The sequence below is a fragment of the Bacillus sp. JJ1521 genome (genome assembly GCF_036965165.1).
Lineage (GTDB): Bacteria > Bacillota > Bacilli > Bacillales > Bacillaceae_L > Ferdinandcohnia.
Window position 1 is genome coordinate 1 of record NZ_JBALOX010000068.1, and the last position, 41,987, is coordinate 41,987.

The following is a 41,987-nucleotide window of genomic DNA, read 5'->3' on the forward strand; positions in this document are numbered from 1 at the left end:
GACCTTTTACTCCAATCTCCAGAAGCGTTCGGGTCTTCATAACCCTGATGAAGACCTTTTACTCCATCTTCGGAAGCGTCCGTGACTTCATATTCATAATCTCGATGAAGGGAATTTGGCACAGGGATTTCTCTTGTTTCCCTTTCATCACCTAGATAAAAACCTTACTCAAAACTCCGGTAATGACCTCGTAATCAGGTTTTTAAAACCCAATACATACAAAACTTACGATTGCAAAAACTACATTGGAACGAATTTGAAAGGAGAAATGAATATGGGTCGTGGAAAAAGCTTTAACCATAAAGAAAAAGGCCATCCTGGCAACTTTCCAAAGAACAGCATAAGTGAGGAAAAAGACCATAGTCGACAGTTTGAACAAATGGAAGGCATTGTCTCACATGAAGCTTTTAAAAACCGAGTAAAAGAAGACGAAATGCCTTAAGAATGTAAAAAGGATCAAAACAAAGAGTCTTGATCCTTTTTCCTTTTATCCTAAAACCTTCTCAATTCGTTCGATTGCCCAATCTAACTCCTCTTTCGTTACGATTAATGGGGGAGCAAATCGGATAACCGTGTCATGTGTTTCCTTACAGAGTAGTCCTTCTTGTTTTAATGCCTCACAATATGGACGTGCTGCTTCTGTTAGTTCAACTCCGATAAATAAACCCCGACCTCGAACTTCCTTAACCTTTGGATTATTTATTTCTTTTAATCGGTCTAGAAAATATTCGCCAAGGTCAAGTGAGCGTTGGGCTAGATTTTCCTCAATTAATACATTCATGGATGCAATGGAAACAGCGCATGCCATTGGGTTTCCGCCAAATGTTGAACCATGGGAACCTGGATTAAACACACCTAACACATCTTTATTTGCAACAACACATGATATCGGGAATACCCCACCGCCTAGTGCTTTACCTAAAATATACATATCAGGCTCTACTCCATCCCATTCACACGCAAACATCTTACCGGAACGGCAAAGTCCAGCTTGAATTTCATCCGCAATAAAAAGCACATTATTTTGCTTACATGTCTCATAAGCTTGCTTTAAGAAACCTTCTGGCGGAATAATAATGCCAGCTTCTCCTTGAATCGGTTCAATTAGAAATGCTGCTGTATTTTCGGTGATTGCATTCGTTAGAGCCTCAATATCACCATAAGGAATAAGCTTAATTCCCGGCAGCATTGGCCCAAACCCGCGCTTATACTCTTCTTCAGATGATAAGGATACCGCAGTCATGGTACGACCATGGAAGTTTCCAATACATGCGATGATTTCGGCTTGATTTTCCTGAACCCCTTTTACATCATATGCCCATCTGCGAGCTGCCTTAATTGCCGTTTCAACAGCTTCTGCTCCCGTATTCATCGGTAGAGCCATCTCTTTATTTGATATTTTACAAATTAATTCATACCACGGTCCGAGCTGGTCATTATGAAAAGCCCGTGATGTTAATGTCACACGGTCTGCTTGATCCTTTAAAGCTTGAATAATTTTAGGATGGCGGTGTCCTTGGTTTACTGCCGAATATGCACTTAGCATGTCCATGTATTTATTGCCTTCTGGATCTTCAACCCATACACCTTCTGCTTTTGAAATCACGATTGGTAGTGGGTGATAGTTATTTGCACCAAACTTTTCTGTTTGATCAATGATTGTTTTTGAGTCCAATTTTGTTTGAGTCATCTTTCATCCTCCTGTTTCCATTTGGAAAATCTATTTTACTTAAGAATTGCTTCCCCTCTTATTTTATGCAAGAATCATGCCAAACTTCTTAACGAAGCATATATGCTTATTACATTTCTCCTTAAAAGCGCCATTTTATAAGGTTTTCCACCTAAAAAAGTGTATAAAATAGGTGAGTTCGCTTTTCAAGACAGAAAGACTTTTTCATTCACAACTCAAAAAACGCAAAAAATACTTGCTTTTTATGTTTTTGTGCAAAAAATACTTTCACATTCCCCTTAAAAGCGCAAAAATGATATGCACCTCCTAGTCTTTCTCCTATAATAGAAAATAAGCAAAGGTGGCGACTATATATGAAACAGGTTGAGTTATTAAAGAACAAAGCAACTGAACAATTGGTAAATGAAGTTGATGTTGGCATCCATGTTGTAGACATAGATGGTACGACCATTATTTACAATCAAAAAATGGCTCAAATTGAAGGGATGAATCAAAATGATGTTTTAAACAAAAAGCTTGCTGATGTATTTTCGTTTCACAAAAATGAAGATAGTACGTTGCTTCAAGCTCTTAAAAATGGTGAGCCGATTAAAAATGCAAAACAGACGTATTACAATAATCTTGGGCAAGAAATCACTACCATTAATGATACAATTCCGATTATGGATGGACGAAAGCGAATTGGAGCAATGGAAATTGCCCGTGATGTGACAAAACTTGAGAAATTGCTTCGTGAAAATATGAATAGGAGAAGCGATGCACATTATACTTTTGATAGCATTATTGGGCAAAGTGCTGCTATTTCAGAGGTGATTGAAGCGAGCAAGCGTGCAACCCGTACAAGCTCCTCTGTTCTCATTATTGGAGATACTGGAACTGGAAAAGAGCTTTTTGCCCAGAGTATTCACTATGGGAGCAGCAGGTCTTCTGCCCCCTTTATATCTCAAAATTGTGCTGCTTTTCCGGACACTTTAATTGAAGGTCTCCTTTTTGGTACGAAAAAAGGAGCTTTCACTGGAGCAATTGATCGTCCCGGCTTATTTGAGCAAGCAGAGGGTGGCACTTTGCTATTAGATGAAATAAACTCATTGAACCCTATATTACAAGCAAAGCTACTGAGGGTCATCCAAGAAAAAACGATTAGACGAGTTGGTGACACCAAGGATAAAAAAGTCGACGTACGCATTATTGCAACGATGAACGAGGACCCCATTGATGCCATTTCACAAGGACGGCTCCGCAAGGACTTATATTACAGACTAAGTGTTGTAACACTTTTTATCCCTCCATTACGAAATCGTCGGGAAGATATTCGGGAGCTTGCGTACGCATTTATGGAAAAATATGATCATCTATTCGGTTTGAACGTATCGAAAATTGATAACCAGGTTTTACAGATTTTAATGCAATATGACTGGCCGGGAAATGTTAGGGAGTTAGAGCATATTATTGAGGGAGCACTGAATGTCATTACGTATGAGGATACAATTTCGTATAATCATCTCCCCATGCATTTTCGAAAAAAAATACATTCAAAGCCGGAAACTCCAAAATTTGCAAACCCTGAAATTATTGAAATAACAGATGTTCTACCATTAGACAAATACATGGACGAGGTCGAAACCTTATACTTAAAACAAATTCTACAGCAGTTAAATTTTAATATCACAAAGACCGCAGAGATACTTGGTATGAGTCGCCAAAACCTCCAATATCGCTTAAAAAAATATGGAATTAAAAGAAACAAAAGGGAAGGTTCCTCTGGTCCCATGTAGCCTATGTATTATTTCAATATTTCTACATACTCAACCATTTTCCCTCCCTTTTTTACATTTATTGCTCGGGAAATGAGTAGAAATAAGTCGAATAAACAAGGCAGTATTGAAGAATTTTTGAAAGGCAGGTGATTGTTGGTGAAACAATATGTATGGTATGCGAGTTATGGTTCAAATATAAACAGGGATCGGTTTCTTTGTTACTTAAAGGGCGGCAGACCAAAGGGCTCTAATGAAACTGAGGTTGGGTGTAAGGACCCCTCATCGCCAATTAATGAAGGAATGTTTACTATTCCCTACCCTTTGTATTTTGCGAAGGAAGCTGGAAGATGGGATTCAAAGGGTGTTGCTTTTATAAATGGAACAAAAAATGATAAAGCAGTAACCTTTAGTAAAAAGTATTTAATTACATCTGAACAATTTCTGGATGTTCTACAACAGGAGAACAGTGGGATCCAGTTTGAAATTGATTTAGAAAAGGTGAAAGAATCCGGGTCGATGATTTTCCGTAAAAGAGCATGGTATGGGAGAATCCTGTATCTCGGGGAGGACGGTGGCTATCCAATTTTTACGTTTACTGCCCCTTGGGAAATGGATGATATCACGTATAATAAACCTTCCTATGAATATTTGGAAACGATTGTTACGGGGCTAAAAGAATATTATTCAAAGAATGAAATCCGGCAGTATCTAGAAAATAAACCTGGGATAGCAGGAAAGTATACTGCGGAAGATCTAGCTAGTTTAATATAGTAGAATTTTAAGGAAGAAGGAGCTAGGGCATCCTTCTTTATTTTTGTTCAAATTTGATTCAATCAAATGTTTGTTTGAAGTTTAACCTTACAGTCCCATCGGCTTTCCATTTCAATCAAGCGTTTGTTTGAATTTCTACGCCTACTTCCTCAACCGCTTTCCAATTCAATCAAAGTTGGTTTAAAAAAGAAAGTACCCATTTTTATGGATACTCTCTTTGCTTATCTTAAAGATTTTTCAATTGCTTTTTCAAAAACTGAAATGATGTCCACGTAATGTTCGATTCCAACTGAGATACGCACAAGTTCATTTGTAATCCCCAATGCTTTCTGTGCCTCAGGTGGAAGTGAACGGTGTGAGGTCTTTAATGGATGGGATACTGTAGTTTCCACCCCAGCTAAAGTTGGAACAAGCTTCACCCAGCCGAGGGATTTGAAAAATTGATCCACATCTACGTTTATCGCAAGTTCAACGGATACCATTGCCCCAAATCCAGTAGCCTCTTCTTCAAATGGATAATAAACTCTTGCAATATTCGGGTTGTTGCGTAGAGAATCCGCAAGCTTTCGTGCATTTGCAGATTGGACTTGCATTCGGACTGCCAGTGTTTTCAAACCACGAGTCGTCAACCAGGCTTCAAATGGACTCACATTTGCACCAATATTAACAACTTTTGTGCGCGCCTTTTCAACCAAGTCCTCTCTTCCCACAACAACTCCAGCGGTCACATCACTATGTCCACCAATGTACTTAGTCGCACTATGAACGACTAGTTCTACACCAAGTTCATATGGGTTGCAATGGTATGGAGTGGCAAATGTATTGTCTACCACAGTGACTAAGTTTTTTCGTTTTGCAAGTTCCACAACTGCCGATAGGTTTTCTACCCGTAAAAGCGGATTGGTAATGGACTCAGTATAAAGTAGTTTTGTATTTGGCTGAACCTCATTCTCCACTTGTTCAAGATCTGCAAAAGAAACAAAAGTTGTTTCAATACCGAACTGACGAAGCTCTTCGTGTAAAAGATGAAAGCTTCCACCATACACATCATCTGCTGCAACAATATGGTCCCCACTTTTTACAACAGAAAGGATTCCCGCTAAAATCGCAGAAAGTCCTGAAGAAGTTGCAATACCCGCTGGTGCACCTTCAATGGCAGCAACCATTTTGCCAAGCTCATCAGGATTCGGATTTCCCGTACGTGAATATAAATAATTCCCTTCACCTTGGAAATAACCCTCTAAATCTTCAAGGTTATCAAAAGTAAAAGCAGATGTTTGATAAATAGGTGTAACTTTGCTTCGAATTGGTAGTTTATCTTTCTCTATACTATGGATTAATTTTGTCTCAAACCTTTTTGCCAACTCTTTCACCCTCTTATATTTTTGTATTGCTATTATTCTGAACTTTATTTTTGAACATGTCAATTAGTATCTCGTTAATCGAAAGAGTTTTCTCTTCAAAAAAAGAAGCCACATTTGCAGCTTCTTTCCTGACCTAGTCTTTATAAATGGATTGATCTGTAAAATTATTATACACCAGATAGATCGCAATACATATCGCTGTTGTAATAAATCCCCAGCCCAGAGTGATTTGATCGATTACGAGGTAATTATTACATAATTGATTATTTATATTGATATATAATACACCCATACCTAAATACTTTAAGGTAAAAAATATAAACACAATGTTTTTTGCACGATCCGTTAGTTTCTTCCAGCTATCACGTAATGGAACACCCGCTAAAAATGATAGGCTTAAAAATTTAAATACTTCCATACTTGTAATGTTTAGTGTCTCGTCCATCGTTTTCGGTATTGTCCAATACACCATAATTACAATGAATAAGAGAATCCCAGGTATTCCATCTTGATTCCATTTTCCGAAAAATTGCGGCAATTTTTCTTGAAACAGTTTTCCCATAAAAAACCCAGCAATAACGATTGCAGGCATCTGCATATGCATATGGATAATCATGATTGACTCCAGGAGATTAGCAACTGGGGGAAGGGCTAATACGAATAATAGTCCTAGTCCGATCAAAAATTGTTTCATTGCCTATTCCCCCTTTTCATTATCTAAAATGCTAATGACCTTGGTAGCCGCTTCATCGATTTCTCGATAATCCATAACATCCATCAATAAACCATTTGGATCTACTAAATAAAAGGCAGAGTTATGAGTAAAGTTTCCTCTTCCATCTGGGATAACAATTACCCCAAACTCATCGAGAAGATTTTTTAACTCCGCTTCCTCTGTAATCCTTGCCATTCTCCATGTCTCTCCGTCTGATCCAAAGTAGGTACGGTATTTATTTAGTGTCGCTGGGTCATCCCTTGTTGGATCAAAGCTTATGCTTAAAAAGATGATATCTTTTCCGATGTATTCTTGCGGGATTTGCTCATAAACCTGCGCCATATTCAATTCCAATTGTGGGCAAACGGTCGTACAGGATGTGTAAAGAAATGTAATAAATACGTATTTATCTTGAAACTCAGAAATAGGATATGTTCGTCCCTCGCCATCTTCTAATGTCACATCTGGAAATGCTGGCTTTTCCTCTATTAATTGGTTGACCCTTGCTGTTTCTGCTGTAAATGCCTGGAATCCATCGGTTCCCGTATAGAACAGTACAAATCCAAATAATAAAATGAAAATACAAGCGAATGCCTTGCGATTTGTTTTGATCACGAAGATCACATCCTATTTCTTTTTTTCCTTGAATGATAGAAAGAGATAGCAGTTGTTTTCGCTATCTCTTTCTATTAAAGTACTTACCAAGTCTTAAATGGTGGTGATCCTGGTGGTGCATTTACTATCATATCGGTTAATGGTAATACATATGCCATTGCGATTACTAGAACCATAAGCACTACCCATAGTCCCCAACGCTCTGTCCATTTTGGAGTTGCTGAAGCATTTTCTTCTACTTCAGCGATTGGGAATTCTGTTAAGCCTTTTGGTGCAAAGAACATCATGTTAAATACTGCATACACTTGGATGATTACTGCGATTAGTAATAATGTTGCACCGATACCAACTAGCATCATAAATGGTTCCCAGCCTGCAGCTTGTGCACTGCCAAAGTAATCTGAGAAAGACGTTCTACGTGGTGAACCAAGTAGTCCAACCGTATGCATTGAACCTGACATTATAATCATACCCACTGTCCAAATGATGGTTTGAACAACACCTAATTTATTCATTCCTTTTGTCATTACACGACCTGAAATATGTGGGACTAACCAGTAAGTGATTCCGAAGAATGTCATTACAACTGACATACCTAATGTTAAGTGGAAGTGTCCTACAATCCACATTGTGTTGTGAACAACTTGGTCAAGTTGGTTAGTTGTTTGTGCAATACCACCTGCACCTGCTGGGATGAAGGCTGCCATTGCGATGAATGGAGCTAGGAAACGAACGTCGCCCCAAGGTAATTTCTTGAACCAACCTAATGCACCTTTTCCACCTTTTGCTCTTCCTGTACGTTCAAATACTGCAAACATTGCCCATGCTGTCATTAATGATGGGAAACCAATTGCTAAACTCATGAATACGTGTAGGAATTTAACTGATAAGTTAATTCCTGGGTCAATGATTTGATGGTGGAATCCACCGGTAATGTTCATAATCACTAATGCAATTACAACTACACGAGTAAGTGTGTCACTCCAGCGTTTTCCGCCGATAATTTTTGGTATGATAACATACCATGCAGATACTGCTGTTAAATACCAGATGTTAACTGCTGTGTGTCCGAATGCCCAGAATAGTGTACGTGAAACCATTACGTTAATTGTATCCACCCAGCCTAGTGACCATGGTAGAATTAAGAATAATACTTCAACTGCTACAAACGCTGTTGCTCCTACTAATAAAATGAATACACCAGTTGCGAAGAAAGAAAGGATTGGAACATGTTGACCTTTATGATTCTTTCTCCAGTTTGTTACTTGAATAAATGCACCAGCTGCTAAGATCCAAATCCCCACTACTACTAATGCTAACCCGATGTAGAAAACTGGGTGTGCTGCCATTGGAGGATAGAATGTGTACATGACAGATGCCTTGTTCATTAATACTGGAATTACAACTAGTACAATACCAACTATCTTAGTCCAGAAACCAATCCACGCCATTTTTCTAACCTTAGGTAGTAATCCACCTAAATCATGTGAAAGACCTGCGTAGAAATAACCGATACAAACGAATGCTGAAAATACAACTACTAAAAGTAGACCGTGTGCTGTTAAGACTTGATAATAGTTAAGCCAGCTTGGTAATTCTAAAAGACCTGCACGGTTTAATCCTTGAAATAGTCCAAAAAGTCCACCTAATAATAATGCGATAAATGCTACTGATAAATAGGATTTCGTGATCTTTGCATCTTTTAGATTTACACCTAACACTTTGTTTGTTTTTTCCTTTAAGGTTAAATCTGAATTATTTAATATTGTTGCCAATGTTCTCCCCTCCTTATTTCACCGTAATTGTTGTAGCCATTAATTGGTGACCAGCTCCGCAATATTCGTTACATAGAACTAAATATTCACCAGGCTCATCAAAGGTTTGAGTGATTTTTTGAATATGTCCTGGCATTACCATTGCGTTTAAGTTTGTACCTGCAACTTCGAATCCGTGTACAACGTCTTTAGAAGTCATGATAAAGTGAACTTTTGCACCAGCAGGTATTTCGATATTTCCTGGATTAAAGGCGAACACCTCTAATGTCATAACAACTTCATATTCGTTTTCGCCGATTTGATAAACACCTGGTTTGTCAAATGGGGCTGTTTCGTCAACTTTCTGAGGATCGATGGTTTCCATATGACTCGGTGGTCCCATTTCTAATGCGAAGGTTTGGTAGCCTGTGACGAGCATGAATACGACGATCATACCAAAGCTTAATGCTAGCCATATTTTTTCATCAAGATGCATTTTCATTTTTTCCCCTCCTAAAATCTAGCCATGAATAGGCTGAATAGTACTATATACGTAAAAAGAATGACTGCTCCAACAACACCAACTGAAATCCAAGTTCCTACTAATGACCCTTGATATTCCCCGTCTGTATTTTTGTTTCGGTTAACTTTTGAAGCTCCCATCCAACTCAACCTCCTTATGTTCTTCTTACTTACATCATAGTTAGGAACCATTCTCAATGTTGTGAACTGAATCACACTTAAAGTGTAATTTTTGATACACCCATTAAAAAAAGGACGGGTAAATAGGCTTTTCACCGTCCTTTAATACTTATCCAAAACGATAAGAACCCTTACCACTACTGACATTCGAGTGCTTTTTCTCATTTTTATCCTTCATCCAATAACAAAAATGACAAATTGGTGAACAGACATATTTTTACATAATAAAGAAGGCAGCTTCCCTTCGATTGGAAGCTGCCTATCTCAATTTATAAACCATAAATCTCTCATATGTATTTTTCTCAAACAACTCTGGAATGACAATCTCTTTCCTCACTTGAAAAGGAGTATTATTCTCCAAAAAGTAGGTGTAATCTGTTGATCCATAATATAGAATTACCTCTATTTCACGCGGATAATTTTCGTATGAACGAAGAATATTGGAAATTGTATGTTTAAAAACCTGAATTGAAAAAGGATTAAAAAAGTAAAACCGATTATCGAGTGGATGGATTTCATAATCCTGTGCGGCACAATGGTGAATTTCAATTTCTCCTTTGCGGGTACCTGTTCTTTTTACATAGCGGTCTCGGTTTTCAACTGCTTCATGATACAGGCTTTTGTCAATCTCAATCCCAACCACGGTAGACGCAAAAGAATGATGAATATAAAAAAGGAGCCGTCCTTTCCCACAACCAAAATCAACTACCCGATCCGATTCCTTCAATTGATAATGTTCAAACAAAGCAGATAATCCTTCATATGGTGTTGGCTCATACCGATGATAATGAACAGATGAACTAAATCCCTTTTGTCCACCGCTCGTTTTCACATGTAAAAGTGCATCGAAATATTGATCATCCATTGGTCGTCTCCTTATAAAGATGTTAAACACTGAAATAAAACAAACCCCACTACTTCACAAAAAGTAGCGAGGTCCAATACCTTTTACCCAAAATATTTCGGCAGCGTGACGATGACCATTAATAGGAAGATAATCAAAATATAGTTCACGGAATATAGGAAATTCCAGCGAGCCCATTTCATATCATCCTTGACTGAAAAGCCCTTAATACTCAAAATAATCCATCCGATATTTAGTAAAGTCGCGAGAACAACAAAAACCATTCCTAGGTCACCTAAAAAGAAAGGCATTGGGAACAGACAAATAACCCAGAACAGAAAATGTCGCTTTGTTACCTCAAAGCCACGCACGACTGGGAGCATCGCAACCTTTGCGGCCTTATATTCGTCATACTTTCTCATCGCTATGGCATACGTATGCGGCATTTGGAACACGAATAATATCAAAAAGAGCACAATCGGAACTGTATGATTGATAGGTGCAACAGCAGCCCATCCCATTAGTGGCGAAACGGCGCCTGATACACTCCCAATCACAGTATTTATCGTAAATCTGCGCTTAGACCACATGGTGTACAACACAACATATGTGAACCATCCTACAAAAGTAAAAAAGACAGCTTCATATGTGGTAAAAAATAGGAAAACGAATCCTAAAATTGTACAAATAATGCCTAAGACCAACACAAATTTTAAGGAAAAATGGCCTGTTACAGTTGGTCGCTTTTTAGTCCGATCCATGACTGTATCGATGTCAACATCATACCAATTGTTTATAATTAAAGCCCCCGCCATAACGAGTGTACTTCCAATCATTGTGTATAGAAACAATCCTAAATTTTCTTGAAAAGATGCACCCGTAAAGTAAATGGCTAACCAAAATCCTGAAAACACAGGTAGAACATTTGCTAGTAAAACTCCTGCCTTAAAAAGAGATCTAAGATCAGCTATAAGGGATGTTTTTTGTATTTGAAGTTCTGTTTGCATTGGTATTCTCTCTCCTATCTTCTATTAGAAGATCATTATGCTTCAAATACACTATACCATTTTTGTGACCATTAGGATAAGAAAACCACTTTTTACCTACACCTATAGTAACAATGGCCCTTATTGGTATTTTTTAACATTATTTTCTACTTAAAAATCTATTGATTCTCTCCAAAAATTGATGTAATATATGAACATTATTTTTGTTTGTTTCCTAAACAAATTAATAGATTACATCGCTAATTGAAAACGTAATCAGTGAATAAGTGCTTCGATGATGGAAAATACAACCGTTTCACCACTCATCATGGCTTGGTTTATTACCGCATTATTGCGTATTGCTACAGGTATAGGTGTGGTATCAGCGATTACTGCTGCTGGTATTGTAGGGCCTCTTATTGATACATTTGACGTTAGCCCTGTATTAATGGTGCTTGCAACAGCTGCTGGTAGTAACACGATCACACATGTTAACGATGCATCACTCTGGCTATTTAAAGATTATTTCGGTCTAAACATTAAGGATACTTTTAAAACCTGGAGTCTGCTATTGTTCACAACCTCTATTGTCGGTTTAGGTGTAGTCTTGATCCTTGATATATTTATGTAAACCCGTGTAAACCCTAACAATTTTGTTAGGGTTTTATTAGTATTTACCAACATATTTTCATGTATAAAATGAAACCTTCCCTCATTTTCATTTAAATAAGAAACCCTTATGCAGAAATCAAGCTAGTGTTAGACAATGAAGAATGCATTAATGCCCATATTAACTAAGAAAAGTACTATGTGCGCCCGTCTATCGGCGACAAACACAAGTCGAGTGTTGACAGAAGGCTCTTTATGCCTTCCAAAGCGATCGGCTCGAGTTAAAGGGCCTGACCCTGCCCAGCAGGTGTTATATCATTATCATTAATTTGACCGTCAATTAAGTCATTATCAATAATGATTGTTAAATTCGTAATATTCGCATAAAATCCAGCTTGGTTACCTGCCCCGTTATTTGTCTTTCTATGTGACGACCAACCCGATAGTTGGTTTTGACCAACCGAGACTGCGCTATTGGTATTCTGCATTTGTATGTTGATAGCTCCAATTGAAAAAGGTACCGTCATGAAAGACACCTCTATTTCTTTGAAAATTTTCCGATACTGCTTCTCAATTTTTCATTTGAAAATCAAGGAAATCATTATCGATAATAATATTTGTATTTTTTTTGTGCTCAGTGACACCTGAAGATCTCCCGATTCCCTGATTCGTTTTCCTTAAAGAACACCATCCGTTCGATACATTTTCGCCAATTGAAACTGCAGAATTTGAATTAAGGGAGTTAATATTTATTTCCTTAACATCAAAATTATTATTTTCCCACATTTCAATATCACTGATAGCATCAGCTCCTAATGACTGATAGCCCTCTACATTCATACTATTTTCAACCGCAAAGTCTATGAAATCATTATCTATAACATAATTATAGTTTTGACCTACTTTTGACGATGATAAGGTACCAAATCCATAATTTATTTTCTGATGTGAGGACCAATTATTACTATTATTTATTCCCACGAATATTCCAGATGACGAATCAATCATATCGACATAAATTCCATTAATATTTATCTCATTGGTTATGTTTTTGCACATCATCGGTCCCCCTGCCAAATATCCTTATTTACAAATAGTACAGTGGACATTTCAATTAGAAAATCCCTCATAAAGTAAGGTATGTTTTTAAAACCGTCTTTGTTCTTGTAATAAAGAAATTGACAATTTCAGACAAGCAAAAAACATAAGACCCTAGAGCATTTAAAAATAAATTCCGATGCTCTGGGGTCCTATAAAACAATGAGGTAATTTTTGTATATATCTCATCTTCAAGATCTATTCGTTTTCAAGATTATTGGGCGAAAAATTCGGAGGCAGATTCTGAATTAATTGGCTAATTTTTTCAGTTGTGCCTCCAGGATGATATTGATTAGGAATTCCAGGAAAGGTACCACCCTGTACACCGTTTGGCATGATTTCATTCATAATTCTAGAAACTAAGTTAGTTAAAATACTTAATTGTTTCCTAATTTCTATCTCGTCCAGTTCTTCGTAATCCTCATCTTCTCCGTCATCTTCTTCCTCATCTTCATCTTCGTCTTCTTCATCGTTTAATATTTCTAAGTCAAAGTCATCATCATCCAATTCGATTGGATGATCTTCATCCATATTAGTATCGTCAGAAACTTCCGTATCCTCTAAGTAATCAATAACCTTAGTTATAACCATATCCTTTACGTCTTTAATCCATGTTAATTCTTCGGTATCCGAATCACGGAACATATCCAATAACGATTCATCGTTTAATAAAGTCTTAATCCCATCAATCGTATTATTGCTACCGCTAACAGACCCAAATCCCTGATTATGTTTTTTGAAACTTGTAAACCCTGTAGGACGGTTGTTGCCAATGTTTACACAAGAGGCACCTTCAACTGTATGAATCGTAAATGTCTTGATAAAAAAAGTAGGAGCTACTTCATTTTGCATAAAGAAACCTCCTATTCATTCTCAACTTTGTGTATTGATTTTTCTTCAAAATCCTTTTTTTGTACTATATGATAATTTTTAGTTGATTGATTGTGATTCCCAAGCATTAATCCAAAACCTTCGTTCATTTTCTTATACGATTTCCAGTCAATTTGGAGATTTTCACCGGAAAATATCCCTGAAGAGTCGCTTACTTTTTCCACATTTAACTGTTTAAGCACGATTTTCAAGATAACCTCTCCAATCTGTAAAAGGAACATAAATTTTAGTTATAGTTAAAGATATTCATAAAAAAGAGTCTATATTCCTACCGGATTATTCTTTAGGACTGAATATATGAAGTTTACAGTTCGTGACATGCACCCCAAAACATTTAATGAATAATCTAGCATAGATATATTTTCTTTCTACGGGGAGTCGATGGATGTGCATCATATTTTGGAGGAATTTTTAAAAAGCAATATTGGAAACCAAGGGGCTACAAATCCATTTAATGGTGATGCCTTTGCCGATTTTATCGCAGAACAAATAAGAAACGCCCTCCCCCAAAGTCCAAATTGGGCTGGATCTCAAGTAAACAATTCTGGTCAAAATCAACAGGGCGGGGGGCCGGCATTCAATGCCGCGAACCAGACGAACAAAATGAATATTAAATACAATGTTTTTGAAATGCACGACTATCTAATTGCAAGGATTGATTTTTCAAATACCGATCCAAGTAAAAAGAAAAAAATATTGTTAAATAGCTATGAACTTTTGTTAACAGAGGAGGAAAGAGTAAGCCCCTTACTCAAAATCCCATTGCCAAAGCCAGTGTCGTCTAAGAAAGTAAGATTTTCCATGCAAAATGACATACTTGAGATTCAAATGTTGAAGAAAGGTCCTGAAGATTATAGTGAATATGAAGTTTATGAAACTGTAAATACAAACGACCCAGAAAAAAATTTTTAAGATACCTTTTTATCACATAGGGTCTCGGCAAAGTTCATGTCGTATCTGAGATTGTAACATTTGCCACACAACCTATTAAATGTGGCGTGCACCCTCAGCTAGTTTCAATGAGAAAGGGCCAACAAAAAATGTAGTGAGTGAAAATTTTTTATGTTTTCTCTCGCTACTTAGACAGCTTTAGTATTTACCTATTCCTTTAATTTAATATTAGTGCTTGAATGAATAATGATTTCATCAGCTAAGTTTTTTATTTCATTTTTACTGCCACTTTTTACACTTTCTTTTTTTTGTTCAGAATGGGCTTGGCTGCCTCTTTCCTCATCTTTCTTTGTTTTTTCATGTGCCTCTTCTATTTTCTTAGACTTCCTTCTTTCAGGAAAAATTTCATCTAGTTTTTGCTCCAATTTTTCCTCAAGTTCTGAGTATTCTTTACTATCATTAGGGCTAGTTGCTTGTTTGCTCTGTTCCTCCCCTTTCCCCTTCGAATTCTTTTCTTTTATCTTTATACCAGAGGGCTTTACATTCTTATTTTTACCATCCACATTGACTCCCAAATTGTTCCCTAAGTTGAGGGCACCACTTACTTCTTTTACATCTATTTTATCAAATATAAATTCTAAACTGTCTAAAACTGGCCCTTGGAAATCTAATTTTTCAATATTTATAAAATAAACCATGCCATCCTTAGTTATTTTTTCTAGCATAGTTTGAATGTTTTGTAACTGATTGTATAGTTTATCCAATTTTTCCTTATCGTCCTGCATATTTTACCTGCCCTCCCTCCCATTTAATACTAGCTGACGTCCTATTAAATATAGATATGTCCTTACTTACACTTTTATTTACTTAAATTTGCCGCTAAAGGGCTCCACATTGTATCCCTATCGTCAATTGGAGTATCAATTTGATCGTTATCAAAAACGACATTTGTATTCTTGATGACTTTATTATTATGGCCTCCTAAGGTTCCAAATCCCGAATTTTCTTTTCTATGCGAACTCCAACCAAATTGAATGTTTTTGCCGTTAAAAATACCTGAAGCATTCGAAATACTCCCTGCCTGCAGTTTTTCGAAGTTAATCATACCCTTCGTGATTTTTGGCTCTTTGCCTTTCTTTTTTTTCTTTGTTTCATCTTTTTTCTTTGTTTCCCCTGAAGGGGCAGGTTTCTTTTGTCCATCATTTTGCGATGAATTCTTAGGGTTAACCTGGTCTTGATAATTAAAAGGAGTCTCATTCACGTGATTAACAACAGATGGGATATTGGAATTCGGATTAAAATAGGGAGTGAATTGGGGTTTATAATATGGATAATTTCTATTTGGAAAGAGCCCATAACTATTTTTCAAATAGTAATTCATATATTTTAGNNATCCATACTATGTCAATAGCCCATATTTAGTGAAAATTGAAATGGAGCGACTTCTTCTAAAATACTGTAAAATTTCAATCAGTGGGGGTTCATACTTTCACCAATACCTACTGATTTTGTATAGAAGGATAATAAATTGAGCACAGCTTATTGTATCTTGGCCATCTGGATCAATTACGATATATCCTAAAAAAAATGAAACCAAACCTCATTTACATCGTATTTAAAGAACAAGGTAAGATAAGAGATTATTTAACGTTATTAGGATATAATGAAATCATAAATTACACTAACTAATGGAGGTACACATTTATATGAAAAAGATTTTATCAGCTTTAGTAGCACTTACTTTGATTCTTTCGCCACTTGGTAACTTTGTTTTCCAAGATCAAACAACAACAGTAGAAGCGAGAGGCTATAAATCAGGTAAACGAGGTTTTAATAATAATATTGGAAATACGAATAAATCTAACTTTCAAAAGCAACAAAAGAAAAAAGAAGAAAATAATGTTACAAACAAATCTACTACGCCTACAAGTCCTAAAGGCGGGTTCATGTCAGGCGGTTTAATGAAAGGTCTAATGCTAGGTGGACTTGCAGGATTCCTCTTCGGCGGTCTTTTAGGTGGAATGGGTATGCTTGGTTCGTTCTTAGGGTTAATGATTAACGTACTTGCTATTTATGTTCTAATTTCCATCATTCGCAAAATCTACGTAATGATAAAAGATCGAAAGAAAAATGAGGCGGATCCATGGCGACGCTAATTCTTTCCGAACAAGAAATCATTAATGCGGTCTGTGTCTATATCGGTTTGAAAAAGCAAGTAAAGCCAGAAGAAGTTGAAGTAGAACTTATGTATGACGATGATTACGGGTTCTCAGCAGAAGTATATGTGAACGATCGAAAACAGGTCCTCATCATGGCGAATTTAATTGAAGCGCTTCGTTTATGGTTAGGCGAATTTCTTAACAGAGACCCGTATGCAGGGATCAAGCTTGTGTTAGATGACGAAGAAGGCATTATTGCCCATATTAATTAGAAAAGCGCAAGGACCTCGAAAAGAGTAACATCGACTAACTACTGCTACGTCCTGTGGCAAGCGTCGATGTCAACACATCCTCGAAAATGCAATGCATTTTCTTCGTGCGATGATTATGCTGTCGAAGCCTTCCTTGTACTTTGCAAATCTGACAAGCATAAGAAAAGCCGGCGAGAAGGATGCCCTTTATCCTTCTTGACGGATTGGCTAGACCAGAGAGGGCCAGATAATGAGTAAAAGCTCATCCGTTCGGATGAGCTTTTTTTAATTCGCCAGGACGATGCGATTTTTTCCACTTTCTTTCGCAACATATAGTGCTTGGTCTGCCGCCTTCTTCAAGGAATCTACAGTCGTTCCATTATACGGATAGACACCAACACCTGTACTGATCGAAACCGTGATTTTTTCATCATCAATGATGAGTGGATGTTCATTATAATACTCTTTTAACGTAGCATAATTGTCCTTCACACACGTATCGATGTAGGTTTTAATGAGAATCATGAACTCATCACCCGCATACCGATAGCCTTCAGTCTTATCATTACATACCGTTTTTATCCCGTCCGCAAGTATCTTTAAATATAAATCACCAGCATCATGTCCAAAGCGGTCATTGACTTGCTTTAAATCATCAGAGTCAATCATCATAACAGTAATCTCTTTAGTATCCTCTTGAATTAATTTCGCTAAATCCTCATGGAATGCACGGTGATTTTTTAATCCGGTTAATTCGTCGGTACGGGACATCGTGTAAATTTTCGCATATAATCGAGCTGTTTCAATCGAGTTGATAACCTGTGCTCCAATCATTTGCAAAAGTTCCTCATGCTCCTTCCGATAAGCAAAGTCCTTAAAACATTGAGTCGAGATCACACCCTTTACCTGGTCATCAATCACAACCGGTACGAAAAGACAGGACCTCGTATCTTCGTCCCCTTCTCCCATTTTTGTATCAAATTCGATGTTTTGGTTTTGACTCTTAAGATGAACGATTTCACGTGTTTTAATAACCTTTGTTGTGTAATTCTCACCGAAATCGATCATACTTGGGGGAACCGGCTGGTCATTATCCATTATAAAAACTAATTGGATCTGTGGGTCACCTGGGTTATGCAAAGCAATATAAAATGCATCCGTTGGCATAACACGTGAAACCATCTCATATGACTTTTGAAGAAGAACGCTTTCATTTAAAGTTTTGCTGCAGATTTGGGCAAATTCATGTAGGATTCGGTAATGTTTGTTCATCCAATGCATGTTTTCCATTTGTTCGTTCATTTGTTGGAGCTGCGTTAAAAGGATGTTGGTAATCTCTTGTTCTTCTTGTTCCTGACATGTTTCATCAAAAAAGCTATGAATCTCGTCAGAAATCAAATTCTTTTCGGAACCAACTTTTTCGATTAGTTCACTTAGTTTTTTTAGTAGTTTCAGATTCTGGATGGTTTTCTCCATGTATAATCACTTCCACATTTTTTCTATCCAAGAGTCTAGTAAAATAGTAGCAACAGTGTGATAATTTGGTATAAAAAAAGACTAATCAAATACCGATTAATCTTCGTTCTTACGATACGAGTTATACTCGGCAACTGGCTGGCATGTCCGACTGGAAATTAGACTAAGCCCCTATAGTTTTGCGTCTTCATCTTTCAATGAATTTGCCTTTGCTTTATTTAATTAACTAATTAAAGATAGAGTATTTTAAATTGTACTATAATTATATTTCTATTTTTACTTTAGGTCAATGAAATTGACCTAAACTTTTTCTAAAAATGTGAATTTTTTCCTACGACCATTAGCCTAGTTTCTTTTTTCCAGTTATTGATTAAAGAGGACCATATATTTTTCGACCTTCATTAATATGAATATTATTGAAATTTTTGCCGATTCGTGTATAATTATGCCGGATTGCAGTAAATTTAATAGAAAGAAGGGGGTTGCTATGAACAGTATACCTATTATCCAATTTAATAATGTAACGAAACAATATGACAATGACCAACCTGTCCTGAACAATGTCAGCTTTGAAATTGAAAGAGGAAAATTTTATACCCTTCTTGGTCCTTCTGGATGTGGAAAAACAACGATATTGCGTTTGATTGCAGGATTTATCGAACCCTCAAATGGAGAGGTTTATTTTAATGGAAAAAAAGTAAATACCACACCTGCTAATAAACGTCAGGTTAATACGGTATTTCAGGATTATGCTTTATTTCCTCATCTTAATGTATATGAAAATGTTGCCTTTGGCTTACGTATAAAAAAAATGAAGCAATCAGAAATCGATAAAAAAGTGAAAGAAGCTTTAAGTTTCGTCAATCTTACTGGTTATGAGAACCGAGAAATTAAAGAAATGTCTGGCGGTCAGAGACAACGTGTTGCGATTGCTCGCGCGATTGTGAATGAGCCAGAGATTATTTTATTGGACGAACCCCTATCTGCGCTCGATTTAAAGCTTCGTACTGAAATGCAATATGAGCTACGTGACCTGCAGAAGCGCCTTGGCATTACCTTTATCTTTGTTACACACGACCAAGAGGAAGCTCTTGCGATGTCCGATGAAATTTTTGTACTTAATGAAGGAAGAATTCAACAAAGTGGTAGCCCGATTGACATTTACGATGAACCTATTAATCGCTTTGTGGCAGATTTTATTGGGGAATCCAATATCGTAAAAGGAAAAATGCATAAAGACTTTTTAGTTGAATTCGTTGGAAAAACATTTGATTGTGTCGACCAAGGCTTTTCAGACAATGAACCAGTTGAAATTGTCATCCGCCCAGAGGATTTAGAAATCACTTCCGTTGAAAAAGGACAACTTCAGGTCGTGGTAGATTCTCAGCTATTTAGAGGTGTTCACTATGAAATTTGTGGCTTTGATAAGGACGGTAATGAATGGCTAGTGCACTCTACGAAAAAAGCAAAAGTTGGCGATGAAATCGGACTTCACTTTGATCCTGAGGCGATTCATGTTATGCGTATTGGTGAGACAGAAGAAGAATATGATCGTCGTTTAGAAGCATATGTGGACGGGGAAAGCCATGGAAAATAAGCTTACTCGTAATATATATTTTATCCCTTATGCACTATGGATTCTTATATTTGTTATTGCACCGATTACGCTTGTCCTCTACTATTCGTTTTTTGATATTGAGGGCAATCTTTCATTCGTAAACTATAAAACATTTTTCACACCGATTTACTTAAAAATGACACTTAGCTCATTTTGGTATGCCTTTTTAATAACAGCTGTTTCTCTACTGATTGCATACCCTACAGCCTATTTACTCACAAGAACAAAGCATAAGCATCTTTGGCTGCTGTTAATTATCGCTCCATCATGGATCAATCTACTTTTAAAAGCCTATGCTTTTATCGGAATCTTTGGAGCCTACGGAACTGCCAATGCCATTCTTGAAGTGCTAGGGATCGGCTCAAGACAGCTATTATTTACAGACTTTAGTTTTGTGTTTGTATCGGTTTATATTTTTATTCCTTTTATGATTTTACCGATTTTCAATTCATTAAATGAGTTAAATCCCAGTGTATTGGATGCTTCTCGCGACCTGGGTGCATCTAAATGGACAACGTTCCGTCGTGTGATTTTTCCATTAACGATTCAAGGAGTAAAATCAGGCTGCCAGGTTGTATTCATTCCTGCTTTATCCTTATTCATGCTAACACGATTAATTGCAGGAAACAAAGTTATTACACTTGGAACTGCCATCGAACAACAATTTCTAGTCACACAGGATTGGGGCATGGGTTCAACCATTGCTGTCTTCCTCATTATTTTCATGGTTCTAATAATGGTGGCGACTGGAAACCGCAAGAAAAGAGGTGCTAAAAATGAGAGATAAACTTGCCATATCTTCAAAAGTATATCTATTTGTTATTTTCTTCATTTTATATGCACCGATTTTCTATTTAGTGTATTACTCCTTCAATAGCGGTGGCACGATGAATAATTTCGAGGACTTTACCTTGGATTGGTATAAGGAGTTATTAGGCGATACAAGATTACTAATCATTGTGTTAAACACATTTGTGATTGCATTGCTTTCGGCCCTTGTCTCAACAATTATTGGAGTGTTTGGTGCAATTGGGATTCACTCTGTAAAACAAAGACAAACTCAGAATACATTACTATCATTAAATAACGTTTTAATCGTTAGTCCAGACGTTATCATTGGTGCGTCTTTTCTAATTTTATTAACAATGGCTGGAATTAAACTAGGCTTTTATTCTGTATTACTTTCACATATTGCCTTCAGTATTCCCATTGTCGTTCTTATGGTATTGCCAAAATTAAAAGAAATGAGTCCGTCTTTAATTGATGCTGCAAAAGACCTTGGAGCAAGCCAGTGGCAGGTTCTATCAAAGGTCATTATTCCTTATATCACACCAGGGATATTCGCTGGATTTTTCATGGCACTTACGTATTCCTTTGATGATTTTGCCGTTACATTTTTCGTGACAGGTAATGGTTTCTCGACGCTTTCTGTTGAAATCTATTCCCTTGCACGCCGCGGAATCTCATTGAATATTAATGCATTATCAGCCTTATTATTCATCTTTACAATGCTACTTGTTGTCGGCTATTACTTTATCGCACAACGCGGTGGCACTCGTGGATTGGGGGTTCGAAAATGACGAAACTCATCCGTGCATTCATAGCTATCTTTCTTATCTCAGGTGGTCTGCTTTATCTTATTCACCATTTAAATTCGTCTCAGGGTCTCGCAAGTGGGAACACGTTGACGATCTATAATTGGGGAGATTATATTGATGAAGAATTAATTGACCGCTTTGAAGATGAAACCGGAATTAAGGTTATATACGAAACCTTTGACTCTAATGAAGCAATGATGACAAAAATCGAACAAGGTGGAACAACTTATGATATCGCAGTTCCATCTGAATATATGATTGATAAAATGCGCCAAGAGGACCTGCTCATCCCTCTTGACCATACAAAACTACCAAATTTAAAGAACATTGATGAGCGATTCCTGGATCTCCCATTTGATCCAGGGAATAAATATTCTGTTCCGTATTTCTGGGGAACGGTTGGGATCGTTTTTAACCCCACAATGCTCGATGGAAAAGAATTTACAAGCTGGAATGACCTTTGGGATCCTTCCTTAAAAAATGAAATTATCTTAGTCGACGGTGCCAGGGAAATCATCGGGATGGGGCTTAACACTCTTGGTTATTCGCTAAATGATACAAATCTTGCTCACTTAATAGAAGCAAAGGAAAAACTCATGACTCTTACTCCAAATGTCAAAGCCATTGTAGGTGACGAAGGAAAAGTCCTTATTCAAAATGGCGAAGCAGCCATTGGAATCGTTTGGTCTGGGGATGCTGCTGATATCATGTGGGAAAATGAAGATTTAGACTATGTGGTGCCAAGTGAAGGCTCGAACCTGTGGTTTGATAATATGGTGATTCCGAAGACCGCGAAAAACATCGATGGTGCTCATGAGTTCATTAACTTTATCTTGGATGCGGAAGTTGCAGCGCAAAACACAGAATATGTTAGCTACTCCACTCCGAACAAAGAAGCACTACAGTATATGCCTGAAGATATGGTGACTGATGAGCGATTCTATCCATCACCTGAGTTAACAGAGAGACTTGAGGTTTATGAAAATCTAGGGAAAATGAATCTTGCCGTCTATAACCAACTGTTCCTGGAATTTAAAATGGGACAAAACTAAATGAAGTCCTGCACACGTCACTGGTGCAGGACTTCTTATACTTACCTTTGTTTACTTACCTCTTTATCCTTTTCTAATAACACAATTAAACCCGGTAATAACACTCCACGAATCAGGAAGGTATCTAACAGAATCCCGACAGCTACTATAAAGCCAAAGACAAATAATAATTGGACGGGCTGTGTCATCAGAACAGCAAAGGTTGCAGCCAAGATGATACCTGCTGACGAGATAACTCCACCTGTTTTGGATACAGCGATTTGTACGGCTTCCTTAACAGAATGGCTTCTTCTCTCTTCCTGGTATCTGGAAATAAGCATAATATTATAATCGATGCCAAGTGCAACAAGGAACACGAATGCATACAATGGGACGCGATTGCTTATCGTATCGATATCAAAGAATAGGTTTGTTAGGAACATTCCTAATCCTAACGCCGCGAGGAAAGAAACCAATATAGTTCCCATCATATAAATTGGCATTTTAATTGACTTGGTAAGGACGATTAACATACCGAAAATTAAAATCGTTTCAAGTATGACAATCAAAATGACATCACGATTATTTGTTGAACGATCGTCCACTTTTGTCGCTGTTTCACCGGCAAAGTAAAGTTGTCCATCTAAACCAGCATTTGCTAAGATCGTGTCAGAGTTATTAATCAACTTCTCCATTGTATCCATGGTTTTGACATCATATGGTCCTTCTTCAAATGTTAAGCTAAAGTTTAATACCTTATTTTCATCTGCAGTCCCATTAATTCTTACATCACTCACAAGCTCCTGCTCTAATAGCTCATTTTGTAATGCATCCAGTTCTTCCTTCGTTACAGCCTCTTTTCCTTCATACAAGACCGTTGATGGTGCAAGATCACCCTTCGCAAATTTCTCCTCAATCAATTCATAGCCTTGCCTTGATGGCATGTCCTCTGGAAAAGACTTCATTGTATCAAATTCATATTTGAGATTGAACATGTTCGCTGCGGAGATTAGCAGGAAGATGGCCATTATCACAACGGATAGACCAGGCTTTTTGACAACCATTCTACCAATTTTGCTCCAAAGCGAATTGTTTTTTACTTTTTCATCCCCAACCTTCGGAACCTTTGGCCAGAAGGATTTTCTTCCGAATAGTGTAAATAAAGCCGGTACTAATGTAACTGAAGCAAGCATAATTACAACCATTGTAGTAGCAAAGGTTGGCGCAAAATTACTATAATCTCCAAGATCCGCAAAGAATAGTACTAGCATTGCTGCCAAAACAGTACCACCTGAGAAAAAGACCGGCATCCCTACCTCTTTCATGGCTACTCTCATGGCATCATATTTACTGTCATATCCCTTGAGCTCTTCACGAAAACGGGAGAAAACAAATAATGAATAGTCAATCACTGCCGCAAATAATAAAATCGACGCGATTGAAATGGTTTGGTTACTTAATTGTAATCCGGCCTTCCCTAATATACCGAGCATTTGCATGACAACTTCATACACAAAAACCGCAGCTAACAACGGTATTATTGCTAGTAGTGGTGAACGATAAATTACAATTAACAAAATCAAAATTAAGCCCACTGTTGAAAATATTAAAACAAGGTCTGCCCTTGAGAATAAATCAAGCGAATCCGTCGCAATCCCCGCAGGACCTGTCACATACAGAGTTAAATCTGTATTTTCCTCAACAACTTCAAGGATTCTATCCTTTGAATCCCTGATTTCCTTCGTTTCAAGTGACGCATCAAAGACCATTGGAAGCAAAGCTGTTGTTTGGTCTTCTGAGAAAAATCCAGCAGCAGCCTGTGGAGGTAACGATGCTAATGGAACAACCTGCTCCACCCCCGGAATCTTTGCTTCCTCGATATGATTGAATACATTAACAAGGTCTGCGTATTCCAATTGACCTTCTTTCGCTTGAAAAACTAAAATTCCTGGCGTTCCATCGCTATCCTTGAAATACTCATCTACCTTATTTTTTGCAAGTACAGATTTTGCATCCTCTGGTAGAGAATCAATCCTTGAAACCTCATAATCCTTTGCATTCGGCGCAAAAACGGCTAATACAATCGTAATGATCAACCAGGTCGCTAATGTAATCCACATTCCTTTTTTCGTGGTGACTTTATCTGTAATGGTTTGTAGCATCTGTTTCATAAATTTCCCAACCCCCAAGTGTGGTTTTTCAAAGTGACATGTCCGTCACTTTGAATCAAAAAAAATTGACACTGTTGTCACGATAATTATCTTTCATAAGTGACACCTGTGTCAATTAGGAATTTATAAAGATTCCATGACAAATCATTTTCTTAATCGACCCGACCCACACATCATGTGGAATGCCAAAGTGATTTGGAAGCGCGATTGATTGAAAAATGTATCCCAAAATTAGAGGTTCCGGTATGTTTGTGTTTAGTAAATTTTCATTCTTTCCCGCATGAATAAATCCCTGCATGTGTTGGTACATCTCAAGATGGTAGCTTTCAAGTTTCGCTATATTTTCTTTCACTTTTGCATTTATATGGACCGGAACACGTTTTCCAATTTCGATTAATTGATGAAGCTCTGGATTCTTAAACATGAGATTCAAAAGAAAGTCAAATTGGGCATGAAACCCTTCTATTAAGTTGATTTCCTTTAATTCATCAAGAAATTGTGCCATTTTAAAAAGCATATACTCCGTAATCAATTCTTCCTTGTTTTCAAAATATTTATAGATTGTCCCACGGGAAACTTGTAATTGATCTGCAACCAAACTAAACTGGAACCCTTCATAGTGATACACGAGAAGCAGCTCCTCAGTTGTTTGATAAAGTTCCTCAGTTGTAAATTTACGCTCACGTGCCATTTCTTCACCCCATACTCATTATAGAACAAGATTTTCAAAAAGAGAATGAGTTGACTTGGAATCGGCACTTCATCAGGATTTTAGGACTAGTACAGCTCCATTTTTATCCCACTCGACACTGCTCATTTTATTTAAACAAACGCTTGATTGAATTTGAAAACCGTTGATAAAATTGAAAAAACCCATTAAACAAACGTTTGTTTGAAAATGAGTTTTTCGAAAAATGGCCGATTAGTACAGATAAATGAACATAGAGAGAATGACCTGCTTCATCCTCCTTAATTTAACTCATAATATCCACAAACAACATGTCCCACTGCTTTTGCGGCGACAAGGAGTGCATCCTCATCGATATCAAATTTTGGATGATGATTGAAATACGGGTCCTTTTCTCCCTTTGGCGTACATGCAATGTAAAAGAAGCAAGAAGGGAATTTTTTTGCATAGTAAGCAAAATCTTCAGATGGTGCCATTGCTGGGAATTCCTTCACTTCTTTAATGTCATTGTCGTTGGCATTCATTAAATACTCTGCAACTTTTTCAGTTATTTCAGGGTCATTATATAGTGGAGGATAATCATTTTCGTATGTGAGTTCACATGTTACTCCAAATTCCTCTTCGATACCTTTTACAACCCGTTTAACTTCATGTTCAATCTTTTCCCTTGTTTCATCAGACATATAGCGAATATCTCCTTCAAGCTCTACGCTATCCTTGATGACATTAAACGTTCCTTTTCCATCGAATGAACCAATCGTAATCACACCGTTTTCAAAAGGGCTTAAACGACGGCTAATAACTGTTTGAACAGCTGTAACAAAATGAGCTCCAGCCACAATGGCATCATTCGCCAGATGAGGTGATGAACCATGTCCGCCTCTACCTTGAATTTTTAATTTCATATAGGCTCTACCGTTGAAAGAATACCCTGCATGGTACCCTACCAGTCCTGCCGGACCTAGTGGTAGTAGATGGATTCCGAAAACATTATCTAAATCATCAAGAATCCCAGATTCTACAATACTTTTTGCCCCGCCTGGCGGAACTTCTTCTGCATGTTGGTGAATAATTTTTATCGTGCCCGGAATTTCGTCTTTTAATTGAATTAGGCAATCTGCTAGTACTAACAAGTATGCTGTATGACCATCATGACCACATGCATGCATGACACCTTCATTTTTTGATTTAAATTCCACATCCGCTTCTTCAACAATGGGAAGTGCATCAAAATCCGCACGCAGTCCAATGTTTTTACCAGACTTTCCACCTTTTATCGTTACGACTATTCCATAGCCATTTCCAACATTAGATTGAATCTCTACATCTTTACCTTCATAAAAATCAAGAATGTATTGAGCGGTTTTTTCTTCTTTAAATGAAAGCTCTGGGTTTTCATGTAAATGTCTGCGAATTTCAATGATTTCATCCTTACGCGATTCTAACATTTCCATTAATTGATCTCTCATCATGCAGTACTCCTTTTCTATGTATGAAAACACCAAAATCATGGATGTCCTCAGCTATAAAGTTATTCTATCACAGGCTCTTTAGTTGTTAGTTTAGATGTACGATTCGGTTCGACTGCTTTGTCTGTTTTGCCTGCATCTTTTGGAACCATGAACATAATCGATAAAATCGATAAAATACCGAAGATTACATTGACAATGATCCCCACTGATGCCGCCCATTCAAGATTGCCAGTCGCTGCTATTGCCGCGTAGGCTGCTGTTGAAATTGCAACCCCGAATGCACTACCTAGTGAACTTGCCATTTTATAAACACCAGCCGCTTCGCCAACTTTACCAGCGGGTGCATTGGAAACAGATGTATCTGTTGATGGAGTTGCATAAATACCTAGTCCAAGACCAAATAATGCAAATCCAACGAACACAACAATTGTATAAGTAAGGCCCGGTAAGAATGTTAAGCCCATTATCCCTACTCCAATCGTCGTAATGGCAGCGCCCCAAATCATTGGCTTTTTTGCGCCAACTTTTTGTAGAATTTTTTCACCGACACGAATCATTGCGAGTACAGTTACTAAATAACCTAGTGACAACATTCCTGATTGGAATGAGCTAAAACCTCGCCCAACCTGTACATACGTATTCGCTACAACTAATGTACCTGCAATGGCATTCAGTAAAAAGTTAGAAACGGTGGCACCCGTATATGGTGCATTTTTAAATACGGCAAAGTCAATAAGAACGACATCTTTACTCTTCTCTACTTTAATAAATACTAATAGACCGATAATTGTTACAGCTATAAGACCAATTGAAATCCAGCTTGCCCATCCTAATTCTGATCCATATGTAATAAATATATTCAAAGCAATCATTGTAACGATAAAAATAGCTAATCCTGTGTAATCAAATTTAAAACGACCTGAGGATGGTTGTTTACTTTCTGGTGTATCTTTCAATAAAAACATACCAGCGATTGCAAAGATTATTGAAAAGATGAAAATCCATCTCCATCCTAATGATGTGGCAATTGCACCACCGGCAAATGAAGCAACTCCTGAGCCTCCCCATGAACCGATCGACCAAAAACTTAATGCTCGTTGGCGTTCTGCACCCTCGAAATATTCCTTCATTAATGCAATGGTTGAAGGCATAATACATGCAGCTGAAATACCAATAATTACACGTCCAATAATGAGCAATGCAGCTCCTTGAGTTATGACTAGACAAAGTGAACCAATAATACTTAAAACAAATCCAATATTGGCAATCTTTTTACGCCCTATTTTATCTGCAAGACCACCGGCAGCAACGATAAACATTCCTGAGAATAAAGCCGATAAGCTTATGGCAATATTCAGGGTCCCAAGTGAAATTCCTAAATCTTTTTGTACGGCAGGTACTACATTCACCATTGCTTGTGCAAACAGCCAGAATGTAATAACTCCGAACACAATGCCAATAATCATTTTATTTGTACCTTTATAACCTGTTTCCATGATAATTAACCTCCTTTGATACTATAATGCCCGTACTTAATGACTTAATTTTGTCCGAAATATGAAAAAAAATTCGTCAAAAATAAAAGAGCCAGTATCCAATGGATACTGGCCCCTTCACACTATTAGGATATGCCTCCTGAAACAGCTTCTTTGTTATTTAGTTGCTTTCTGCGCGAATTTCCTTTTCTCTGATCTGTGTCAAGACGTTTTTCTAACGCCCTTGAAAGAAGCGATAATGCGTAATTGACCACAAAATACATAAGTGCTACTAAAATATATATCGGAATGATATAGCTATCACCATTTGGACCAGCATATATACCTTGGGCATTATGTAATAATTCCGGTAATGCAATAATGACTGCGAGTGAAGTATCTTTTAGTAGGGCAATAAATTGACTAACTAATGGTGGGATCATTCTTTTTAATGCTTGGGGAAGAATAATATGCCACATTGTTTGCACATAGTTTAGGCCAGAAGACCGTGCAGCCTCAATTTGTCCCTTATTAATGGAATTTAATCCACTTCTGACAATTTCTGAAATCATCGCAGATTCAAACACAGTTAGTCCGACTATGGCAGCTGTCATAACACTCATTTTAATTCCTATTTGCGGAAGTCCAAAATAAGTGATAAAGATAATTAATATTAATGGCAAATTACGTAATGCCTCAATAATAACAGCAACAATTTTTGAAAAGATCACTATTTTTGCGTACCTTAATATTCCGAGTACACTACCTATAATAAAGCTTAAAACAATCGCAATAATAGCAACCTCTAACGTAACTAGAAAACCTTCCATTAAATATTTGATATTATGTGCAGAGTATGCTCCTATAAAATCCATTGTCTATCCCCCCTTTTAGTAGCTCCTTGCCAATCTTCGTTCAAGATGATTGACAAATAAGCTTAATGGGATGGTTAGTACTAAAAAAAACATTCCAACAAATATATACGTATCGAAAATTTGAAAGTTTTTTTGAGCAATAATATCACCGTAATACATTAATTCTCCACCGGCAACTACAGTCAAAATCGATGTGTTTTTTACAAGGTTAATAAATTGATTGCCGATTGGTGGAATCACAATTTTTACAGCCTGAGGTAAAATAATCAATCTCATCGTCTGAAGATAGGTAAGCCCTGAGGAACGAGCTGCCTCCATCTGACCTTTATCAACAGATTGAATTCCAGCTCTAACCGCTTCAGCAATAAAGGAAGCGGTATAGATTGAAAGTCCAATCGTTCCCGCAACAAAACCACTTAAATCTAAGTATTTACTTAATCCAAAGTAAAAGAAAAATATGATGATAATGAGCGGAATGTTTCGAATGAACTCAACAAAGCATGCGCCAAAAAAGTTTAAGATTTTGAACGGTGCTATCCTCATCACAGCAACAATTACTCCTAATACAAAGCTACCCATTAGTCCGATAACACTAATCTTTATCGTATTAAAAAAACCTTGCATAAATACATCAAAATTAGTTGTTAATATAGAGAAGTCTAGCATTTTCACCATCCTTTGTGTTTGACATGTTATGATTCAAGAGGGATGAGTAAAGTTTACTCATCCCTACTTTCATTATTCTTTTATCCATTTAGATTTAATGGTATCGTATTCGCCACTATCTTTTATTTTCTTTAGGAATTCATTTACATAGTCAGTGAATTCCTCATCCCCCTTGATGATGGCAATACCATATGGTTCTTCTGTAAATGTTCCACCCACCACTTCATAGTTGTCATCTTGTGCAGCCATTCCATATAGAATGGAGTTATCTGTTGTAAGTGCGTCACCTTTACCAGCTTTTAATGCCGTGAATGCTTCTGCATAGTTTTCAAATTCTAGCAATTCAATGTCTGGTGCTGCTTCTTTAACATTAGGACCAGATGTTGCCCCTTTTACTACTAGTACCTTCGAACCCTTCCCTAGATCTTCAACACTTTGGATGTCGCTTCCTTTTTTCACAAGTAACGATTGACCAGCATCAAAATAAACATCTGAGAAATTTACTTCCTTTTTGCGCTCCTCTGTAATTGTCATTGTTGCGATGATTGCATCAATATCTCCATTTTGGAGTTTTGGAATACGCGTTTTCGAAGTAATTTCTACCAACTCGACCTTATTTTCATCACCTAAAATTTCTTTTGCAAGTGCCTTTGCAATATCAACATCAAACCCTGTCACCTCACCACTTGCTGGATCCTTATAACCAAATAAATTCGTATCGTATTTAACACCTACAACGAATTTATCCCTGTCTTTAATTTTTTCTAATGTGCTCGTACTTTCATCACCTGAAGATTTGCTTGTTCCACACGCTGCTAGTAAAGCTGCAATTAATGTAAATACAACGCCTAAAAACAGAATTTTCTTTACATTTTTCATATGATTATCCCCCTATATATTTTAATGATTTAATACCCTTCGTAAAAAATCCTGTGCCCGCTCTGCCTGAGGACGAGCAAAAAACTCTGCAGGCTTTCCTTCCTCTACAATTTTTCCTTCGTCCATAAAAACGACCCGATTTGCTACTTCTCGAGCAAACCCCATTTCATGGGTTACTACCACCATTGTCATGCCATCATTAGCTAAAGATTTCATAACATCTAGCACTTCCCCAATCATTTCAGGGTCTAGTGCTGAGGTAGGTTCATCAAAAAGCATTACGTTTGGCTTCATCGCAAGTCCTCTTGCAATTGCCACCCTTTGTTGCTGTCCACCTGATAATTGTGATGGATAAGAATTTGCCTTTTCCGGTATACCTACCTTCTCCAAATAATACATGGCTGTTTCCTCTGCCTTTTTCTTGTCTTCACCAAGTACTTGCATAGGTGCCAATGTAATGTTTTGTAAGACTGTTTTATGAGGATAAAGATTAAAATGCTGAAACACCATTCCAATATTTCGACGCAATTCATTAATATTCGTTTTTTTATCATTCACTTTAATGCCGTTGACCTCTAGTTCACCATCTGTAATCATCTCTAGACGATTTATACAGCGTAGCATGGTACTTTTACCTGAACCGGATGGTCCAATAACAACAACTACTTCCCCTTGCTCTACTTCCAGGCTAATATCCTTTAAAACATGGAAATTTCCGAAGTGCTTGTTAACATGACGAAATGATATCAATCCAACTCCCCCCAATATGTATGTCCATTACAAGGTATGAAACAAATTGATAATTTATACAGATTTTTCAACTATTTCGATAATTCTACTTTGAAACAAATTTAGTAACTCCTCTTTTTTACTAAACCAGTACAACGCATATTTCAACATGAGTTATCCCGTATCCAATAATTGGAGAAAAAACTATTTACAAATGATGGAATATTGTATAACATATGATACATAACATATGTTATATAAAAATTTTAGGAGTAATTTTCATGCCACCAAGAACAAAATTTACAAAGGAAGCGATCATTGGCGCGGCCTTTGACATTGCAAAGACAGAAGGTATTGACAATGTTACAGTTCGAAAAATTGCTGATAAATTAGGAAGCTCCATTGCACCCATCTATGTGAATTTTACAGATGTAGAGGAATTAAAACAGGATGTTTTACTAAAGCTCCACAATATTGCTCAGCAAATGCTAAAGACACAATACAGTTCCGACCCTTTTCTAAATATAGGTATTGCTAGCCTAAAGTTTGCCAAAGAATACAGCGTCCTTTTTAATGACCTCATTTTGAACAGCAATCGTTACTTGAATCATGTTCAGCCCTCAAGAACGAATATTCTTGAAAATATGAAGCAATCATCTTCATTAAGCAGCTTTTCGGATGATGAACTAGGGGAAATTTTGTTTAAAATGCAAATTTTTCAATTTGGTCTTTCCGTCATGGCTGTGAATGGTATGCTCCCAGAGCAATTTGATGAAGAAATGATGATTCAAATGTTAGAAAGTGCTGGTAAGGATGTCATAACTGCTGCGCATTTGCGTAAAAAGGAAAAAGAATAAAGGAAAAAATGGGAGATGAGGAAATGGATAAGGTACAAATGGAAATTGAGCAATTTTTTAAGAAAAAAGCAGAGAAAGACTTAAAAGTTCAAAATGCGTATTTACGGGTATATTCGGAGAAGCACGGGATTGATTTCAATTTGACTGCAGGTGATGAAGCTATCCATGCTGAGCAGCCGTTTTATATCGCAAGTATTAGCAAACTTTTTACATCTGTACTGTTTGGACAATTAGTCGAACAGGGCTTCTGTTCATATGAGGACAAAATTTCACGGTACTTAGACTCAGATCTGCTAAATAATCTGCATATTTACAAGGAGAAGGATTATACAAACGAAATTAAAATCAAGCATTTGTTAAATAATACTTCAGGCTTAAATGATTTCGTAGAGGATAAGCCATTAAAGGGAAAGTCCATACCTGACCTGCTCGTTGATGAACCAAATCGAACATGGACTCCGCTTGAAGTAATCAAATGGACGAAAGAGAATATGAAAAATCATTTCCCTCCTGGAGAAGGGTTCCATTATTCCGATACGGGATATCATCTATTAGGACTCATTATTGAAAATATCACAGGGTTGTCCTTCCATGAAATGCTTAGAAAGAATATTTTTGAACCCTTAGAGATGAATCACTCCCATTTTTCCCGCACTGAACCATTAGAAAAGAGTCCATACGAAGTAGCGAAGTTTTATATCCGTAATACTGACATGACGAAAAAAGAGAGCCTGAGCATTTTGTATGCTGGCGGCGGTATCGTATCAACTACTAGTGACTTGTTAAAGTTCATGAAAGCATTAGTCAATGGTCAGCTTTTACAGAAAGAAACTATTGAAACAATGAAAAACAACTGGGGCAAGTTCTTTTTAGGAATTGACTATGGTTATGGATTAATGATTATTAAAACGGTTCCAGTGTTAATGCCAGCCAAATACAACTCCTGGGGAAATGCCGGTTCCACAGGCTCATTTATGTTCTACCATCCTGCAACCGAAGCTTATTTCATCGGCACCCTTAACCAATTTGGATATGGTCAAAAAGGGATTCGGTTAATGCTCCAAATAGCGGATAAGCTCCTTAAAACGACAAAGAAAGCTGAGGCATTATCGTAAAGGGCTCCGATTTCGGGTGCTTTGTTGTTAAAATACACAAGAATTGACGTATGAATTGGCATACGTTCTTTTCTTTATTTATCAAGGTTTCAACCAAATTCTATTAACTTTGATAGCAATGGCTATCTTTATTAAGATGGGCAATAAGTATTGTACAATTAAAAATGAGAGTCAGAACTTCTGTCATGTGCTACCTTTTTAAGCACCAACTTTATTGTTCTTAATAAGTTGATCGATAAAAAGGTGCAGATTTCTGCATCTAGGATCAAAAGGGTTCACACCTATCGGTTGGGGGATCAGTTTAAGTTTAAGCACCCGAGCTGATAATTAGACGGAAAAAATTCCGCTTAATTAGTAATTCTTTTTAATAGAGGCTGAAATAGACGGAGAGATTCCGCCTATTGACTGGAAAAGTTCGAAATTGGGTGATTTTGCTATGAATAGTCGGAAAATCTTTCCCCTTATTTTCCCTGAAACAAGCTCCATTCTACATTTAACCGTAAAACCTCCGTTAATTTTACTTTTGCTGATTACTCGATCAAAGACATGGAGTGAGTCTTAACTCAAAATTCCAAAAGACCTCATTTTGATGCATTACGTTTAAACCTTATCATAAGTATGCATCTAATAATGAAAACCATCCTAATCTTCAATGAAAACAGATTCAAATGCCTAATACTAGGACATTACCATAGTTTAAGCAAGCTTTTCACGAATCTTACGGACTAGTACAGCGCACTTTTCACCACACTTGAATCAACCTAATTGATTTAAACAAACGTTTGATTGAATTTGCAAACACTTGATATTACAAAGAAAACCCATTGAACAAACGTTTGTTTGAAAATGGGTTTTCTGGAAAATGGTCGATTAGTACAGATTGATTTTAAAAAATATTTAGATTCGTTTTTTCAACCATTTTTTTCGATAAATTAATCGGAATCTAGACCAGGAATGGTAAATATCATTTTTTAGTTAACTTTTAAATCAATTGTTTGATTGTATTCTTTTACATAGTGCATACCCTTAATTATGAGGAACTCCGGTTTATTATTTGTTTCAAATAATAATGTACGCTCTTTCATTTCGTCTTTTGGTTCTTTATGGTTAATCGTTGTTTTTAACGAAATAATCTCATTTTGCACCTCAATGGACACCTCATCAAGCAACACACTATTCTCAGTGGTAATCGTTATCTCAACCCCCTTTTCGGTAATTGAAACGTCCTTAATCCAAATATGCTTATTGTGCGCTAGATGAATAGGTTTGTCACTTACATCTTCAAGAGATATCTTTTCCTCAAGCTGTTGATATCCTACAAAATCTTTCATAATTAATTGTAAAGTTTTTAACTGCTTAGGTAATGTATCATACTGAATATCAAATTTTGTTCCATTTAAAGTAGTACTTACACCACTGCCTAGTACTGGCACGGACGTTCCATTTGCAACTAATTCGATACCATCTAAACCAAGTGGTAGGCGACTAAAGTTCTCAACATTTAACGTTCCTCTTACTACTGTCGATGTAGGTGTTGCAGTAATTGTCTTAAAATTGATTTTCCCCTTATCTACCTTTAGTGTCTTCTTGATTGATTGCTTTATCTCTGTTTGCATAGCTTGGTTTGGATCATATGGAAAAGTCATTGTGCCCTCGATCATTTGGTTATTTTTATGAGTTTGCTGATAATGTAATGTTAATTTTTTTGCAAACGAACTAACCGGATCAAAGGTCAGCATGCCCTTAATTTCCGTTTGATTGTCACTGAAAATGTATGTTCCTCCTCCCCGGTTGGAATCTGTTAAAAATCCTGTAATTTTTGCAAAAGTCAGGGGGTCCGTGGATTCCTCAGAAATACCAGCTGGATTTGATAAGGTATAATACAGAATAAGTTGATTTTCATCAGTCATAATTCCATCGATAATTAAATCTGTACCATCCGTTAGCATAGCCTTTTTTCCAATGACTTGGCCCATTCCTTCATCATTCAAATCTTTTAATGTGCCGGTAATCACTTCGTCAAAGCCTAGTAATTTCTTTCCATAAAAGGCAAACGCATTATAATTATAGCTAATGAGTGAAATAAAAAGTAACGCCACAGCGGCTATTAACCAATTAGGCATAACACGTTTTTTCCGAATGGGTGTTTTGTTGAGTGCATCTCTTAATCTATCTTCTAATTCTTCAGGTGCCGTAATGGAATTCAAACGCTTTTTTTCATCCGATAATCGTTCCTCAACATTACTCATCTAACTCACCACCATAATATTCTCTTAACTTTTTCAAGCCTTGAAAAACCCTTGATTTTACAGTCCCAACCGAAACATTAGTTAGCCTAGCTATCGTCTCATAGTCATAGTCATGAAAATATTTTAATTGTACAGCCTCTTTTTGATATTTATTTAATATCCTTAACGAGGCATTAATGTCCATCTGATATTCACTATTTTTATAAGGGTCATTTATTAAAGTTTGGTCATTTACAGTCTCATAGGTTGGTTCCCATTCTTCTACCAATACTACTCTTTTTTGCTTACGAAGCGATGTTTTACAACAGTTCACCAATACTGTTTTACTCCAGCTATAAAAAGCTTCCTCATTTTTTAATTGATGAATTTTTTCATATAAAATAACAATCATTTCCTCCATTGAATCCATTGCATCATGTGGGTTCTCCATATATGTGAAGGCGAGTCTATAGTACGCATCCTTTTGGGCCATAATTAATTGAAGCAACGCCTCTTTATTTCCCCTTTTTGCCTTCTTCACCAACCGAACATCTGTCATCGCCTCACCTCTCTTCCCCTATAAGAGTAATTGTACCGACAAAAAGTTCATTTTACATAAAAAAAATGACCAATTTTTATCAATAATATAGACTGGTACAGCAGACGTTGGACCATACTCAGCATCACTAAATTCGTTCAATCAAACGTTTGGTTGAATTTGCAAACCCTTGATATAACAAAGAAAAACCATTGAACAAACGTTTGTTTGAAAATGGGTTTTCGCGAAAATGGCAAATTAGTACAGATTGTTTTTTAGTATTATATAGCTCCTTCCAAATTACCTTATAGTAATTTATACTAGATAGGATGGAGGTGAAAAAAGATGGAAAATGAAACGATGTTAAAAGAAATTCTAAATGCATTTAATCTATTTTCTAAGAAGATGGATGAGAAATTCGAGAAGATGGATGACAAATTCGAGAAGTTGGAAAAGAAGATGGACGAAGGATTTGCCAATATTAATAAAAAATTAGATCGGTTAACCGTAAGACTAGATGGGGTACAAGAAGATTTAAATGAAACCAAGGAAACTGTTCAATTCTTACACACGAAGGTCGTCCAACATGATAAAAAACTTCACAAACTAAGCCACCAACAACAATAAATCTTCAACTATTTCTTTTTCTCCAAAAATAATATGAAATCCATAAAGTAGAGTAAAGGCCTGCATCTCCAACGATACAGGCCTTACTAAATCCAGTGCACACTTATCGATCAGAAGGTTCTGGAAGTATAGATAACTTTTCAGTATATCGCTTTTCATTAAATGGCACTTGGTTCTTTAATAAATCGTACATTTCTTCAACAAGTACCCTGCCTATCATTTCTTTTGATTCTATTTCTGAGAAACCCATTCCTATTAAGCGTTCTAAGGTTTCTTTCGTACTCTTTGGATCATTTATTTCGATTTGATTATCTACTATTTCTAGAATTTTAGATTTTAATTTTAAGTTCGCCATTCTGTCACACCTCCGGATCGTTCTATGGTTTTAATACTAATTTCGCGACTGCTTCACAGTGAACCGTGTGCGGGAACATATCCACCGGTTGTACTTCAGCTGTTTCGTAGCCACCATCTTCTAATATTCTTAGGTCCCTGGCAAGTGTTGCCGGATTACAGGATACATATACAACTTTCTTCGGCTTCATTTTTATAATGGTATGTAATAGCGCCTCATCGCATCCCTTACGTGGAGGATCAACAACAATTACATCGGCTTTAACTCCGTGCTTATACCAATTTGGGATCACGACCTCAGCCTCTCCAACTGCAAACTCTGCATTATGGATATTATTTAGGGCTGCGTTACGCTTTGCATCCTCAATTGCTTCGGGGACAATTTCAACACCGTACACTGTTTTTGCTCTTTGCGCGAGGAATAGCGAGATTGTCCCTATCCCACAATACGCATCGATGACGGTTTCTTCTCCCGTCAATTCTGCATATTCCAACGCCTTATCATAGAGTACTTTTGTTTGTTCAGGATTTACCTGATAAAAGGATCTTGCTGAGATTGCGAAGCGAATATCACCAATATTATCGTATATATATTCTTCACCCCAAAGGACATTTGTTTCATTTCCAAAAATGACATTCGTTTGTTTAGGGTTTATATTTTGTACGATGGATTTAACACCAGGTAATTGGTTAATTATATCCGAAATAATTTTATTTTTATGTGGGAGCTCCTTTGTTCTCGTAATGAGAACGACCATTATTTCACCTGAGACCAGGCCATAGCGTGCCATGATATGGCGAAGGGTACCCTTGTTGCTTTTTTCATCATACGCTTGAATCCCATAATTCTCACAGATTGATTTTACTGTTTGCACAACCAAATCGTTCTTTTCCTGCTGAATGAGGCAGGCTTCCATATCAATGATTTCATGGCTTCGCTGCTGGTAAAATCCTGCCACAAGACCACCTTCACGGTCCGCTACTGGTACCTGCGCCTTATTCCGATAGCGCCACGGGTTCTCCATTCCAAGAACAGGATGTACCTTGATATTTTGAAGCTTACCGATTCGAGTCAACACTTCCTGGACCTGTTTTTGTTTTGCTACCAGCTGGCCTTCGTAGCTAAGATGCTGGAGCTGACAGCCCCCACATTCTTTATATATCGGACAAGGGGCATCCACTCGAAATTCGCTTTTTTCATAGAGCTCAATCAGCCGTCCATAGCCGTAGCTTTTTTGGACCTTAGTAATTTTTATTTTCGCTTTCTCGTCAGGCAGACCGTTTGGTACAAAAATAGGAAAGCCCTCGATTTTTGCCACACCGTCTCCATCATGGGTAAGATCCTCGAATATGACATCATAGTATGTATTTTTTTCAACTGGAGGTTTCCGTTTTGTCATTGTGTTTTCGTCCTTTGCGTTCAAAATGCTGAACTGATTGTAACATATTGGGGGTGTGCTGTGCCAATGTCGATGTAGAACATACGTGACACTTTTACTCTCCCTAACTGTAGATTGGCTACGATTCTAGCATTTGCGTTACCCTTTACTCTCCTAAACTGTAAATTGGTACGATTACCGTAGCCCACACAGAAACCAAACAAAAAAATCTGGCCAACGCCAGATTCTCCCGATTTAATCCATCTTCTCTGCTTTTTCCTTTGATACCAACACATTAATATGCTTATATAAGTTCACAAACTCACCTGGCAGCAAGCCTCCATATTCTCCATCAAGGTTAATTTGCATTTTTTCAGTTGGGTTAACCTTAACGCGATTGGCCTTTGTGTAAATTACATGTGAATCATTGATATGCTCTCCGCGTATCGCAAGCGTCGCCACCCTGATAAAATCAGCTAAATTCACCTTTTTTAAAATTAACAAATCGAACAAGCCGTCATTCAGAGAGGAATCGGGTGCGAGCTTTTCAAAGCCTCCGACAGAATTCGTTAACGACACGAGGAATAACATGATTTCGCCCTCAAACAGCTTTCCATCATATTCAATGCTCACCTCGGTTGGACGAATAGATGGTAGCATCTCCATCCCTTTTAAATAATACGCAAGCTGCCCAAGCATCGTCTTTAGCTTACTTGGTACTTCATAGGTTAACTCAGTTAACCTTCCTCCACCGGCAATATTGATAAAATATCTGTCATTTATTCGACCTATATCAATTGGAACAGAATTTCCTTCGATAATCACATCACATGCACCATCTATATTTCGAGGCACCCCAATTGCGCGTGCAAAGTCATTGGTAGTTCCGACCGGGATAATTCCGAGTGTTGGGCGATATTCCTGCTCCGCCAGACCGTTTACAACCTCATTGATCGTTCCATCGCCACCTGCAGCGATAACAAGGTCATACTTTCTTTCAACAGCGATTCGAGCAGCTTTTGTTGCGTCTCCCGCTCCAGTTGTAGCATGGCATGAGGTTTCAAAACCTGCTCTTTCTAATCTCTCCAATACCTCAGGCAAATTTCGTTTAAATAACTCTCTTCCAGAGGTTGGGTTATATATAATACGAGCCCTTTTCATTTTCATCATCCTAAAATAAGATAATCAATCGTCTATGTTCCATCATAGCTTATCCATTTGATTTAATCAATTTAGATACTTGCAAAAAAATCCATTTTTTCACAAAAACTACGTACTTCATTTATATTCAAAAAACACTATTAGGTTGCCCATCTTGCCTAAAACCTTGTATTGAAAAATGCGCTTGGTCAAAAACCAAAGCGCGCATTTTTAATTGTTTTTACATTTTTTCCACTAAATTCACAGTCACAAGGTCACTATTAAAAATGGACAGCTTATAGGTACCTTCCCCTAGCTTTTTTGTACCCTTGTACAATTTTTCCCTGGTGCTTTCCCCGTAGACTTCATCAATACCTCCTCGTTCATTTGTATCAATGTTATCCCATGCCATATTTCCGTTTTCTAGCTCATTTGTAGAAACCGCAGACAGCATAATATTACTTTTTTCATTTACATGAACCGATACATTAGATGCCCCGTCTACTACCCAGTTATTTTCAAGGGACCCAGGATAGAGTAAAACATGATTATGCTGGCCACGAACCTCTAATTGAATCGAACTCGGCACAATTATCGTTGGCTCGATTGTCGTATATGTAGAAAATGGTCCTGCTTGGTCAGCTGCTTCCTTCAATGTCACATACATTGTATCCCCAACAACCTTCGTAAAAACATAATCCTTTGCTTCTGAAATAACAGGATCTCCTTTCGGATGAACCGTTGCACGATACACACCAAACACATGTAATTCATTTGCATCGGAGCCTTCAACTTTACTCGTGACTCCATTCGTTTCTAGGACCACTCGTTTGATGTCATTTGAAAATTTTTCCTCCACAGCTGGCAAATCCATTGTACGATGTTCCGCTCCAATCACACCTTGAACCTCAGCAACAAGCCCAACAGATGACAAGAGCGTAAATCCGATTCCAATGGTTCCGATAATCCCGACAAAAATAATACTTAATAAGTCGTATTTTACGATTGGATTTTCTTGTTTTGATAAGAATAGATAAACAACAATCTCTATCCCTAATACAATTAAAATGATCGGCCACCATACAAGCAGTGGCTCCATCATTTGTATCCCCTTTATTTGTGATACAAAAAGGAGAACACCAAGTAAAATCAAGGATAATCCCATTGACACAGAACCAACACGCCATTTTCTCATTACGCATTCTCCTTTCGTTTTTTACTTCCTGCCATCAGTTTCAACCCACCACCGATTAGTAGAATACAGATGATTGTGCCTTGGAAGTACGTATAGTAGAAATGTTGAATATCAAAGTGAAACATTCTTGCAACCACTGGACCAACTGTTGGTAATACAACATTTACAAGCAAATAGTAAAGTCCTAATGCAATTAACCCAAACCCTACCCATTTTTGGTGGTTTACAATATAGGAAACAACGGGAACATCCTCTAGCTCTTCTTCCCCATGCTTTGACACCTTCTGAAGGGCATCGAAGAAGCTATAAAACCAAATGATTGGGATTAAAAACAGGAATAATGACAGGCGAAGCACATCCAAAATATAAATTGCGAATAAAAAGGCAGCCATCAGCTGAATACCTCGTTTTTGCAACCCAAGATACAAGTGCCCAGCACCTGGGAATATCGCTAAAACCGTTGCTAGCGTTTTGCTTTTCCGCCCTTGCTCTCGTCTGGTCTCCTCAAAATCCTCTAAAATTGTCTTATCGACCAATTCTTCCCCACGCTGTTTTTTACCGACAAGCTGCACCGCATCAAACATGTTATATACCCAAATAATTGGGAGTATTCCGAGAAACACCATGAATGCTCCTTGGTTTGTAAATACTGAAATAAACACTACCATCGTTCCTAATCCAAAAAATCCAATTAGAAAAGTCAACCCGCGATTAATCAAACCAAGTTGGAAATGCCCTAATCCTGGGATAAAGGAAAGAATAATCGTATAGAAACGGTC

The 41,987-nt window shown here is 37.2% G+C and carries 44 protein-coding genes, 1 pseudogene and 1 riboswitch (1 of these 46 running past the window's edge); of the genes and pseudogenes, 14 read left to right on the forward strand and 31 right to left on the reverse strand.

The window, feature by feature from the left end; genetic code table 11:
• Positions 1-274 precede the first annotated feature (274 nt).
• Entirely contained in the window at positions 275-442 is a 168-nt protein-coding gene (locus V7147_RS10545) for a hypothetical protein (RefSeq protein ID WP_165439160.1), read from the forward strand.
• Positions 443-487: 45 nt separating this feature from the next.
• Here V7147_RS10545 and V7147_RS10550 read toward each other — a convergent pair whose 3' ends face one another.
• A complete protein-coding gene (locus V7147_RS10550; protein ID WP_335367815.1) occupies positions 488-1,690 on the reverse strand; it encodes an ornithine--oxo-acid transaminase in 1,203 nt (400 codons plus the stop codon).
• Positions 1,691-2,043: 353 nt separating this feature from the next.
• Between V7147_RS10550 and V7147_RS10555 the strand changes: the two genes are divergently transcribed.
• Positions 2,044-3,465: a sigma-54 interaction domain-containing protein gene (locus V7147_RS10555; RefSeq protein ID WP_335367816.1), complete on the forward strand. Its 1,422-nt coding sequence runs from the start codon at positions 2,044-2,046 to the stop codon at positions 3,463-3,465.
• Positions 3,466-3,603: 138 nt separating this feature from the next.
• Positions 3,604-4,218 carry a hypothetical protein gene (locus V7147_RS10560; RefSeq protein ID WP_335367817.1) on the forward strand — a complete coding sequence of 205 codons (615 nt, stop codon included), beginning with the start codon at positions 3,604-3,606 and terminating at the stop codon, positions 4,216-4,218.
• A gap of 221 nt (positions 4,219-4,439) precedes the next feature.
• Here the strand turns inward: V7147_RS10560 and V7147_RS10565 are convergent, their stop codons facing one another.
• From V7147_RS10565 to cyoE, 8 genes are all read right to left on the reverse strand, one after another.
• On the reverse strand, positions 4,440-5,582 hold the full coding sequence (locus V7147_RS10565; protein WP_335367818.1) for a trans-sulfuration enzyme family protein: 1,143 nt from the start codon (positions 5,580-5,582) through the stop codon (positions 4,440-4,442).
• Positions 5,583-5,715: 133 nt separating this feature from the next.
• Complete coding sequence (locus V7147_RS10570) at positions 5,716-6,276, reverse strand: hypothetical protein (protein ID WP_335367819.1); 561 nt, start codon at positions 6,274-6,276, stop codon at positions 5,716-5,718.
• Between the two features lie 3 nt (positions 6,277-6,279).
• Positions 6,280-6,912: an SCO family protein gene (locus V7147_RS10575; RefSeq protein ID WP_335367820.1), complete on the reverse strand. Its 633-nt coding sequence runs from the start codon at positions 6,910-6,912 to the stop codon at positions 6,280-6,282.
• 83 nt (positions 6,913-6,995) lie between these two features.
• A complete protein-coding gene (locus V7147_RS10580; RefSeq protein ID WP_335367821.1) occupies positions 6,996-8,687 on the reverse strand; it encodes a cbb3-type cytochrome c oxidase subunit I in 1,692 nt (563 codons plus the stop codon).
• A gap of 13 nt (positions 8,688-8,700) precedes the next feature.
• Positions 8,701-9,168, reverse strand: a complete 468-nt coding sequence (locus V7147_RS10585; protein ID WP_335367822.1) for a cytochrome c oxidase subunit II — start codon at positions 9,166-9,168, stop codon at positions 8,701-8,703.
• Between the two features lie 11 nt (positions 9,169-9,179).
• Positions 9,180-9,329 carry a hypothetical protein gene (locus tag V7147_RS10590; RefSeq protein WP_335367823.1) on the reverse strand — a complete coding sequence of 50 codons (150 nt, stop codon included), beginning with the start codon at positions 9,327-9,329 and terminating at the stop codon, positions 9,180-9,182.
• 298 nt (positions 9,330-9,627) lie between these two features.
• A complete protein-coding gene (locus V7147_RS10595; RefSeq protein ID WP_335367824.1) occupies positions 9,628-10,233 on the reverse strand; it encodes an SAM-dependent methyltransferase in 606 nt (201 codons plus the stop codon).
• 83 nt (positions 10,234-10,316) lie between these two features.
• The gene (cyoE, locus tag V7147_RS10600; RefSeq protein WP_335367825.1) at positions 10,317-11,219 is read right to left on the reverse strand and encodes a heme o synthase; all 903 of its coding nucleotides are present in this window, start codon (positions 11,217-11,219) and stop codon (positions 10,317-10,319) included.
• Positions 11,220-11,496: 277 nt separating this feature from the next.
• Between cyoE and V7147_RS10605 the strand changes: the two genes are divergently transcribed.
• Positions 11,497-11,829 carry a GntT/GntP/DsdX family permease gene (locus V7147_RS10605; RefSeq protein ID WP_335367826.1) on the forward strand — a complete coding sequence of 111 codons (333 nt, stop codon included), beginning with the start codon at positions 11,497-11,499 and terminating at the stop codon, positions 11,827-11,829.
• A gap of 259 nt (positions 11,830-12,088) precedes the next feature.
• On the opposite strand, the gene V7147_RS10610 is transcribed toward V7147_RS10605, so the two are convergent.
• The 4 genes from V7147_RS10610 to V7147_RS10625 form a co-directional block, all read right to left on the reverse strand.
• Positions 12,089-12,334: a hypothetical protein gene (locus V7147_RS10610; protein WP_335367827.1), complete on the reverse strand. Its 246-nt coding sequence runs from the start codon at positions 12,332-12,334 to the stop codon at positions 12,089-12,091.
• A 43-nt stretch (positions 12,335-12,377) separates the two neighbouring features.
• Positions 12,378-12,866 (reverse strand): hypothetical protein, encoded by a 489-nt coding sequence (locus V7147_RS10615; RefSeq protein WP_335367828.1) that lies wholly within the window; start codon positions 12,864-12,866, stop codon positions 12,378-12,380.
• A 237-nt stretch (positions 12,867-13,103) separates the two neighbouring features.
• Complete coding sequence (locus tag V7147_RS10620; protein WP_335367829.1) at positions 13,104-13,757, reverse strand: hypothetical protein; 654 nt, start codon at positions 13,755-13,757, stop codon at positions 13,104-13,106.
• A gap of 11 nt (positions 13,758-13,768) precedes the next feature.
• The gene (locus tag V7147_RS10625) at positions 13,769-13,987 is read right to left on the reverse strand and encodes a hypothetical protein (protein WP_335367830.1); all 219 of its coding nucleotides are present in this window, start codon (positions 13,985-13,987) and stop codon (positions 13,769-13,771) included.
• A gap of 208 nt (positions 13,988-14,195) precedes the next feature.
• On the opposite strand from V7147_RS10625, the gene V7147_RS10630 reads away from it, so the two are divergent.
• Positions 14,196-14,708 (forward strand): hypothetical protein, encoded by a 513-nt coding sequence (locus V7147_RS10630; protein ID WP_335367831.1) that lies wholly within the window; start codon positions 14,196-14,198, stop codon positions 14,706-14,708.
• 188 nt (positions 14,709-14,896) lie between these two features.
• On the opposite strand, the gene V7147_RS10635 is transcribed toward V7147_RS10630, so the two are convergent.
• Complete coding sequence (locus V7147_RS10635; RefSeq protein WP_335367832.1) at positions 14,897-15,472, reverse strand: hypothetical protein; 576 nt, start codon at positions 15,470-15,472, stop codon at positions 14,897-14,899.
• A gap of 74 nt (positions 15,473-15,546) precedes the next feature.
• Entirely contained in the window at positions 15,547-16,068 is a 522-nt protein-coding gene (locus V7147_RS10640) for a hypothetical protein (RefSeq protein WP_335367833.1), read from the reverse strand.
• Positions 16,069-16,393: 325 nt separating this feature from the next.
• Between V7147_RS10640 and V7147_RS10645 the strand changes: the two genes are divergently transcribed.
• Positions 16,394-16,843, forward strand: a complete 450-nt coding sequence (locus V7147_RS10645; protein WP_335367834.1) for a hypothetical protein — start codon at positions 16,394-16,396, stop codon at positions 16,841-16,843.
• Positions 16,831-17,118 (forward strand): YxcD family protein, encoded by a 288-nt coding sequence (locus tag V7147_RS10650; RefSeq protein ID WP_335367835.1) that lies wholly within the window; start codon positions 16,831-16,833, stop codon positions 17,116-17,118. The genes V7147_RS10645 and V7147_RS10650 overlap by 13 nt, the downstream gene beginning before the upstream one ends.
• 264 nt (positions 17,119-17,382) lie before the next feature.
• Here the strand turns inward: V7147_RS10650 and V7147_RS10655 are convergent, their stop codons facing one another.
• Positions 17,383-18,573 (reverse strand): sensor domain-containing diguanylate cyclase, encoded by a 1,191-nt coding sequence (locus V7147_RS10655; protein WP_335367836.1) that lies wholly within the window; start codon positions 18,571-18,573, stop codon positions 17,383-17,385.
• 126 nt (positions 18,574-18,699) lie between these two features.
• Positions 18,700-18,791, reverse strand: a riboswitch (cyclic di-GMP riboswitch).
• Between the two features lie 269 nt (positions 18,792-19,060).
• Between V7147_RS10655 and V7147_RS10660 the strand changes: the two genes are divergently transcribed.
• The 4 genes from V7147_RS10660 to V7147_RS10675 are packed head-to-tail and all read left to right on the forward strand — an operon-like array spanning position 19,061 to position 22,841.
• Positions 19,061-20,170: an ABC transporter ATP-binding protein gene (locus V7147_RS10660; RefSeq protein WP_335367837.1), complete on the forward strand. Its 1,110-nt coding sequence runs from the start codon at positions 19,061-19,063 to the stop codon at positions 20,168-20,170.
• The gene (locus tag V7147_RS10665; protein WP_335367838.1) at positions 20,160-20,978 is read left to right on the forward strand and encodes an ABC transporter permease; all 819 of its coding nucleotides are present in this window, start codon (positions 20,160-20,162) and stop codon (positions 20,976-20,978) included. Before V7147_RS10660 ends, V7147_RS10665 begins: the two co-directional genes overlap by 11 nt.
• Complete coding sequence (locus tag V7147_RS10670) at positions 20,968-21,771, forward strand: ABC transporter permease (protein WP_335367839.1); 804 nt, start codon at positions 20,968-20,970, stop codon at positions 21,769-21,771. Before V7147_RS10665 ends, V7147_RS10670 begins: the two co-directional genes overlap by 11 nt.
• Complete coding sequence (locus V7147_RS10675; protein ID WP_335367840.1) at positions 21,768-22,841, forward strand: ABC transporter substrate-binding protein; 1,074 nt, start codon at positions 21,768-21,770, stop codon at positions 22,839-22,841. The genes V7147_RS10670 and V7147_RS10675 overlap by 4 nt, the downstream gene beginning before the upstream one ends.
• Before the next feature lie 41 nt (positions 22,842-22,882).
• Here the strand turns inward: V7147_RS10675 and V7147_RS10680 are convergent, their stop codons facing one another.
• From V7147_RS10680 to V7147_RS10715, 8 genes are all read right to left on the reverse strand, one after another.
• Positions 22,883-24,991, reverse strand: a complete 2,109-nt coding sequence (locus V7147_RS10680) for an MMPL family transporter (protein ID WP_335367841.1) — start codon at positions 24,989-24,991, stop codon at positions 22,883-22,885.
• 115 nt (positions 24,992-25,106) lie between these two features.
• A complete protein-coding gene (locus V7147_RS10685) occupies positions 25,107-25,682 on the reverse strand; it encodes a TetR/AcrR family transcriptional regulator (protein ID WP_335367842.1) in 576 nt (191 codons plus the stop codon).
• A 278-nt stretch (positions 25,683-25,960) separates the two neighbouring features.
• Positions 25,961-27,148 carry an amidohydrolase gene (locus V7147_RS10690; protein ID WP_335367843.1) on the reverse strand — a complete coding sequence of 396 codons (1,188 nt, stop codon included), beginning with the start codon at positions 27,146-27,148 and terminating at the stop codon, positions 25,961-25,963.
• Positions 27,149-27,210: 62 nt separating this feature from the next.
• Entirely contained in the window at positions 27,211-28,650 is a 1,440-nt protein-coding gene (locus V7147_RS10695; RefSeq protein WP_335367888.1) for an MFS transporter, read from the reverse strand.
• 122 nt (positions 28,651-28,772) lie between these two features.
• Positions 28,773-29,501, reverse strand: a complete 729-nt coding sequence (locus V7147_RS10700) for an amino acid ABC transporter permease (protein ID WP_335367844.1) — start codon at positions 29,499-29,501, stop codon at positions 28,773-28,775.
• A gap of 15 nt (positions 29,502-29,516) precedes the next feature.
• On the reverse strand, positions 29,517-30,167 hold the full coding sequence (locus V7147_RS10705) for an amino acid ABC transporter permease (protein ID WP_335367845.1): 651 nt from the start codon (positions 30,165-30,167) through the stop codon (positions 29,517-29,519).
• Between the two features lie 72 nt (positions 30,168-30,239).
• Positions 30,240-31,046, reverse strand: a complete 807-nt coding sequence (locus tag V7147_RS10710) for a transporter substrate-binding domain-containing protein (RefSeq protein WP_335367846.1) — start codon at positions 31,044-31,046, stop codon at positions 30,240-30,242.
• Between the two features lie 21 nt (positions 31,047-31,067).
• Entirely contained in the window at positions 31,068-31,796 is a 729-nt protein-coding gene (locus V7147_RS10715) for an amino acid ABC transporter ATP-binding protein (protein WP_335367847.1), read from the reverse strand.
• A gap of 260 nt (positions 31,797-32,056) precedes the next feature.
• Here V7147_RS10715 and V7147_RS10720 point away from each other — a divergent pair, with 260 nt between their 5' ends.
• On the forward strand, positions 32,057-32,632 hold the full coding sequence (locus V7147_RS10720; RefSeq protein ID WP_335367848.1) for a TetR/AcrR family transcriptional regulator: 576 nt from the start codon (positions 32,057-32,059) through the stop codon (positions 32,630-32,632).
• Between the two features lie 23 nt (positions 32,633-32,655).
• Entirely contained in the window at positions 32,656-33,747 is a 1,092-nt protein-coding gene (locus V7147_RS10725) for a serine hydrolase domain-containing protein (RefSeq protein WP_335367849.1), read from the forward strand.
• A 971-nt stretch (positions 33,748-34,718) separates the two neighbouring features.
• On the opposite strand, the gene V7147_RS10730 is transcribed toward V7147_RS10725, so the two are convergent.
• Both V7147_RS10730 and V7147_RS10735 read right to left on the reverse strand, forming a co-directional pair.
• The gene (locus tag V7147_RS10730) at positions 34,719-35,996 is read right to left on the reverse strand and encodes a DUF4179 domain-containing protein (RefSeq protein WP_335367850.1); all 1,278 of its coding nucleotides are present in this window, start codon (positions 35,994-35,996) and stop codon (positions 34,719-34,721) included.
• Positions 35,989-36,534, reverse strand: a complete 546-nt coding sequence (locus tag V7147_RS10735) for a sigma-70 family RNA polymerase sigma factor (protein ID WP_335367851.1) — start codon at positions 36,532-36,534, stop codon at positions 35,989-35,991. The genes V7147_RS10730 and V7147_RS10735 overlap by 8 nt, the downstream gene beginning before the upstream one ends.
• Before the next feature lie 324 nt (positions 36,535-36,858).
• Between V7147_RS10735 and V7147_RS10740 the strand changes: the two genes are divergently transcribed.
• Entirely contained in the window at positions 36,859-37,140 is a 282-nt protein-coding gene (locus V7147_RS10740; protein WP_335367852.1) for a hypothetical protein, read from the forward strand.
• 103 nt (positions 37,141-37,243) lie between these two features.
• Here the strand turns inward: V7147_RS10740 and V7147_RS10745 are convergent, their stop codons facing one another.
• The 5 genes and pseudogenes from V7147_RS10745 to V7147_RS10765 all read right to left on the reverse strand — a co-directional run.
• Complete coding sequence (locus tag V7147_RS10745) at positions 37,244-37,495, reverse strand: hypothetical protein (protein WP_335367853.1); 252 nt, start codon at positions 37,493-37,495, stop codon at positions 37,244-37,246.
• Between the two features lie 22 nt (positions 37,496-37,517).
• Positions 37,518-38,894 carry a 23S rRNA (uracil(1939)-C(5))-methyltransferase RlmD gene (gene rlmD, locus V7147_RS10750; protein ID WP_335367854.1) on the reverse strand — a complete coding sequence of 459 codons (1,377 nt, stop codon included), beginning with the start codon at positions 38,892-38,894 and terminating at the stop codon, positions 37,518-37,520.
• 234 nt (positions 38,895-39,128) lie between these two features.
• Positions 39,129-40,034: a diacylglycerol kinase gene (locus V7147_RS10755; protein ID WP_335367855.1), complete on the reverse strand. Its 906-nt coding sequence runs from the start codon at positions 40,032-40,034 to the stop codon at positions 39,129-39,131.
• A gap of 220 nt (positions 40,035-40,254) precedes the next feature.
• Positions 40,255-41,208 (reverse strand): hypothetical protein, encoded by a 954-nt coding sequence (locus V7147_RS10760; RefSeq protein ID WP_335367856.1) that lies wholly within the window; start codon positions 41,206-41,208, stop codon positions 40,255-40,257.
• Positions 41,208-41,987: pseudogene (locus V7147_RS10765) on the reverse strand (hypothetical protein); it runs 280 nt beyond the window's last position. Before V7147_RS10765 ends, V7147_RS10760 begins: the two are co-directional and overlap by 1 nt.

Bases quoted from the DNA above. Each gene is read 5' to 3' on its own strand.
- V7147_RS10650 (WP_335367835.1), top strand. From the start codon at position 16,831: ATGGCGACGCTAATTCTTTCCGAACAAGAAATCATTAATGCGGTCTGT.
- V7147_RS10760 (WP_335367856.1), bottom strand. From the start codon at position 41,208: ATGAGAAAATGGCGTGTTGGTTCTGTGTCAATGGGATTATCCTTGATT.
- V7147_RS10640 (WP_335367833.1), bottom strand. From the start codon at position 16,068: ATGAATTACTATTTGAAAAATAGTTATGGGCTCTTTCCAAATAGAAAT.
- V7147_RS10665 (WP_335367838.1), top strand. From the start codon at position 20,160: ATGGAAAATAAGCTTACTCGTAATATATATTTTATCCCTTATGCACTA.
- V7147_RS10595 (WP_335367824.1), bottom strand. From the start codon at position 10,233: ATGGATGATCAATATTTCGATGCACTTTTACATGTGAAAACGAGCGGT.
- V7147_RS10605 (WP_335367826.1), top strand. From the start codon at position 11,497: ATGGAAAATACAACCGTTTCACCACTCATCATGGCTTGGTTTATTACC.
- V7147_RS10745 (WP_335367853.1), bottom strand. From the start codon at position 37,495: ATGGCGAACTTAAAATTAAAATCTAAAATTCTAGAAATAGTAGATAAT.
- V7147_RS10550 (WP_335367815.1), bottom strand. From the start codon at position 1,690: ATGACTCAAACAAAATTGGACTCAAAAACAATCATTGATCAAACAGAA.
- V7147_RS10555 (WP_335367816.1), top strand. From the start codon at position 2,044: ATGAAACAGGTTGAGTTATTAAAGAACAAAGCAACTGAACAATTGGTA.
- V7147_RS10620 (WP_335367829.1), bottom strand. From the start codon at position 13,757: ATGCAAAATGAAGTAGCTCCTACTTTTTTTATCAAGACATTTACGATT.
- V7147_RS10680 (WP_335367841.1), bottom strand. From the start codon at position 24,991: ATGAAACAGATGCTACAAACCATTACAGATAAAGTCACCACGAAAAAA.
- V7147_RS10720 (WP_335367848.1), top strand. From the start codon at position 32,057: ATGCCACCAAGAACAAAATTTACAAAGGAAGCGATCATTGGCGCGGCC.
- V7147_RS10690 (WP_335367843.1), bottom strand. From the start codon at position 27,148: ATGAGAGATCAATTAATGGAAATGTTAGAATCGCGTAAGGATGAAATC.
- V7147_RS10590 (WP_335367823.1), bottom strand. From the start codon at position 9,329: ATGGGAGCTTCAAAAGTTAACCGAAACAAAAATACAGACGGGGAATAT.
- V7147_RS10735 (WP_335367851.1), bottom strand. From the start codon at position 36,534: ATGACAGATGTTCGGTTGGTGAAGAAGGCAAAAAGGGGAAATAAAGAG.
- rlmD (WP_335367854.1), bottom strand. From the start codon at position 38,894: ATGACAAAACGGAAACCTCCAGTTGAAAAAAATACATACTATGATGTC.
- V7147_RS10740 (WP_335367852.1), top strand. From the start codon at position 36,859: ATGGAAAATGAAACGATGTTAAAAGAAATTCTAAATGCATTTAATCTA.
- V7147_RS10570 (WP_335367819.1), bottom strand. From the start codon at position 6,276: ATGAAACAATTTTTGATCGGACTAGGACTATTATTCGTATTAGCCCTT.
- V7147_RS10725 (WP_335367849.1), top strand. From the start codon at position 32,656: ATGGATAAGGTACAAATGGAAATTGAGCAATTTTTTAAGAAAAAAGCA.
- V7147_RS10700 (WP_335367844.1), bottom strand. From the start codon at position 29,501: ATGGATTTTATAGGAGCATACTCTGCACATAATATCAAATATTTAATG.
- V7147_RS10645 (WP_335367834.1), top strand. From the start codon at position 16,394: ATGAAAAAGATTTTATCAGCTTTAGTAGCACTTACTTTGATTCTTTCG.
- V7147_RS10635 (WP_335367832.1), bottom strand. From the start codon at position 15,472: ATGCAGGACGATAAGGAAAAATTGGATAAACTATACAATCAGTTACAA.
- cyoE (WP_335367825.1), bottom strand. From the start codon at position 11,219: ATGCAAACAGAACTTCAAATACAAAAAACATCCCTTATAGCTGATCTT.
- V7147_RS10655 (WP_335367836.1), bottom strand. From the start codon at position 18,573: ATGGAGAAAACCATCCAGAATCTGAAACTACTAAAAAAACTAAGTGAA.
- V7147_RS10615 (WP_335367828.1), bottom strand. From the start codon at position 12,866: ATGTGCAAAAACATAACCAATGAGATAAATATTAATGGAATTTATGTC.
- V7147_RS10585 (WP_335367822.1), bottom strand. From the start codon at position 9,168: ATGAAAATGCATCTTGATGAAAAAATATGGCTAGCATTAAGCTTTGGT.
- V7147_RS10660 (WP_335367837.1), top strand. From the start codon at position 19,061: ATGAACAGTATACCTATTATCCAATTTAATAATGTAACGAAACAATAT.
- V7147_RS10755 (WP_335367855.1), bottom strand. From the start codon at position 40,034: ATGAAAAGGGCTCGTATTATATATAACCCAACCTCTGGAAGAGAGTTA.
- V7147_RS10670 (WP_335367839.1), top strand. From the start codon at position 20,968: ATGAGAGATAAACTTGCCATATCTTCAAAAGTATATCTATTTGTTATT.
- V7147_RS10730 (WP_335367850.1), bottom strand. From the start codon at position 35,996: ATGAGTAATGTTGAGGAACGATTATCGGATGAAAAAAAGCGTTTGAAT.
- V7147_RS10685 (WP_335367842.1), bottom strand. From the start codon at position 25,682: ATGGCACGTGAGCGTAAATTTACAACTGAGGAACTTTATCAAACAACT.
- V7147_RS10705 (WP_335367845.1), bottom strand. From the start codon at position 30,167: ATGCTAGACTTCTCTATATTAACAACTAATTTTGATGTATTTATGCAA.
- V7147_RS10610 (WP_335367827.1), bottom strand. From the start codon at position 12,334: ATGACGGTACCTTTTTCAATTGGAGCTATCAACATACAAATGCAGAAT.
- V7147_RS10545 (WP_165439160.1), top strand. From the start codon at position 275: ATGGGTCGTGGAAAAAGCTTTAACCATAAAGAAAAAGGCCATCCTGGC.
- V7147_RS10710 (WP_335367846.1), bottom strand. From the start codon at position 31,046: ATGAAAAATGTAAAGAAAATTCTGTTTTTAGGCGTTGTATTTACATTA.
- V7147_RS10675 (WP_335367840.1), top strand. From the start codon at position 21,768: ATGACGAAACTCATCCGTGCATTCATAGCTATCTTTCTTATCTCAGGT.